This is a genomic window from Achromobacter sp. RT286_PF (assembly GCF_059760425.1).
The window spans coordinates 1-57,071 of the sequence record NZ_JCBAMR010000020.1 but is presented as its reverse complement, the minus strand read 5'-3'; the positions used below and the strand labels follow the sequence as shown (position 1 = coordinate 57,071).

48 protein-coding genes, 1 tRNA gene and 1 riboswitch (1 of these 50 running past the window's edge) are annotated in these 57,071 nt (G+C 65.3%); of the genes, 21 read left to right on the top strand and 28 right to left on the bottom strand.

Annotated elements, in window-relative coordinates:
• The 5 genes from AC6LJY_RS16780 to AC6LJY_RS16760 form a co-directional block, all read right to left on the bottom strand.
• Nucleotides 1-512 carry the 5' portion of a T6SS effector BTH_I2691 family protein gene (locus tag AC6LJY_RS16780; RefSeq protein ID WP_498136389.1) on the bottom strand. It extends 2,200 nt beyond the left edge of the window, so the window shows 512 of its 2,712 coding nt (coding positions 1-512); its start codon is at nt 510-512; the stop codon falls past the left edge of the window.
• Entirely contained in the window at nt 509-1,405 is an 897-nt protein-coding gene (locus tag AC6LJY_RS16775) for a DUF4123 domain-containing protein (protein ID WP_498136388.1), read from the bottom strand. Before AC6LJY_RS16775 ends, AC6LJY_RS16780 begins: the two co-directional genes overlap by 4 nt.
• Nucleotides 1,402-3,555, bottom strand: coding sequence for a type VI secretion system Vgr family protein (locus AC6LJY_RS16770; RefSeq protein WP_498136387.1), 2,154 nt, complete (start codon nt 3,553-3,555; stop codon nt 1,402-1,404). The genes AC6LJY_RS16775 and AC6LJY_RS16770 overlap by 4 nt, the downstream gene beginning before the upstream one ends.
• Before the next feature lie 244 nt (nt 3,556-3,799).
• Nucleotides 3,800-4,483 (bottom strand): GntR family transcriptional regulator, encoded by a 684-nt coding sequence (locus AC6LJY_RS16765; protein WP_498136386.1) that lies wholly within the window; start codon nt 4,481-4,483, stop codon nt 3,800-3,802.
• A gap of 79 nt (nt 4,484-4,562) precedes the next feature.
• Nucleotides 4,563-6,338, bottom strand: coding sequence for an IlvD/Edd family dehydratase (locus tag AC6LJY_RS16760; protein ID WP_162941188.1), 1,776 nt, complete (start codon nt 6,336-6,338; stop codon nt 4,563-4,565).
• A gap of 221 nt (nt 6,339-6,559) precedes the next feature.
• Between AC6LJY_RS16760 and AC6LJY_RS16755 the strand changes: the two genes are divergently transcribed.
• Entirely contained in the window at nt 6,560-7,555 is a 996-nt protein-coding gene (locus AC6LJY_RS16755; protein ID WP_498136385.1) for a Bug family tripartite tricarboxylate transporter substrate binding protein, read from the top strand.
• 311 nt (nt 7,556-7,866) lie between these two features.
• Nucleotides 7,867-9,864: a cyclic di-GMP phosphodiesterase gene (gene pdeR, locus AC6LJY_RS16750; RefSeq protein ID WP_498136384.1), complete on the top strand. Its 1,998-nt coding sequence runs from the start codon at nt 7,867-7,869 to the stop codon at nt 9,862-9,864.
• A 48-nt stretch (nt 9,865-9,912) separates the two neighbouring features.
• Here pdeR and AC6LJY_RS16745 read toward each other — a convergent pair whose 3' ends face one another.
• Complete coding sequence (locus AC6LJY_RS16745) at nt 9,913-10,797, bottom strand: crotonase/enoyl-CoA hydratase family protein (protein WP_104144890.1); 885 nt, start codon at nt 10,795-10,797, stop codon at nt 9,913-9,915.
• Between the two features lie 486 nt (nt 10,798-11,283).
• Between AC6LJY_RS16745 and AC6LJY_RS16740 the strand changes: the two genes are divergently transcribed.
• On the top strand, nt 11,284-11,415 hold the full coding sequence (locus tag AC6LJY_RS16740; RefSeq protein ID WP_498136383.1) for an RNA-binding protein: 132 nt from the start codon (nt 11,284-11,286) through the stop codon (nt 11,413-11,415).
• Nucleotides 11,416-11,508: 93 nt separating this feature from the next.
• On the opposite strand, the gene AC6LJY_RS16735 is transcribed toward AC6LJY_RS16740, so the two are convergent.
• Entirely contained in the window at nt 11,509-12,264 is a 756-nt protein-coding gene (locus AC6LJY_RS16735; RefSeq protein ID WP_498136382.1) for an SDR family oxidoreductase, read from the bottom strand.
• Nucleotides 12,265-12,408: 144 nt separating this feature from the next.
• Here AC6LJY_RS16735 and AC6LJY_RS16730 point away from each other — a divergent pair, with 144 nt between their 5' ends.
• Nucleotides 12,409-13,320 carry a LysR substrate-binding domain-containing protein gene (locus AC6LJY_RS16730; RefSeq protein ID WP_314357118.1) on the top strand — a complete coding sequence of 304 codons (912 nt, stop codon included), beginning with the start codon at nt 12,409-12,411 and terminating at the stop codon, nt 13,318-13,320.
• Here the strand turns inward: AC6LJY_RS16730 and AC6LJY_RS16725 are convergent.
• From AC6LJY_RS16725 to AC6LJY_RS16695, 7 genes are all read right to left on the bottom strand, one after another.
• Nucleotides 13,299-14,693, bottom strand: a complete 1,395-nt coding sequence (locus AC6LJY_RS16725; RefSeq protein ID WP_314357120.1) for a GntP family permease — start codon at nt 14,691-14,693, stop codon at nt 13,299-13,301. The two genes, AC6LJY_RS16730 and AC6LJY_RS16725, sit on opposite strands and share 22 nt — an antisense overlap.
• An 85-nt stretch (nt 14,694-14,778) precedes the next feature.
• Nucleotides 14,779-15,588 carry an aminoglycoside phosphotransferase family protein gene (locus tag AC6LJY_RS16720; RefSeq protein WP_046807870.1) on the bottom strand — a complete coding sequence of 270 codons (810 nt, stop codon included), beginning with the start codon at nt 15,586-15,588 and terminating at the stop codon, nt 14,779-14,781.
• A 20-nt stretch (nt 15,589-15,608) separates the two neighbouring features.
• The gene (locus tag AC6LJY_RS16715) at nt 15,609-16,022 is read right to left on the bottom strand and encodes an NUDIX hydrolase (RefSeq protein WP_046807877.1); all 414 of its coding nucleotides are present in this window, start codon (nt 16,020-16,022) and stop codon (nt 15,609-15,611) included.
• A gap of 242 nt (nt 16,023-16,264) precedes the next feature.
• A complete protein-coding gene (locus AC6LJY_RS16710) occupies nt 16,265-17,527 on the bottom strand; it encodes an ABC transporter substrate-binding protein (RefSeq protein WP_314357124.1) in 1,263 nt (420 codons plus the stop codon).
• A 155-nt stretch (nt 17,528-17,682) separates the two neighbouring features.
• A complete protein-coding gene (locus AC6LJY_RS16705) occupies nt 17,683-18,426 on the bottom strand; it encodes a GntR family transcriptional regulator (protein WP_046804777.1) in 744 nt (247 codons plus the stop codon).
• A 4-nt stretch (nt 18,427-18,430) separates the two neighbouring features.
• Nucleotides 18,431-20,050 carry an AMP-binding protein gene (locus tag AC6LJY_RS16700; protein ID WP_498136381.1) on the bottom strand — a complete coding sequence of 540 codons (1,620 nt, stop codon included), beginning with the start codon at nt 20,048-20,050 and terminating at the stop codon, nt 18,431-18,433.
• 3 nt (nt 20,051-20,053) lie between these two features.
• Entirely contained in the window at nt 20,054-21,094 is a 1,041-nt protein-coding gene (locus AC6LJY_RS16695; RefSeq protein ID WP_498136380.1) for a cyclase family protein, read from the bottom strand.
• 146 nt (nt 21,095-21,240) lie between these two features.
• On the opposite strand from AC6LJY_RS16695, the gene AC6LJY_RS16690 reads away from it, so the two are divergent.
• Entirely contained in the window at nt 21,241-22,236 is a 996-nt protein-coding gene (locus tag AC6LJY_RS16690; protein WP_498136379.1) for a Bug family tripartite tricarboxylate transporter substrate binding protein, read from the top strand.
• A complete protein-coding gene (locus AC6LJY_RS16685) occupies nt 22,233-22,955 on the top strand; it encodes an SDR family oxidoreductase (RefSeq protein WP_104144898.1) in 723 nt (240 codons plus the stop codon). The genes AC6LJY_RS16690 and AC6LJY_RS16685 overlap by 4 nt, the downstream gene beginning before the upstream one ends.
• Before the next feature lie 68 nt (nt 22,956-23,023).
• Here the strand turns inward: AC6LJY_RS16685 and AC6LJY_RS16680 are convergent, their stop codons facing one another.
• Both AC6LJY_RS16680 and AC6LJY_RS16675 read right to left on the bottom strand, forming a co-directional pair.
• Nucleotides 23,024-23,470 carry a hypothetical protein gene (locus AC6LJY_RS16680; protein WP_498136378.1) on the bottom strand — a complete coding sequence of 149 codons (447 nt, stop codon included), beginning with the start codon at nt 23,468-23,470 and terminating at the stop codon, nt 23,024-23,026.
• Nucleotides 23,467-24,354, bottom strand: coding sequence for a GlxA family transcriptional regulator (locus tag AC6LJY_RS16675; RefSeq protein WP_498136400.1), 888 nt, complete (start codon nt 24,352-24,354; stop codon nt 23,467-23,469). Before AC6LJY_RS16675 ends, AC6LJY_RS16680 begins: the two co-directional genes overlap by 4 nt.
• A gap of 90 nt (nt 24,355-24,444) precedes the next feature.
• Between AC6LJY_RS16675 and AC6LJY_RS16670 the strand changes: the two genes are divergently transcribed.
• Nucleotides 24,445-25,122 carry a DJ-1/PfpI family protein gene (locus AC6LJY_RS16670; RefSeq protein WP_314357140.1) on the top strand — a complete coding sequence of 226 codons (678 nt, stop codon included), beginning with the start codon at nt 24,445-24,447 and terminating at the stop codon, nt 25,120-25,122.
• A gap of 12 nt (nt 25,123-25,134) precedes the next feature.
• On the opposite strand, the gene AC6LJY_RS16665 is transcribed toward AC6LJY_RS16670, so the two are convergent.
• Nucleotides 25,135-25,617 (bottom strand): Lrp/AsnC family transcriptional regulator, encoded by a 483-nt coding sequence (locus AC6LJY_RS16665; protein ID WP_046804771.1) that lies wholly within the window; start codon nt 25,615-25,617, stop codon nt 25,135-25,137.
• Between the two features lie 142 nt (nt 25,618-25,759).
• On the opposite strand from AC6LJY_RS16665, the gene AC6LJY_RS16660 reads away from it, so the two are divergent.
• Nucleotides 25,760-26,383 carry a LysE family transporter gene (locus AC6LJY_RS16660; RefSeq protein WP_314357144.1) on the top strand — a complete coding sequence of 208 codons (624 nt, stop codon included), beginning with the start codon at nt 25,760-25,762 and terminating at the stop codon, nt 26,381-26,383.
• 69 nt (nt 26,384-26,452) lie between these two features.
• Here AC6LJY_RS16660 and AC6LJY_RS16655 read toward each other — a convergent pair whose 3' ends face one another.
• Nucleotides 26,453-28,351, bottom strand: coding sequence for an ABC transporter ATP-binding protein (locus AC6LJY_RS16655; RefSeq protein WP_046804769.1), 1,899 nt, complete (start codon nt 28,349-28,351; stop codon nt 26,453-26,455).
• A 353-nt stretch (nt 28,352-28,704) separates the two neighbouring features.
• Nucleotides 28,705-29,637, bottom strand: a complete 933-nt coding sequence (locus AC6LJY_RS16650) for a LysR family transcriptional regulator (RefSeq protein ID WP_498136377.1) — start codon at nt 29,635-29,637, stop codon at nt 28,705-28,707.
• Between the two features lie 153 nt (nt 29,638-29,790).
• Here AC6LJY_RS16650 and AC6LJY_RS16645 point away from each other — a divergent pair, with 153 nt between their 5' ends.
• The gene (locus AC6LJY_RS16645; RefSeq protein WP_498136376.1) at nt 29,791-32,442 is read left to right on the top strand and encodes a penicillin G acylase; all 2,652 of its coding nucleotides are present in this window, start codon (nt 29,791-29,793) and stop codon (nt 32,440-32,442) included.
• Here AC6LJY_RS16645 and AC6LJY_RS16640 read toward each other — a convergent pair.
• Nucleotides 32,414-36,181 carry an ABC transporter ATP-binding protein/permease gene (locus AC6LJY_RS16640; protein ID WP_498136375.1) on the bottom strand — a complete coding sequence of 1,256 codons (3,768 nt, stop codon included), beginning with the start codon at nt 36,179-36,181 and terminating at the stop codon, nt 32,414-32,416. The two genes, AC6LJY_RS16645 and AC6LJY_RS16640, sit on opposite strands and share 29 nt — an antisense overlap.
• Before the next feature lie 93 nt (nt 36,182-36,274).
• Between AC6LJY_RS16640 and AC6LJY_RS16635 the strand changes: the two genes are divergently transcribed.
• The gene (locus AC6LJY_RS16635) at nt 36,275-37,279 is read left to right on the top strand and encodes a LysR substrate-binding domain-containing protein (RefSeq protein WP_485802260.1); all 1,005 of its coding nucleotides are present in this window, start codon (nt 36,275-36,277) and stop codon (nt 37,277-37,279) included.
• A gap of 107 nt (nt 37,280-37,386) precedes the next feature.
• Complete coding sequence (locus AC6LJY_RS16630) at nt 37,387-37,851, top strand: DUF4952 domain-containing protein (RefSeq protein WP_498136374.1); 465 nt, start codon at nt 37,387-37,389, stop codon at nt 37,849-37,851.
• A gap of 138 nt (nt 37,852-37,989) precedes the next feature.
• Here AC6LJY_RS16630 and hutG read toward each other — a convergent pair whose 3' ends face one another.
• Complete coding sequence (hutG, locus tag AC6LJY_RS16625; RefSeq protein WP_219990468.1) at nt 37,990-38,793, bottom strand: N-formylglutamate deformylase; 804 nt, start codon at nt 38,791-38,793, stop codon at nt 37,990-37,992.
• Between the two features lie 410 nt (nt 38,794-39,203).
• On the opposite strand from hutG, the gene AC6LJY_RS16620 reads away from it, so the two are divergent.
• The 3 genes from AC6LJY_RS16620 to AC6LJY_RS16610 all read left to right on the top strand — a co-directional run bounded on the left by AC6LJY_RS16620 (nt 39,204) and on the right by AC6LJY_RS16610 (nt 41,286).
• Nucleotides 39,204-39,887 (top strand): MarC family NAAT transporter, encoded by a 684-nt coding sequence (locus tag AC6LJY_RS16620; RefSeq protein ID WP_046804762.1) that lies wholly within the window; start codon nt 39,204-39,206, stop codon nt 39,885-39,887.
• Nucleotides 39,888-39,912: 25 nt separating this feature from the next.
• Nucleotides 39,913-40,884, top strand: a complete 972-nt coding sequence (locus AC6LJY_RS16615; RefSeq protein ID WP_498136373.1) for an Lnb N-terminal periplasmic domain-containing protein — start codon at nt 39,913-39,915, stop codon at nt 40,882-40,884.
• Between the two features lie 198 nt (nt 40,885-41,082).
• On the top strand, nt 41,083-41,286 hold the full coding sequence (locus tag AC6LJY_RS16610) for a hypothetical protein (RefSeq protein WP_120154882.1): 204 nt from the start codon (nt 41,083-41,085) through the stop codon (nt 41,284-41,286).
• A gap of 63 nt (nt 41,287-41,349) precedes the next feature.
• On the opposite strand, the gene AC6LJY_RS16605 is transcribed toward AC6LJY_RS16610, so the two are convergent.
• A complete protein-coding gene (locus AC6LJY_RS16605; RefSeq protein WP_046804585.1) occupies nt 41,350-42,636 on the bottom strand; it encodes an LLM class flavin-dependent oxidoreductase in 1,287 nt (428 codons plus the stop codon).
• A 5-nt stretch (nt 42,637-42,641) separates the two neighbouring features.
• A complete protein-coding gene (locus AC6LJY_RS16600; RefSeq protein WP_046804586.1) occupies nt 42,642-43,424 on the bottom strand; it encodes a 3-oxoacyl-ACP reductase in 783 nt (260 codons plus the stop codon).
• A gap of 106 nt (nt 43,425-43,530) precedes the next feature.
• A riboswitch (TPP riboswitch) is annotated at nt 43,531-43,635 on the top strand.
• Between the two features lie 100 nt (nt 43,636-43,735).
• On the opposite strand from AC6LJY_RS16600, the gene AC6LJY_RS16595 reads away from it, so the two are divergent.
• Entirely contained in the window at nt 43,736-45,187 is a 1,452-nt protein-coding gene (locus tag AC6LJY_RS16595) for a sodium:solute symporter family protein (RefSeq protein ID WP_498136372.1), read from the top strand.
• A gap of 120 nt (nt 45,188-45,307) precedes the next feature.
• Here AC6LJY_RS16595 and AC6LJY_RS16590 read toward each other — a convergent pair.
• Together AC6LJY_RS16590 and xth are read right to left on the bottom strand one after the other, a co-directional pair.
• A tRNA-Ala gene (locus AC6LJY_RS16590) sits at nt 45,308-45,383 on the bottom strand.
• Nucleotides 45,384-45,451: 68 nt separating this feature from the next.
• Entirely contained in the window at nt 45,452-46,234 is a 783-nt protein-coding gene (xth, locus tag AC6LJY_RS16585) for an exodeoxyribonuclease III (RefSeq protein WP_046804588.1), read from the bottom strand.
• Between the two features lie 622 nt (nt 46,235-46,856).
• Here xth and AC6LJY_RS16580 point away from each other — a divergent pair.
• Nucleotides 46,857-47,270: a type II toxin-antitoxin system VapC family toxin gene (locus AC6LJY_RS16580; RefSeq protein WP_319305792.1), complete on the top strand. Its 414-nt coding sequence runs from the start codon at nt 46,857-46,859 to the stop codon at nt 47,268-47,270.
• Here AC6LJY_RS16580 and AC6LJY_RS16575 read toward each other — a convergent pair whose 3' ends face one another.
• Entirely contained in the window at nt 47,271-48,074 is an 804-nt protein-coding gene (locus AC6LJY_RS16575) for a FadR/GntR family transcriptional regulator (protein WP_046804589.1), read from the bottom strand. It abuts the gene before it with no gap.
• Nucleotides 48,075-48,539: 465 nt separating this feature from the next.
• Here AC6LJY_RS16575 and AC6LJY_RS16570 point away from each other — a divergent pair, with 465 nt between their 5' ends.
• Both AC6LJY_RS16570 and AC6LJY_RS16565 read left to right on the top strand, forming a co-directional pair.
• Nucleotides 48,540-49,973, top strand: a complete 1,434-nt coding sequence (locus AC6LJY_RS16570) for an aldehyde dehydrogenase family protein (protein ID WP_046804645.1) — start codon at nt 48,540-48,542, stop codon at nt 49,971-49,973.
• 112 nt (nt 49,974-50,085) lie between these two features.
• The gene (locus tag AC6LJY_RS16565; RefSeq protein WP_498136371.1) at nt 50,086-50,790 is read left to right on the top strand and encodes a riboflavin synthase subunit alpha; all 705 of its coding nucleotides are present in this window, start codon (nt 50,086-50,088) and stop codon (nt 50,788-50,790) included.
• 41 nt (nt 50,791-50,831) lie between these two features.
• On the opposite strand, the gene AC6LJY_RS16560 is transcribed toward AC6LJY_RS16565, so the two are convergent.
• The gene (locus AC6LJY_RS16560) at nt 50,832-52,325 is read right to left on the bottom strand and encodes a M81 family metallopeptidase (RefSeq protein WP_498136370.1); all 1,494 of its coding nucleotides are present in this window, start codon (nt 52,323-52,325) and stop codon (nt 50,832-50,834) included.
• A gap of 319 nt (nt 52,326-52,644) precedes the next feature.
• Between AC6LJY_RS16560 and speG the strand changes: the two genes are divergently transcribed.
• A complete protein-coding gene (speG, locus tag AC6LJY_RS16555) occupies nt 52,645-53,229 on the top strand; it encodes a spermidine N1-acetyltransferase (protein WP_006218930.1) in 585 nt (194 codons plus the stop codon).
• 63 nt (nt 53,230-53,292) lie between these two features.
• On the opposite strand, the gene AC6LJY_RS16550 is transcribed toward speG, so the two are convergent.
• Entirely contained in the window at nt 53,293-55,758 is a 2,466-nt protein-coding gene (locus AC6LJY_RS16550; RefSeq protein ID WP_498136369.1) for a heavy metal translocating P-type ATPase, read from the bottom strand.
• 99 nt (nt 55,759-55,857) lie between these two features.
• Between AC6LJY_RS16550 and cadR the strand changes: the two genes are divergently transcribed.
• Entirely contained in the window at nt 55,858-56,292 is a 435-nt protein-coding gene (gene cadR / locus AC6LJY_RS16545) for a Cd(II)/Pb(II)-responsive transcriptional regulator (protein WP_046804592.1), read from the top strand.
• A gap of 124 nt (nt 56,293-56,416) precedes the next feature.
• Nucleotides 56,417-57,013, top strand: coding sequence for a nitroreductase family protein (locus AC6LJY_RS16540; RefSeq protein ID WP_104144915.1), 597 nt, complete (start codon nt 56,417-56,419; stop codon nt 57,011-57,013).
• Nucleotides 57,014-57,071: the final 58 nt, after the last annotated feature.

The window sequence follows — 57,071 nt, the reverse complement described above, 5'->3', positions numbered from 1 at the left end:
GGATCGGGCGTGAACAGCGCGCGAAGTTCTTCGATGTCTTCGGGGGCTTTCAGGCACACGGTCCAGGCACCGGGGCCGCTTTCGGCCGGGCCGTGCAGATCGTGCACACGGGCTGTGGGTTCATGGATCGGCTCAAGAGCGTGATGCTGGGGCGCATAGGGAAAGACACGCTTGAACAGACCGGTGTCATAGGTGCGATAGGCACTTTCGCAGAACCAGTCCTTCGTGTAGCGCTTCGTGAACAGGTACAGATAGCCTCTGCGCATCGTGCGTACGGCATAGCGCGCGTGCTTGCCCTGTAGCGGCGGAAAATCGGCGACAAGGTGGGGCGGTAGCGCAGGCGCCAAGGTATCCAGGCCCGGGCCGGCGTCGGTCACAACGGCATAGCGCAGGGGCAAGATGGCGACTTCGCTCTTGCACGCGACCACGGCGCTGGGGCCCGCGTCGCAGCGCGTCTGATCAGCGATGCGGAGAATTTCCGGCACCAGGGATTCAAGGGTCGGCATCGTCATCGGGAAGTCCTGTTGCGCGGAGTAGGGATCGAGGTGGCGACGGCTAGGGGTGTTCCGCCAGCGACGGCATGCTGCAGCGCCTGCTGCCATGCGCGGTCGGCCTGAAGGCTGGCGGCCGGCCGCGACAAGGCCGTGAATACGAAGGCGATCAAATCGTCATGGCGGCGCAGCCCGATCTGATGGGCCGACGCAAGATGGGTCCGAATATGCGCCAAACGCACCCCGCGGCACGGGGAAGAGAACAGGTCGGCCGAGGCTCGTTCGAGCGCGTCAAGCAAGCGGTGCTCAAGCGGATTCGCCGCCAGGGCCGTCCACAGCGCCTCCGTCAACACCAGGGGCGTGGGCGGACGGCATTGGGCATTTGCACCGCCCGGAATGCGGTGCCATTGCGGATGCTTGAGATCGGCACCGGTAAACCACCATGAAATGATGGGTGCAAACACGCCGTCTACCCAGGCAGCGTCGGCTTGCCTGTGCAAAACGGGGGTGATCAACGGGTCGTAGAAGCGCAGCAGGTAACGTTCGCCGTTTTGATCCACCGCGAAACTGGCCTGGCTTAAATGGACGGCCAGGTCGGCCGGACTGAGGGTGCTGGTGATCCAGGCTTGGGCGATGTCGGTGTCGTAGGGGCTCGCTATTGATACCAAACCGTTCAGCGAAGAAAGACCGCCTTCGCCCGGGCCAGCCAGCATCGCGCCCAGCGGCCGTAAGATCGCGAACTCAGGGTCCAGCAACAGCGGATGGAGCTTGCCAGCCATGGCGCGCTGGACCTTGTCGCGTTGCGCGTCGGATAACGCGGCCATATCGATCAACACCATCGAATAACGCGCTTGCCCGGGCGGAGCGCCGTGTATGTCTTCCGCCAGAGCCCGTTGCAGTTGGGACGGAATCATGGGCTCACCTTCATCAGCGCGGTGCGCTCTTTCGCCGCCTTGAGCCAGCAGCTTAGGCAGATGGGTTCGTCGGCGTTTGGCGTGCCGTCAATGTTGAGCGCGACGCCCGCGCCCGAGCCTCGCTGATTAAGCGGGCCCTTGATATTGACGGCGACACCGTCCAGCGTGATGCCGCCTTCATCAAGCGTGATCGAGCCACCGGGGCTTTGCAATACGATCCGCTCGCGGGTTTGAAGGCGGTAGACGGTGGTGGCGCGTTCAATCGCCTGTCCGGCTTCGATGCGGTGATGCCCTTGAATCCGGTGTTCGACGTGACCGCCGGTTTCAATCCAGTGATGGGCGAACGTCTTGTCGCGACGATTGTTCCCCACTTCGTCTGTTCGGTCCTTGCCAGTGATGATGCTGTGGTCCCGTACGACTTCCAGCACCTCGTCCTGGCCGATCCGGTGCCGGCGATCCCGGCCAATGTCGGCGCGTTCATCGTTGCCCACCGTTTCCTCGCGGTCATGGCCGATCACGATGGTTTCGTCGTTTTCCACTTTTTCGCTGCGGTCATGGCCGACAAACGTGTTCTCGTCGTGGTTGACGTGAATGTTCTGGTCCTTCTGCGCGTGGACGTATATCTCTTCTTGGTCCCGCTCATCTTCAAATCGCAGTTCGTTGTAGCCCTGGCCCTTGTGGGTCTGGCTCTTGATCGTCATGCGTGTCTTGTGGCGGGGCAGCTCATACGGCGGCAGCTGCAGCGCCATGTGCGTTCTGCCGGTGATGACCGGCTGGTCCGCATCGCCGTCCAGATAGTTCACGATGACTTCCTGTCCGATCCTGGGTATTGCCATGTGACCCCACGTGGCGCCCGCCCAGTTTTGCGATACCCGGATCCAGCATGAGCTGTGCTCGTCATGTTTGCCCAGGCGGTCCCAGGGGAATTGCACCTTGACCCGTCCGTAGTTGTCGCAATAGATCTCCTCGCCCGCGGGGCCCGTCACCGTGGCGACCTGCGGCCCGTCGATCCGAGGCTTGGGCAACGGTTCGGCTCGCCATTCGGCGTGCTTTGACACGAGTTCCGCGGTGTAGCGGTATTGCGTGCCGCGTTGCGCATCGGCGCCGTCTTCTTGTTGGCTGGTGTGCTGGACGCCATGATGGCGCATGCGTATCGGACGCCAGCCTTGGTTCAAGTCGTTGCGCGGATGGCCGACCAGTTCGAACGAAAGTCCTGGCTCCAGGCGAGGGTCGTCGCCCTCGACAGTTGCGACGCGCGCGTCACGCCGCAGGCCGCGCAACCGGTTTTCTGTGTAGGGTTTGCCCGCTTCGTCGCGCTTGTAGCGACCGGGGTAGTCGTAGCGTTCGTAATGGGCGTGCTGATGTTGCAGGTCGCTGCCGTCGTGACTGTGTTCCTGGGCGTATCGCGGATGGGTGTAGGTGTAGTCGCGCTGGGTTTGCCGGGCGGTACGGACCTGTTCGGCATAAGAGAACCGGCGCAGCGCGGGTTCAGTTTGGTCACCCCCGGGTGCCGGTTGATAAAGCACGGGATCCCCGTCGATACGGCCGTGTATGTGCAGGCGGTCGCTGTGTATCAGCCGGTGACCCTTGGCGTGGTGGTGAAAGGTGTAGAAGAATCCTTCTTCTCGGGCCAGACGTTCAACAAAGTGCAGGTCCGTGTCGCCGGCCTGCACGCAGTATTCACGTGTCAGGTGCTCGTGCGTGATCGTCTGCTCGTAATCAAGGATGCCGTGCTCTTTCAGGACGCTTTGCAGAATCTCGGGCACGGACAGGTGCTGGAAGATGCGCCAATCGGAACACAGGCCCGCGCGGGCCAGCTGCGGTTCCACGGTGGCGCGGTAGCGCGTGCGGCGAAAGCCGGTCGTGCCTTGTTCGAAACGGGACACGACGCCGTGGATGTACCGCAACGGGGCATCGTCGCGCCAAATGGTCAGCAGCGCGGGTTGATCCAGGATTCGGGCAAAGTCGATCGACGCATCGGCGCTGGCCAGTTCCAGCTCCAGGCGAAACGGTTCGGAAAGCGCCTCGTCAAACGTGAACTCGACAAGCTCGAAATCCAAGCCGCCAACGACGCCAAAGGTAAAGCGCAGGTCGCACAGATGAGTCACGATAGCCCCCCCGGGACGCGAGATGCCGACATGGTCGGCCACATCGCCGGGGCAGGGCTATAGGAAGATTATGAAAAGCGCTTTGCCTTTCAGACAGTGGCTATAGGGCGAATAGGAAAGTCAGAGGACTGGCTTCTGAACCTTACCCTTGGGCATCATGGATAGGCTTCTTATCCGTATATTCAAGGAGGGCTTGCGATGCGAGTGCCAAATTGGGTAACAGTCAGGCCGTGCGTCTTGGCCGAACCCGGGGCTTTTGCCGCATCGGCCCTGCCTGCGGCGCGCATCACGCCCGCAGCCGCGTTTGTTCCGACGCCAGATACGCATCGCGCGAGGGCAGCAAATGGTCCCGGCAGACTGTCATCAAGGCCTCGCGGTCGCCGTCGCGCAGTGCGTGGATCATGGCCCAGTGTTCTTGTCTGGCGCGTTCGCGAGGGCCGGGGGCGACCAGGGTGCCGAAGCGGATCGGGTGGGTGCGGCGGGCGTATTCCTCGATGGCCTGGCCCAGCACCGCGTTGTCCAGCAGGCCGAAGAATTCGCGGTGAAAGCGTTGGTTGCTGCGGAACACGCGGCGTGCGTCGCCGTCGGCCACGGCGGCGTCGTGTTCGCGTTGGACCGTGATCAAAGCCGCCAGCCGCGCTTCGGGAACGGGTAGCGGCATCTGGCTGGCGGCGTGGACTTCCAGCACCTCGCGCAACGCGTACAGCTCCATGACTTCACGTGCGGAAAATGTCCGCACCACGGCGCCGACGTTGCGCTTTTTTTCGACCACGCCCAACAGTTCCAGCTCGGTGAGCACCTGGCGCACCGCATGGCGCTTCATGGAAAAGCGCGCCATCAGCTCGTCTTCGGTCAGGCGTTCGCGCGGGTGCAGCCGGCCGAAGACGATGTCTTCTTCCAGGGCTGCCACCGCGGATTGCGTGGCGTCGGGGGCCTCTGCTTGCAGGGCGTCGGGCGTGATGGCGTTCATGTCGGAAGGTTGCCGGGTCGGTTTGCTTTACGGCGATCTACGCCAGGGGTTTCAAGCCAGGTATTGACGCCGGGCCCACTTATTTCTTCGGCACGGTGTCATGCGTAACACCAGCGCGCAGGAAGTCGAAATCCACGCCCTGGTCGGCCTGCGTTACGGTTTGCAGGAACAGCTTGCGGTAGCCTCGGTCGGCGGTGGGCCGGGTGATGGGCTTTTCCGCCGCGCGGCGCGCCAGTTCGGCATCGTCCACCAGCAGCGCAATTTCGCGGTTGGCCACCGACAGGCGGATGCGGTCGCCATTTTGCACGTAAGCCAGCGGGCCGCCGATCGCGGATTCGGGCGTGACGTGCAACACGATGGTGCCGGCCGCCGTGCCGCTCATGCGGCCGTCCGAAATGCGCACCATGTCTTTGACGCCGGCGCGCGCCAGCTTCTTGGGGATCGGCATGTAGCCGGCTTCCGGCATGCCCGGCGCGCCGGTGGGCCCAATGCGCTTGAGCACCAGGATGTCGTCGGCGGTCACGTCCAGCGCGTCGTCGTCGATGCGGCGCGCCATGTCCTCGGCGTCTTCGAACACCACGGCGCGGCCTTCGTGTTCCATCAGCTTGGGGTTGGCGGCCGACTGCTTGATGATGGCGCCGCCCGGGGCCAGGTTGCCGCGCAGCACGGCCAGGCCGCCCACCGGGTAGATGGGGGCGGCGGCCGTGCGGATCACGTCCTGCTTGAAGGGCGCCGGCGCGTCATCCAGTTCCTGGCCCAGCGTGCGGCCGGATACCGTCATCACGTCCAGGTGCAGGAATGGACGCAGCTCGCGCAGCAGCGCCAGCATGCCGCCGGCGTCGTGGAAGTCTTCCATATAGTGCTGGCCCGACGGCTTCAGGTCGACCAGCACGGGGGTTTCGCGGCTGATGCGGTCCAGCCCGGCCAGGTCGATGTCGATACCCAGGCGGCCGGCGATGGCGGTCAGGTGCACGATGCCGTTGGTGGACCCGCCGATCGACAGCAGCACGCGCAACGCGTTTTCGATGGACTTGCCGTTGATGATCTGGTCGGGCGTCAGGCGCGACGCAGCCATGGCCACGGCGGTGGCGCCGGTGCGTTCCGCCACGCGTACGCGGTCGGCGGTCACGGCGGGGGCCGACGCGCCGCCCGCCACCATCATGCCCAGCGCTTCGGTGATGCAGGCCATGGTGCTGGCCGTGCCCATTACGGAACAGGTGCCCACACTGGCCACCAGCTGATTGTTGACGTCGGCGATTTCCGGCGCGTCGATCTCGTCGGCGCGGTAGCGGCCCCAGTAGCGGCGGCAGTCGGTGCAGGCGCCGACCCGTTCGCCACGGTGCGAGCCGGTCAGCATCGACCCCGTGACCAATTGAATGGCGGGCACGCCGGCCGAGGCCGCGCCCATCAGCTGCGCGGGCACGGTCTTGTCGCAGCCGCCGATCAGCACCACGGCGTCCATGGGCTGCGCGCGGATCATTTCCTCGGTGTCCATCGACATCAGGTTGCGCAGGTACATGCTGGTGGGCTGCGAGAAGCTCTCGTGGACCGAGATGGTCGGGAAGTCCATCGGCAGGCCGCCCGCCAGCATGACGCCGCGCTTGACGGCTTCGATCAGTTGCGGGGCGTTGCCGTGGCACGGGTTGTAGCTGCTGCCCGTGTTGACGATGCCGATGATGGGACGAGCCAGCGCGTCATCCGACAGGCCGGCGCCCTTGATGAAGGCCTTGCGCAAGAACAGCGAGAAACCCTTGTCGCCGTAGTTGGTGAGCCCGCGCGCCACGCCCTGCGCGGTGGCGCTGTCGCTGTCAAAAGGGCCCATCACGGGCTTGGCGCCCTTGGTCTCGTCCGTCATTTTCAGTCCCGATAATATTATTGATAATCCAGGTCCAAGATCATAGCCAGCCTTTGAAAGGGGCTGCAAGCGGTTTTCGCGCTGACGAATATTGATCGTTATTACCGATCAGTCGATAGAAAAATTCTGATTCTTCAATCAAGTTTCGGCTCCTACACTGGCGCGGTTGACGAGCCGGGCGTCCGTCCATTCCTATACTCATCCCGGCTGGAGAGACCTATATGTCAGACCTGCGTCTGCGGCCGCGCCGTGCCGTCCTGTTTTCCCTGCTGGCTCTGTGCGCCGGCGTGTCCGCCCCGGCTCTGTCCGCCGATGCCTATCCCGACAAGCCCATCCGCCTGATCGTGCCGTACCCGCCCGGAGGCGCCACCGACGTGATCGGCCGCGTGCTGGCGCAGGAACTGACGGGCGCGCTGGGCCAATCGGTCATCGTGGAAAACCGCGCGGGCGCGGCGGGCAACATCGGCGCGGACCAGGTTGCCAAGGCGCAACCCGACGGCTACACGCTGCTGATGGGCGCGCTGACCAGCCACTCCATCAATGCCGCGCTGTATCGCGGCCGCGTCACGTATGACGTGGAAAAGAGCTTTGCGCCGGTGTCCATCGTGGGCACCGTGCCGCTGGTGTTCGTGGTGAACCCGTCGGTGCAGGCCAAGACGCTGCCCGAATTCATCGCGCTGGCCAAGTCCAAGTCCGGCTACATCACCATGGCCTCGGCGGGTAACGGATCGCCGCAGCATCTGGCCGGCGAAATGTTCAAGCGCACAGCGGGCGTCGACATTCTGCACGTGCCGTACAAGGGCAGCGGCCCCGCCATGACCGACCTGATGGGCGGGCAGGTGCTGAGCATGATCGAAACCGTGCCCGCCGCGCAGGCCAACATCAAGGCGGGCAAGCTGCGCGCGTTGGCGGTGACCTCGCCCAAGCGCGTGGACGCGCTGCCCGACGTGCCGACCGCCGCTGAAGCCGGCTTGAAGGACTTCGAAGTCAGTTCCATGTTCGGCATTGTCGCGCCCGCCAATACGCCGGCGCCGGTCATCGACCGCCTGAATGGCGAACTGAAGAAGATCCTGGCCAAGCCGCAGGTGCAGGCCTCGTTGCTGAACCAGGGCGCCATCGCCACCTGGACCACGCCGGCCGATGCCGGGGCCCGGATCTCGGCCGAACTGGCCCGCTGGACCAAGGTCATCGACGAGGCAGGTGTGAAGGGGGACTGATCCCGCTTCATAGACCGGGACATTGACCTGGTGTCGCCTTATTGTTTTTGATCGCACGCCGAAGATTCTCGCGAATCTTCGGCGAAATTTTTTGTGCAACGCCACGGGGCCTCGCGCAACAACACGTTCGTGGAAGGGCGAAACCACGCATTAATTCCGGGCGGGAAGTCCTTCGTGCGTCGGGCCGCCGGAAAAGCCGATGCAATAATTCGCAATACAGGATTTGTGCGCTGCACCCGGGTATTGACCCTGTTCGGACTAGGCCGTAATGTTCTTTGCGGTCCAGCCTAGGACAGTGGGGGGATACCACGATGACAGAGAATCAAGACGAAAAGTCGATCCTGTACACGCACTTCGGTACGCACAGCCCTTATTGGCGCTTGTCGGCCGATAGCGACGCCATGGAATTGGCCGCCATCAAGGGGGCGACGAATGTCGCGATGGCGCTCAGGCCGGATCAGGCTGACATTATTCGAACGATGACGGGCATTACCTCCAGCGTGCGCATCGACATCGCCCTGTATGGCGACGTGCTGCGCCTGCACCTGGTGGGCCGCAAGATCAATCCGAATGAATGGGCCGGTACCGCGTCCGCCCATTCCGATACTGAATCGGTGGCCAAGGACCTGGTCGAAGGCTTGTCGTTTGCCGAAACCGTGGTGTCCGAGGCCAATTCGGTGATCGTCATCGTGGACCAGAACGGCCGCGTGCAGCGCTTTAACAAGCTTAGCGAGGAATACACGGGCAAGCGCGAACAGGACATCGTCGGACGCAGCGTGTTCGAAATGTTCATGACGCGCGAAGAGGCCATTGCCTCGCGTCGCAATATCGCCGAGTTCTACAAGCGCGGCCAGTCCTACGAAGTGGAACGCCTGATCAACACGGTCAAGGGTCCGCGCCTGTTCCTGTTCCGCAATAAATTCGTCACCAGCGGCAGCGGTGAAAAACGCGTCTACCTGATCTGCTCGGGCACCGACATCACCGAAGAACGCGCGGCGCAGGAACGCCTGCGCGTGCTGGCCAACACCGACATGCTGACCAACCTGCCCAACCGCCACGCGATCACCGCGCGCCTGAAGGCGGCGTTGGCGGCGGGGCAGGAGGGGCGTGGCGGCGTGCTGTTCCTGGACCTGGATAACTTCAAGCGTATCAACGACCACTACGGCCATGGCTTTGGCGACCGCCTGCTCAAGGCCGTATCGGTGGCGATTTCCACCTGCCTGTCACCCGGCCAGACGCTGGCCCGGCTGGGGGGCGACGAGTTCATCGTGTTGCAGGAACAGGCGCAGGCCTGGGAACTGGAATCCACCGCCGAGCGCATCATCGAACGCTTGCGCGAGCCCTTCCGGCAAGGCCTGATCGAGGTCTACACCAGCTGCTCGATCGGTATCGCGATGTACCCGGACCACGGCGCTGACCTGGACAGCGTGGTGCGCAGCGCCGACATCGCCATGTACGTGGCCAAGGAAGCGGGGCGCCACACCTACCGTGTGTTCCAACCCGACATGGACCGGCGCAACGCCGACTACGTGTGGCTGGACACCAACCTGCGCAAGGCCTTGGCCGAAAATCATCTGATGCTGTACTACCAGCCCAAGCTGGTCGGCCGCACCGGCGAAGTGCACAGCGTTGAAGCCTTGCTGCGCTGGCGCTCGCCCGAGCGCGGCATGGTCTGCCCGGGCACCTTCATCCCTTACGCCGAGGAATCCGGCTTGATCTCGCCGTTGGGCGTGTGGGTGATGCGCGAAGCGGCGCGTCAGGCCGCGGCGTGGAAACGCGACGGCTTGAACATCCGCATCGCCATCAACATGTCGGCCCGCCAGCTGGATGACAAGGGCGTGGTCAGCGACTTCATGCGCGCGATCGGCGACGCGGGGCTGGACCCGTGCATGCTGGATATCGAGCTTACCGAAAGCTGCCTGATCGAAGACGAGGGCGCCGCCATCGACCTGATCAAGCAGTTCCGGCAACTGGGCGCGCGCGTGCACCTGGACGACTTCGGCACGGGCTATTCGTCGCTGTCGCAGCTGGCGCGCATACCGCTTGATGCCATCAAGCTGGACGCCAGCTTTGTGCGCGGCGTGAACGAAAACCCGGTGTCGCAGGCGTTGGCGCGCGCCATCGTGGCGGTGGCGCGCACGCTGGAACTGAAGGTGATCGCCGAAGGCGTGGAAACCGCCGAAGAGGCCGGTTTCCTGGACACGCTGGGCGTGGACGCCAAGCAGGGCTATCTGTACGCCAAGCCCATGCCCGCGACCGAATTCGTCACCTGGCTGGCCCAACGGCGCCGGCTGCATCTGATCGCCTGATGCTGCCCGCGCCGGGAGCAGGCTTGCCGGATCCGTGGGCAGCCGCGCTTAGTGCATGGTGGCTTCCTGCGCGGCGTCGCTGCTGACGGCGCTGCGACGGTTCTGCGCCAGCACCAGGCGTTCCATGTAGGCACGGTCCTTCGGGTCGATCGAGAATGCGGCTTCGACCCAGTCTTCGGTAATGTCCATCAATTCGGAACGCGACAGGTTCAGCACGCGCTGGCGGGCGCGCAACATGGCGCGCATGCCGTTCAGCTTGGGTCGCATCACATCGATGAACGTGCGGGTGGCGCGATACGCCTCGCCCGGCTCGAACAGCGTGTCCACCAGCCCCTTGCCGTGGAACCATTCCGCCGTGTGCGATTCGCCCGAACTGATCAGCTCTTCGGCCAGCTTCATGCCGGACCGGCGCGCCACCAGCGAATAGCCACCCATGCCCGGGAACAGGTTGAACGCCATTTCTGGAAAGCCCATGCGCGCATTGTTCTGCGCCAGCACAAAGTGGTGCGCCAGCGCGGCTTCAAAGCCACCGCCAAGCGCCGTGCCTTCGATCATGGCCAGCGAGATCGCGCCGGTGTCGAAACCGCGCGAGGCGGCGTGTACGCAGTCCACGCAGGCTCGGGCGTAGGCACGCAGCGCTTCGCGCTTGCCGGTGCGGATGGCCTCGGCAAAGAAGTTCAGGTCGCCGCCCACGTTGTAGATCTGCGGCACCAGCGAGCCCGTGACCCAGAAGTCGATCGGCAGCCCGGAATCCTTGGCGGCGCGCGCCAGGGTCATGATTTCGTCGATAAGTTCGTGGTTGAAGCACGGCCGCGGTTGCGCACGCAGCATCATCCACATGACTCGGCGTCCCTCCTCATAAAAGGCGGATATCTGCTTCATGTTTCCCGCGGCGGTGAAGGGATGGCAGTCTGTATGAATGAGTTGATTCATTTGCTTTCGTCCAATCGATCAAGGTGAGTCGGAGTACTGCCGGGTCAGCCTAAACCAGACCTTCCGGGTGCCGTCTCATGCAAATCTCGTCCGGCTGGCCAGACTTGGCCGTAGGTCGAAATCCCGAGTGAAGAAAGAAAAATCCACAACAACGCATGGCTGGTCTCGCCCTCACGGGCGAGGCCCCGCATCGCCGCAACGGATGAGCAAGCTCGCAAATTCGCGACGTTCCGGGCGGTGCGGGGCGGGGGCGTGTCGGCGTCGTGCGTCATGCAGACGGATGAGCTGGTTGCCCTTGGGCAACGGAAAATAATTCTTATTGGTAAATGAAATCGATGCTCGACAGTATCGGCTTTCGTCAACCTGAATCGATCAAGGGCTTTGCGATGTATCCGCCGTTTATCCCCGCCGCCTATCCTGGGCACTTGCCTTAGCCCTGTCATCCGCCTTGCCGCAGGCCCTAGCCCAGACGGCGCAAGGTCGAAAATGTGCAGAAACCGCGTCAGCAACGTGGCGCGGCGCAACGGCAGCGCGTTCCTGACCTACAAGCCGGCCGACGGTCGCGACCGCGCAGTGTCGGTTCTGAAAGGCACGGTTCTGAAAAAGGCACGGTTCTGAAAAGGCACGGTTGGCGCGGGGCAGGGCGGCCATGTCGCGGCGCGCGCATCATGACGATGCACGCGCCTGACCACCGCCCGCGCCGGTGCATCGCTATGCCAGCCCGCCGTTGGCGCGCAGCACCTGCCCGTTGATCCAGCCGCTATCCGGGCTGGCCAGGAACGACACGATGCCTGAAATGTCGTCCGGCTGGCCCAGCCGTTCCAGCGGCGGCATCTTGGCAAAGTGCTCGATCAATTCGGGGCTTTTGCCTTTCAGGAACAGCTCGGTGGCAACGGGGCCGGGGGCCACGGCGTTGACCGTGATGCGGCGGCCGCGCAGTTCCTTGGAGAACACGCGCGTCAGGCTTTCGACTGCCGCCTTGCTGGCGATGTAGATGGCGTAACCCGGCAGGTTGGTTGCCACGGTGGTGCTGGACACGTTGATGACGCTGCCGCCGTCCGCCAACCGCGTGGCGGCTTCGCGCAGCGTGTTGAAGGTGCCGCGCGTGTTGATGTCGAACGTCTGGTCGTAGGCCTCGTCGGTGGTTTCCGCCAGCGGCTGCACCATCAACACCCCGGCGCAATTGACCAGCGCGTGTACTGTGCCCAGCTCGGCTTCCACTTTGTCGTACATCGCGCGCACCTGGTCGGCGCGCGCCACGTCCGCCTGCACCGCCAACGCGCGTCCGCCGGCCTGGCGAATCTCGCTGACCAGGGTGTCGGCGTGCGCCGCGCTGGAGGCATAGTTGACGGCCACGGCGTACCCGTCGGCGGCCAGGCGGCGCACGATGGCGGCGCCAATGCCGCGCGACCCGCCAGTAACCAGGGCGACGCGTTGCGATGCTTGTTCGGGGGCTTGCTTGTTCATTGGGAATCTCCGGTTCAAAAAGGGCGTAGGGCGCAGGCCGCAGGGCGTACGGCTTGAGACGAATCATGAACTATTCCAAACCGAAAATAATTACCCGATAATCGCTAACATCATTTCATTTGCATTAATAATCCCCGCCAAGACATGGACCGATTCCAGGAAATGCAGGTGTTCGTGCGCATCGCCGAGCGGCGCAGCTTTTCACAGGCGGCCGAAGACCTGCGCATCCCGCGTGCCACCGTCACCAACCTGATCAAGCGCATGGAACAGCGGCTGGGCGCGCGGCTGCTGGAACGCACCACGCGGCAGGTCCGGCTGACGCACGACGGCGAGGCCTACTACCAGCGTTGCGTGCGCCTGTTGGCCGACCTGGAAGAGGCCGACGGCGCGTTCCTGAACACCGCGCCCAAGGGCTTGCTGCGGGTCAATGCACAGGGCACGCTGGCCAAGTATTTCGTGATGCCGGGGCTACCCGGCTTTCTGGAACGCTATCCCGATATCGTCCTGCACCTGGGCGAAGACGACCGGCTGGTGGACTTGGTGCGCGAAGGCGTGGACTGCGTACTGCGCGCGGGCGCCTTGCAGGATTCTTCGCTGGCGGGGCGCCAGATTGCGCTGATGCCGCAGGTAACCGTGGCCAGCCCGGCCTACCTGGCGCGCTTTGGCACACCCGCCCGCCTGGACGATCTGGCGCACCACCGCGCGGTGGATTACGTGTCCAGCGCCAGCGGGCGGGCCATTGCGCTGGATTTCATGGTGGACGGGCGCCGCGTCACGGCGCGCCCGGCGTCGGTGGTCAGTGTGACGGGTGCCGAGCTCTACACCAGCGCGGCGCTGGCCGGGCTGGGCCTGGTGCAGGTGCCGCGCTATCGCGTCGAGCGCGAACTGGCGGCCGGCCATCTGCGCATCGTGCTGCCGCATCTGCCGCCCGCGCCCATGCCGGTGTCGGTGCTGTATCCGCAGAACCGGCAGGTTTCCGCGCGGGTGCGCGTCTTCACGCAGTGGCTGGTCCAGGTGTTCGCCACCGCGTTCGATCAGACGATGCCGGTCAGGTAGTACACCGCAATCACCACGAACACCGACATCGTAGATATCAGCGTGATGGCGAAGATGTCGCCGTACGACTGGCGGTGCGTCAGGCCGGTAACCGCCAGCAACGTGATCACGGCGCCGTTGTGCGGCAAGGTGTCCATGCCGCCGCTGGCCATTGCGGCAACGCGATGCAGCACGTCCATGGGGATGCCGGCGGCCACCGCGCCGTCGATAAACGTCTGCGCCATGGCGGCCAGCGCGATGCTCATGCCCCCCGAGGCGGACCCGGTGATGCCCGCCAGCGACGTCACCGCCACGGCTTCGCCCACCAGCGGATCGGGGATGGCCTTGAGCGCATCGGCCACCAGCAAGAAACCCGGCAGCGCCGCGATGACGCCACCAAAGCCGTATTCGGCGGCCGTGTTCATGGACGCCAGCAGCGCGCCGGACACGGCGCTTTTGCTGCCTTCGGCAAAATGCGCCTTGATGGTCGAAAACGAGAACAGCAGGATGGTGGCAATGCCGGCTATCAGCGCACCCATGACGGCCCACAGCGCCACCTGGTCGTCGGCGTTGACGGGCATGGGCTTGGCCAGGCCGGGCAGGTCCACTTCGGAACCGGCGGGATACCAGCCCGGAATCCAGCGCGTCAGCAGGAAGTTCATCACCCCCACGACCACCAGCGGCAGCAACGCGATCAGCGGGTGGTGGTTGCGTTCCGTGGCCGGGGTGGCGGGTTCGTTGCGCAGGTCGGTGCCATAGGTTTCCCCGGCCGCCGCCGCGCGCTTGCGGCGCCATTCCAGATACGTCACGCCCACCGTCAGCGTGAAGGCAGCGCCGATCAGCCCCAGCCATGGCGCGGCCCACGTCGTGGTTTCAAAGAAGGTGGTGGGAATGATGTTCTGGATCTGCGGCGTGCCCGGCAGCGCGGTCATCGTAAAGGTGAACGCGCCCAGCGCGATGGCGCCCGGCATCAGGCGCTTGGGGATGCCGCCCTGGCGGAACATCTCGGCCGCGAACGGGTAAACGGCAAACACCACCACAAACAGCGAGACGCCGCCGTAGGTCAGCACCGCGCAGACCAGCACGATGGCAATGATGGCGCGTTCGGCCCCGATCATGCGCAGCACGGCCTGCACGATGGCGCGCGAAAAGCCAGAGAGTTCGATCAGCTTGCCGAACACCGCGCCCAGCAGGAACACGGGGAAATACAGCTTGGCAAACCCCGCCATGCGCTCCATGAAGATGCCCGAAAACACCGGGGCCAGCGCGGAAGGGTCGGTCAACAGCACCGCGCCCATGGCCGCGATGGGCGCGCACAAAATGACGCTATAGCCTCGATACGCCGCCAGCATCAGAAACGCCAGCGCCGCCACCACGATAAACAATCCGGTCATTCAGGACTCCAGGAATGAAGAGATAAGGGGTGAAGGGCATACACCTTACCCGATCATCCCGGCCGGCATGTGACGCGGGCGCGGTTCAGGCGCGCAGCAGCGCGTGGGCCTGGTGGGCGATGTTCAGGTCGACCGCCGCGTCGTCACCGTCGGCCAGATACCACGCGGCAGACAAGCCGCACCACGCCACCACCCATTGCAGCAAGCGGCGCCGGTCCAGCCCGGACTCTTCAACGATGATCTGCAACCGGCGTTCGAAGCGGCCCGGAACCGTAGCCACGGGCGGCACCGGGTCGGACAGGTCGGGGTTGCAGAAAATATTGGCGTAGTCGAAGGCGCGCTCGCCGGTCAGGCGCTTGGGGTCGATGACGAGCCACCCGCGTTCGCCAAAATCCAGCACGTTGTCGTGATGCATGTCGCCGTGCAGCACGGTGACCTCACGCGGGTCATCCAGCAAGGCGCGCGCATGGAGGGCGCTTTGGGCCAGGATGCCGCCATGCGCGCGCGCCATCGGCCACAGGTCCACAAACCACTCTTCAAGCCCGCGCAGGGGGGGTAGCGGCTGTGCTCTCGGCGCGTGCAGCGCCTTCAAGACATTGCACAAGATGCGCGTGGCCTCGTCGTCGCGGCCCGTGCGGGCATAGGCGGACAGCGATTGCGATCCCATCGCGCGCTCAAGCAGGATGGCGTCTTCGTCGTGCGCCAGCACGCGGGCCGCGCCTTGCCCGTTCCACCATCGCATCAACACGCCACCTTGCCGCTCGTCTTCCTGTTCGGCAATTTTCAGCATGGCGGGCGCGCCCTGATGGGTGACGGGCAGCAAGCGCGCCGCATGGGTCTGGATGGGGGCACCGTCAGGCACCAGATTCCAGCGAGACAGATAAGATTCAAACATCGGCATGGATTCCCTGGGGGTCACAACATAGACATCAATGCCGCCGCGTTGCGCGCCAGCCGCGCCACGCCGAAGCTGGTGGCCAGGCGGTGGCCTTCCAGGTCCGACAGCGGGACCCAGCGCGCGTCGCGTGCGTCGTCGCCGGCGACAGGTTCGCCGGACTGCCAGCGGCACAGCATGGCGATCAAAATGAAATGGCGGCGCAGCACGCCGGCATCGTCGCGATCGAAGACGTCGACGGCGTCGAACACGTGCAGCGGCTCGGCCACCACGCCGGTTTCTTCCAGCAGTTCGCGGGCGGTGGCGATTTCCAATGGCTCGCCGGCGTGGATCTTGCCGCCGGGGAAAGCCCAGCAATTTTCGTCGGGCGGGTTGGCGCGGCGCACCAGCAGCACGTGGCCATCTCGGATGACGGCGGCGATGGTGGCGGCGATCGGGCCGCGCGCCGGCTCGGGCGCAGCCGCGGCGGGATCGGATGGCGTGGTCGCCGTGGATGACTCCGAGGCCGCGCTTGCACGCTTGGCAGCGGATGAAGGCGGGGCGGCGTTGGAAGGGAAGTCGGGGGGCGGCGCGGCGGTGGGCATGCGGAAATCTCCAAGCGGTGGCGCTCATCCTAGCGTATTCGGACGCGGCACCGCCTGGAGCGGGTGTGCTACTTCGTTTGCTACTTCGTTTGCTACTTTTTCACCAGCGGGCAGGTCGACTTCGACAAGGGCATGAACGCCTGGTCGCCCGGCAGCGTTGCGACCAGCTTGTAGTAGTCCCACGGCCGCTTGGATTCCGACGGCTGCTTGACCTCGAACAAGTACATGTCGTGCACCATTCGCCCGTCCTCGCGGATGCGGCCATTGGTGGCGAAGAAGTCGTTGATGGGCATGGACTTCATCTGCTTCATCACGGCTTGCGGCGCGTCGGTGCCGGCCGCCTGCACTGCCTTCAGGTAGTGCATCACCGACGAATACGTGCCCGCCTGGCTCATGTTGGGCATCTTCTTGAGCTTGTCGTAATAGCGCTGCGACCAGGCGCGTGTCTGGTCGTTCATGTCCCAGTAGAACGCCTCGGTCAGGGTCAGGCCGGCGGCGGCGTCCAGGCCGATGGCGTGGATGTCGTTGATGTACAGCAGCAGGCCGGCCATTTTCTGGCCGCCCTTGGTCAGGCCGAATTCGCTGGCCGCCTTGATGGCGTTGACCGTGTCGCCGCCCGCGTTCGCCAGCCCGATCACCTGTGCCTTGCTGGCCTGCGCTTGCAGCAGATACGACGCAAAATCGCTGGAGCCCAAGGGGTGGCGTGACGCGCCCAGGACCGTGCCGCCGTTGGCCTTGACCACCTCGGTGGCGGACGCTTGCAGCGTGTGGCCGAAGGCGTAGTCGGCCGTCAGAAAGTACCAGCTCTTGCCGCCTTTCTCGACAGTGGCGCGCGCCGTGGTGTTGGCCAGCGACCAGGTGTCGTAGGTGTAGTGCACCGAATAGGGCGAGCACAAATCGTTGGTGATGCGTTCGGTGCCCGGGCCGCTGAACACCACGATCTTCTTCTTTTCCCGGGCCACTTCCAGCACCGCCAACGCGGGCGCGGACCCCGCCACGTCCATGATGGCGTCCATTTTCTGCGTGTCGTACCACTCGCGCGCCTTGGCGGCGGCGATGTCGGCCTTGTTCTGGTGGTCTACCACCATCAGGTCGATCTTTTTGCCCAGCACCGTGCCACCGAAGTCGTCGATGGCCATCTGGGCGGCGGTGGCGCTGCCCTTGCCGGTCACGTCGGCGTAGACGCCGCTCATGTCCAGGATCAGGCCCAGCCTGACGATATCGTCAGAGATGGCGGCCGGCTGCTGCGCCCAGGCCGGGGTGGCGGCGGCCGCCGCCAGGGCGGAAGCGGCAAATAAACGGGTAATCGTGCTGCGGCATTGCATGGAAATCCGGGGCATCTTGGCGTAAGCCATGGTTTGTCTCCTCTTGTGCCGGATCATGTGAAAACCTGCTGGCGCCTTGATGGCGCTCTGGCTTTTTGGGGCGGGCCGCGAAAGTGGCGTGGACGGGGATGGGCTCCTTGGGCGATGGGGGCGGGGGCGGGGGGGGGCGTGGGGGCGTTGACCCGTCAGCGCTGGGCCAGCAAATCGAATTCCATCCGCACCTTGCGAAACGGAAATTCCAGCCGCGCGAAATACACCACGCGACCGTCGATGCAGGCGTAGCGACGCAGCTCCGCCACCGGAGACGACACGGGAATCTGCAAGGATTCGGCCGACTCCTGGCCGGCTTCAATCACGTTCAACACCTGGCGCGCTTCGGTGATGCGAGTGCCGTAGAACTGGTCCAGCACGGGCGCCACGGTGCTTTTCTGAATGCGGGTGCGATGCTTGCGAAACAGTCCGCTTTCCAGGAACACTTCGCTGTAGCAAAAGGGGCCGGCATCCGTCGTGTGCACGCGCCGCAAATACTGGAACAACCCGCCGCGGTCGGCCTCGCAAGGCATGCCCAGCGTGTCGGGCAGTGGCGAGTCGGCGCTGGATTCCACCAGCGACACCGTGCCCAGCTGGTTGCTCAGTTCCACGGTTTCGGCCCAGGTCTTGGGTATCAGCAGCGTGGGCGTTTCCGGTAGTTCGGCGTTGACGAAAGTGCCCGAGCCGCGTGAACGCCGGATCAACCCGTCCTGCTCCAGCAGGCCGAACGCCTGCCGGATGGTCGCCCGCGAAATGCCATAGGTTTCCATCAGCGATTCCAGCGGTGGAATCTGTTGGCCCGGCCGCCAGGTTCGATTCTGGATATGGCTGCGAAACAGCGCCGCCGCTTGCAGGTAAAGCGGCTGGGGGCTGCGCGAAAAAAGCTTGCGGGCGGGCATGGGGTCAGGGCGCGGGCGGTGAGGAAGGATCCGAGAGCATAGCGTTTGCCATGTCGCGCAGCCGATGTTTCTGGATCTTGACCGAATTGGCGCTTTCCACCGAGGGAAAGGCGTCCAGCACCGTGTAGCCCACCGGCACCTTGAAGCCGGCCATCGCCGCCTTGCAGGCAGCGGTCCAGGCGGCGGGATCGGCGTGCGCGCCGTCTTGCAGCAGCACAAAGGCGTAGGGCACGAATTTGCCGTGGCGCGTGGCGCCCACCACCTGGCAGGCGCGCACGCCGGGCAGCGTTTCAACCACCTGTTCGATTTCCACCGGGTTCACCAGAAAGCCCGATAGCCGCAGCGAATCGCCCATGCGGGTCTGGAACACAAACTGGCGCTCGGTCAGGGTGTAGCCCAGGTCGCCCGTCTTGAAATAGCCGTCGGCGGTGACGGCGTTGCGCGTTGCATCCGGGTTGTCCAGATAGCCTTGCATCAGGCTGGGCGACAGGATTTCGATCTCGCCCGATTGGCCGTGCGGCAACACTTGGCCGCTGTCGGGGTCGCGGGCGCGCACGCGGGCGTCCCGATAGATCAGGGTGCCGCCGGGCTGATGCCGCGCGGCCACGTCGCCTTCGGCCGGATCGCGGGGCTGGCCCGCCACCAGCGCGATCAGCTCGCTGGAGCCGTACAGGCCGGTCAGCGGCACGCCCGCCTGGCGCGCCAGGTCCAGCATGTTGTCCAGCGCGGGGGTAAAGCTGGCAAAGCCGAACAGCCGCGCGGACGTGAAAGCGCTGGCCGGCGCCGCCTGCATCATGCCCACCAGCGCCTCGTTGTTGGCATAGGTGTGCGTGACGGCATGGCGCGCGATGGCGTCGGCCGATTCGGCTGCGTTGAACACGGGCGCGCACACGACCGGCACGCCGCGCGCCAGGCCGCCCACCAGCGTGGCAAAACCGAACGCGCCGCAGAACGGTGCGCTGGCCAGGATGCAGCTGTCGTCGTCGTATTCGAAAGCGTCGGCCACCGTCGCGCCGTGGCGCAGCAACGTTTGCTGGTCGTGCAAAACAAATTTGGGTTTGGACGTGGTGCCGGACGTGGTGAAGCAAAGCACCCCGGCGTTGCCGTGCGGGGAAGGGAACGGGGCCTGGGTGGCGAGCAGGTCGGCATAGCGATGCGCGGGCTTGCCGTGCAGGGACGCGGAGCGGGCGCCCGCGTCGGATTCGGCAATGGCCACGACCCCTTGCAGGCGCGTCAATTCCTGTGGGGGCACATCGGCCAGAATGCCCGCGAAATCGATGCCCTTGAATCCCGGCCAGAACACCAGCCAGTCGGCCTGGCCTCGTCCCAATATGTCGGCCACTTCCAGCGCGCGAAAGCGCGTGTTGACGGCCAGCACCAGCGCGCCCAGATGCGCGCACGCCAAAAAGGACTCCACCCAGGCGGCGCAGTTGGGCAACCACACCGCCACGCGGTGGCCGGGGCGCACGCCGATATGCGCCAAGCCCGCCGCCAACGCGCGGCTTTGATCGCGTAGCTGGCGCGCGCTGATCGGCACGTTCTGGTCGATCAGCAGCGGGGACTCGGGGCGGCTGCCAACCAGCGCGTCCAGGTGCTCGGCAAAGGTCGAAAAAGGCGGCGTCATGGCTTACACCGTGGCAATGGGCGTTACCGGCGAGCCCACCGCGCCGGGCATGCGCAGCGGCGGGGCGGTCAGCAGGAAACGGTTGCGCCCGTTGGCGTGCAGCCAGTCGGCCAGGTCCTTCAAGTACCAGAGCTCGGCCAGCGGTACGCCAAGCTTGAAGAGGCAATGGTGATGCAGCGGCAGGATGGAATGGCCGGGGCCGGACGTGCGCGCCGGATACGATTCCACCGCGTAGTTGTCGGCGCAGATGGCGGCTACGCCGCTGCCGCTGATCCAGTCCAGCAAGGCGCTGTCGGCGCCGTCCAGCACCGCGCCGGTCTGTTCCAGCGCGTGCGGGTCGGGCTGGCCGTTCATCTCGATTAAACGGTCGGCAAAACCGGTGCGCAGCACCAGCATGTCGCCCGTTTCCACCTGCACCTTTTGTTCGCGCATGGCCGCTTGCAGCTGCTCATGGCCGACCAAGGTGCGACCTGGGCCGAACGCGCGTTGCAGGTCCACCAGCACGCCACGCCCCTGCATGCCCTTTTCGGCATAGCGGCTGACGCTGAGCTTGCGCGCAAACGAGCCGCCCGGCGGGCAGCAGGCATCGGTAGCGGTATCCGGGTCAGCGCCGCCAAACACGTCCACGCCCGCAGCGTAGCCGTTGTAGTAGACGCGGCGCGCTTCGCCGTCGCCCTGGATGTCGAACAAGGCGCCGACGTGGCACAGGCCATCCCACTGCGTGGAATATTGCATCGACAGCGTGACCTGGTCGTCGGACAGCACGTCGACGGCCTCGGGCTGCAACTGCGACATCGCAAAGTTCAGGTACGGCGTGCCTTCACGGAACGTGGGTTTCAGCGTGGGCGCATGGCGGCGGGGATTGAGCACGTTGCCGCCGGGCAGGTCCAGCGGCAGCGACAGGCAGAACACCTTGCCCGCGCGCACTTCGCGCACCGCCTGCAAGACCTTTTCCTCGGTCAGCAGGTTCAGCCGGCCCAACTCGTCGTCCGGGCCGAAGTCGCCCCAGGTGGATCCTTCCGGGCGTTGCGTCCAACGTTTCATTGCTTGTCTCCTATCCGATTTCTATGTTTTTATAACTATAGTACGTATTTACGTACTTTGAGCAGGCGCCGTCACTAGCTGCCGTTTTCGCCGCCGTTCAATTCAAAAGAAATCCGCAAACAGCGGGTTCGACAGGAGACAAGTTCATGACCCAATCCGTTTCCCCGCGCGCCGGGCGGCGCCGGCTGACGCTGGCCGCCCTGGCGTTGTTGGCGTTGCCCGTGGCGCATGCCGCCGGCTATCCCGACCACCCCGTGACCGTGGTGGTGCCGTATCCCCCGGGCGGCGGCGCCGATATCTTCGGCCGGGCCATCGCCAACGCCTTGCAGCCCGGGCTGAAGCAGACAGTGCTGGTGGAAAACAAGCCCGGCGCGGGCGGCAACATCGGCATGGCTCATGTGGCGCGCGCCAAGCCAGACGGCTACACGTTGGGGCTTGGCACCATCGGCACGCAGACCATCAACCAGTTCCTGTACAGCAACATGGCGTTCGATCCCGAGCGCGACCTGGTGCCGATTGCCCTGGTGTCCACTACGCCCAATGTGATTGCCGTCAGCGCAAAGTCGCCCTACAAGACGGTGGCCGACATCATCCGCGCCGCCAAGCAATCGCCCGACAAAAAACTGACCTACGCATCGCCGGGCATCGGCTCGTCGGTGCACCTGACCGGCGCGTACTTCGAAGCGATGGCGGGCGTGAAGATGTTGCACGTGCCGTTCAAGGGCACGTCGGCGTCGCTGCCGGCCGTGGCGGGCGGGCAGGTGGACCTGCTGTTCGACAACCTGCCCGGCGCGCTGGCGCAGATCAAGGACGGCAACCTGGTGCGCGGCGTGGCCGTGACGTCGGCCGAACGCGACGCGTCGGTGCCTGATCTGCCGACCGTTGCCGAATCCGGCCTGCCCGGTTTCGACGTGACGGCGTGGTTCGCCTTGTATGCCCCGCGCGACACACCGGCGCCGGTGGTCAAGCAGCTGATCGAGGCCGCGCGCAGCGGTTTGCAAAGCGCGGCCGTGGCTACCAATTTCGCCACCATGGGCGCAAAACCCGGTACGCTTTTCGGCCCCGACCTGGCCGCCTTCGAACGCGCCGAGCGCAAGAAATGGGGCGGGCTTATCAAAGACCAAGGAATCACCGCGCAATGAACACGCCCATCGCACTTGTCACCGGCGGTAGCCGCGGCATCGGCCGCGCCATCGTCGCCCGCCTCCTTAATGACGGCTATCAGGTCGTCAATTTCAGCCGCCGTCCGCCCGACGCCGTGCTGCCGGGCGAGACCTTCCGTTCGGTCGACCTGGGCGATGCGGCCGCCACCCGCCAGGCCGCGCAAGCGCTGGCGGCCGAGCGCCGTGTGCTGCACCTGGTGAACAACGCCGGCATGATCCAGGTGGCGGATATCGCGGACGTGACCGAGGCCGATCTCCAGCGCACCCTGGCCTTGAACCTGACCGCGCCCGTGCTGCTGCTACAGGCGCTGCTGCCCGCGATGCGCCAGGCCAAGTACGGGCGCGTGGTCAATATCGGCAGCCGCGCGGCGCTGGGCAAGGGCGGGCGCACGGTCTATGGCGCGTCCAAGGCCGGGCTGGCCGGCATGACGCGCACCTGGGCACTGGAGCTGGCGGCCGACGGCATCACGGTCAACACGGTGGCGCCCGGGCCGATCGCCACCGAATTGTTCAACCAGTCCAACCCCCCGGGGGCGCCGAAGACGCTGGCCCTGGAAGCCTCCATTCCCGTGCAGCGGGTGGGTCAGCCGGAAGAGGTCGCGCACAGCGTCGCGATGTTCCTGGACCGGCAGGCGGGGTTCATGACCGGGCAACTGCTGTATGTCTGTGGCGGGATGTCGGTGGGCCTGGCGGGCTGACGCGGGTCGGGACGTCGGGGCCGTCGGGGTCGCGACGCTGCGCGGTATCCGGCAGCGGTGCGCGCAGCCTATTGCGGCTTCCATACGCGGCCATCCGTGGAACGGAACCGGCCGCCGGTGGCGCAGCATCCGCCCGCGCCCATCGCCATTTCGCCGATCTCGGCTTCCACCATCTTGCCCACGCGGCTTAACGACTGCCGCTGGCAGTCCATGAACGATGGGTAGAACTCGGGTTCCAGCACCTTGGTCCAGCGGCGCGCGCCGGATGTACTTTCCGGATCGGCTTCGTTCAGGTAGACCTCGCAATCATTGACGATCAGGTGCACCGGCTGGCCGTTAAGGTCGCCCTTGAACTCGCGGTTGGGCGTCAGGTCTTTGAACAGGCGCTGTTCCAGGGTCAGCTTGGGCGGGCCGGCGGGGTCGTCGCAACCGGCCAGCAGCGGCAGGGCAAGGCCCACGGCCAACAGCGCAAGGGCACGGCGCAAGGGCTTGCAAGGGACAGCGGGTGTGGTCATGGAGCGGGCCTGTTGTGGAGTGGCCCGACAAATCGTCGGACCGATTTTTTCGACATCTTACCGGTCGCCTGCAACGCGCCGGCGCGCTCTTGGCGCAGCCGCCGCAGCACTTCGGTGGGCGCCACGCCGAAGTGCGCGGCAAATTTTCGCTGGAACGTGCGGCGCGACATATGGCAGGCATCGGCCATGTCGTCCACCGTCCAGCGCGCCGACAGCTTTGCCTCGATCTTCTCGACCAGGTCCCGGAACGGCGCGGACACGCGGTCCTGCAAGCGCAGCGTCTGGCTGTATTGGCGCTGATCGCCATCGCGCCGCATGAAGACGACCAGGCGGCGGGCCACTTGCTGCGATAGCGCCGCGCCAAAGTCGCGTTCGATCAGCGCCAGCGCCAAGTCGATACCCGCCGTCACCCCCGCCGACGTCCAGTACTTGCCGCTTTCGATAAAGATGCGGTCGTCTTGCACGCGCAACGCCGGGTACATCAGCCGGAGTCGGTCCGCGGATCGCCAATGCGTGGTGACCGCGCGGCCATTGAGCAGGCCGGCGGCGGCCAGCACGAAGGCGCCCGTGCAAACGCTGCACGTACGCGGGGCAAGGGCGTCGCGGCGTCGCAGCCAGGCCATGGTTTCGGCGTGGGCGCTGGCGCGGTCCACCCCCGGGCCGCCCGGCACGAACATCATGTCGATCGGTGCATCGGCATCGTGTTCGAAGGTGCCATCCACCTGCATGCGCAGCCCCTGTTCCCAGGTGGCGACCACCGGCGTTGCCGCGATGGTGCGCAGTTGGTAGAGCGGTTTGCCGGCCTCTTCGTTGGCGGACGTGAATGCCTGCCACGGGCCGGCCAGGTCCAGCGGCTGAAAGCCGTCGTACAGCAGGAACAACACGCGTTGTGGCGCAAATTCATCCGCTTCTGGCGCACCGGCGCGGGCGCGTCCGCCTATGCTGGACGCTGGCGTTTTCAAGGGAGCATCGTCATGCATGTGAATTTTCTCTTGTTCGAAGGGCTGACCCAGCTGGATATGACCGGGCCCTACGAGGTCTTGGCGAACGCGCCGGGCTTCACGGTGGATTTTGTCGCAAAAACGCGTGATCCGGTACGGTGCGATCGCGGCTTGCAGTTCGTGCCCACGCAAACGCTGGCGTCGGCGCGGCAATGCGACCTGCTGGTGGTGCCGGGCGGGCCGGGCACGGATGATGCCATCGTGGACGCCGATTGGGTGGCCTTCACGCGGCAGCAGGGCTTGGCGGCGCGCTATGTATTCGGCATCTGCACCGGTTCGTTGTTGCTGGGCGCGGCGGGGTTGCTGCGCGGCAAGCGGGCGTCCAGCCATTGGCGCGCGCGCGAACTGCTGTCGCGGTTTGGCGCAGTCCCCAGCGAAGAACGTCTGTGCGTGGACGGCAACACCTATACGGCCGGTGGCGTCACGTCGGGCATCGACATGGGCTTGAAGGTGGTGGCGGCGCTATGCGGCGAAGACGTCGCCAAGCTGATCCAGTTGCAAATCGAGTACGACCCCAAGCCGCCGTTTCCCGGCGGCACGCCGGCCACCTCCGAGCCCGCCGTGGTCCAGCGTTATTTGTCGATGTCGCAGGCGCGCTTTGACCGTCGCGCCGCGCGCGTGGATCAGGCGGCGGCGAACATGCCGCCGTGAAAACAGGCGGGGCTACTTGCTCAGGTGGTCCAGCGGAAGCGGGCTTTGCGGTTTAACGGTTTGAATGGCGAAGTTGCTGCGGATGTCTTTCACGCCGGTCAGCTTCAATAGCGTGCCCAGCAAAAAGCGCTCGTAGCCGCGCAGGTCCGGCACCACCACTTGCAGCAGGAAGTCGGACTCGCCCGATACCAGGTGCGCCGCAATGACTTCGGGCAGGGCGCTGACTTCCTTGCGGAACTGCTCGGCGTCGCGCTCGTGGTGTCGCTCGACCTTCACCCCGACGAACACCGTCAGGCCCAGGCCCACTTCATCAGGCGCCAGCCGCGCTTCGTAGCCCTGGATGACGCCCGATTCTTCCAGCATGCGCACGCGCCGCAGGCAGGGCGATGGCGACAGGCCAATCTGCTCGGCCAGCTCTACATTGGTCAGGCGGCCGTTCTTCTGCAAGGCCTCTAGAATGCGGCGATCGTAGGCATCCAGTTCGTGTTTTGGCATAGGTGATGGAAATTGGAGGATGTATTGGCTTGATGTGCCAATAATCATAGTTCCCTTGGCATGAATCGCAAGCACATGCCAGCCCGATTTCCCTAGAATCACCGCATTAAAGAGCATGCGTGGGAGCGCGGATATGGCCGATATGGCGTTGTTTCTTGGGGCTTTGCTGGTTGTATACGTGGTGCCCGGCCCGGACATGATCCTGTTGCTGGAAACCGGCGTGCTGCGCGGGCGCGGGCAGGCGCTGGCGGTGGCGGTCGGGCTGGCCATTGCACGCGCCGCCCACGTTACCTTGGCCGCGCTGGGGCTGGCGGCCTTGTTCAAGACCCATCCCTGGGCCTTCGACGCCGCGCGCACGGTGGGTGGGTGTTATCTCATGTGGTTGGGCGTGAAGCTGTTGCGGGCCAAGCCGGTCGTGCTTGACGCCACTGGCGGGCAGGCGGCGCGCGGCAAGGGCCTGGGCGCCGCCTTGCTAAGCGGCGTGTTGACCAATGTGCTCAACCCGAAGGCCCTGCTGTTTTGCTCGGTGCTGTTGCCGCAATTCGTGTCGCCCGCGCAGGGGGCCATCGGGCAACAGTTTGCGGTGCTGGGCGTCATTCTCGTCAGCTTGGGGCTGACGTTCGATGTGATCTGCGCCTTGGCGGGCGGGGCGGTGGGGCGCTGGATGTCTGCCAGCCCCCGCGCCCAGAAAGTGCAAAGCGTGGTCTTCGGCACGGCGCTGATCGCCTTCGGCCTGCGCCTGACCTTCGCGCAGCGCCCGGCGTGATGCCGGCAGGGGCGGACGCCAGGCATTGGCCAGACGCCCATCCCCAACCGCACGCCGCGTCCTGCTCGTTTACTTGCCGAACGCAAACTCCCCGGCGTCCACGTCGTCGTTGTCCACCTGCTCTTTCACGGGTGGGGGCGTGGCGCCGTCTTGCAGCATTTCGGCCGGCGTCATGCCCTTGGTCAGTTCCAGGGCCTGGCGTTCGAACAGGCGCCGGTACAGGCCACCCTTCAAGCGGATCAACTGATCATGGCTGCCTTCTTCAATGATGCGGCCATGATCCATCACCAGCAGTCGGTCCAGCGCGCGCACCGTCGACAACCGGTGCGCCACCACCAGCGTGGTGCGGCCCACCATCAGGCGGTCCATGGCCTGCTGGATCAGTACCTCGCTTTCGCTATCCAGGCTGGAGGTGGCTTCGTCCAGGATCAGGATGGGCGAATCCGCCAGGAAGGCCCGCGCAATGGCCACGCGCTGGCGCTCGCCACCCGACAGCTTCACGCCGCGCTCGCCCACCAGCGTGTCGTAACCCTTGGGCAGCGACATGATGAAATCATGCGCGCTGGCCAAGCGGGCGGCCTTCTCGATCTCGGCCTGCGTGGCGCCCGGACGGGCATAGGCGATGTTCTCCGCCAACGTGCGGTGAAACAGTACCGGGTCCTGCTGCACGATCGCGATCTGGCTGCGCAGCGACGCCTGCTTCACCTGGGCAATGTCTTGCCCGTCGATCGTGATGCGGCCTTCGTTGACGTCATACAGGCGCTGGATCAGCTTGATGAACGTGGTCTTGCCCGACCCGGAATGCCCCACCAGCCCGACGCGTTCACCCGGCGCGATGCGCGCCGAGAACTTGTCGTACAGCGGCGTGTTGTGCGCGCCATAGCGGAACGTCACATCTTCAAAGCGGATCTCGCCCGCGCTGACGCGGATGGCGCCCGCGCCCGGCCGGTCGGCCACGCCCAGGGGCTGGCGTTCCATCGCCACCAGTTCTTCCATGTCGTTGACCGAGCGTTGCAGGTTGCGGATGTGCATGCCCACGTCGCGCAGATAGCCTTGCAGCACGAAGAACATCGTGAGCGTGAACGTGATGTCGCCCACCGTGGCCTGGTTGCGCGACCACAGCAGCAAGGAAGCGCCCAGGATGGCCGCCTGCATCGCCACCAGCATCGCGCCCTGGATGCCGCCGTTCAGCGTGGCGCGTACCCAGGTGCGGCGCGTGCGGTTGCGCCACTTGTTCACCACGCGGTCCAGGCGTACTTCTTCGCGCGTTTCGGCGCCGAATGCCTTGACCACCGCGTTGCAGCTGACGGCGTCCGCCAGCGCGCCGCCCATGCGCGTGTCCCAGGCGTTGCCCAGGCGCGCGGCCGGCGCCACATAGCCCAACGACAGCGCCACGGTAACGGCGATGTACAGCACCGAGCCCAGCCCAACCACCAGCCCCATCACCGGCCAGTGCGCGCCCAGCAACGCCGTTGCCCCCACCAGCATCACCACCGACGGCAACAGCGCGATCAGCAGCGTGTCGTTCAGGATGTCCACGGCCCACATGCCGCGCGTGATCTTGCGCACGGTGGAACCCGCGAAGCTGTTGGCGTGCCAATCCGTCGAGAAGCGCTGCACCCGATAAAAGGCGTTGGACACGATGCCGTTCATCATCTTCAACGTAAACGTGATGATGTTCTGGAACACCGCCTGACGCAGCAGCGTGCCGCCCACGCCCAGCGCCACCAGCAGCCAGAAGGCGGTGATGGCGGCGCTCCAGGCCAGCGCATCGCCGGACGAGCCGGACGCCACGGCGTCGACCAGGCGGCCGGCATACATCGGCGTCAGGATGTCGGCGACGGCCGACAGCAAGGCCAGCAGCACGATGACGAGCGTGCGCCACGGCTGGAAGGCCCAATGCCGAAAGGTAAAGCCCAGGACGTCCTTGAAGGCCTGTCCTCGTAAGTCGATTTTTTTTCTAGCCATAACAATGGCCTGGCGGCACAAGACACGCCAGGATGTCCTTGTGATGAAAGCGGGGATGACATGCCGGGCGCAATGAGCGCCGGCGACTGCGTTTATGTTTTTGGGGCGGGCACGGAGGACCAGTCGCTAGGTAACGGTCTAGCGATGGGTCCGCGCGGGCGACGACTTAATGGCGTCGCGGGGACACGCGCGGGACGGCGTACGGCATGGGGTGATTCATCATGCGGCCTCCCTGGCGGTAAGTGAAGTGAGTGAAAAAGAAATGGGCAAACGCCCGAATTGCTGATTCTATAGAGATGAGTTAAGGGAATCAACGGGGCGCCGCGCGCGCGGGCCGCCGATGTGGGTTTTTTTCAACGCGGGCGGCTGCGTGGCCGGAAGGCGGCGAAGCCGGCCCAGCATTGCTGCGTGAAGTCGTACAGCGCATCTTGCGCCGTCAACGGCGTGCGCCCGGCCAGGCGCGCCAGCACGTAATGGCCTTGGCGCTGCGGGTCGGGCGGCAAGGGCACTTCGACAAGCCGCCCGGCCTCTTGTTCGCGCTGCGTCACGCAGATCACGCCCAGCAGCAGCGTGTCGGTATGCAGCGCCAGATCCACCAGCGGGTCCAGGTTTTCGCAACGCAAGGTGACCATCTGCTCGGGCGCGCCACCCGGACCCAGCGTCTCGGCTAGCCGCAGCGAGACCTCGGGGCTCAACGTGCTGGACGCCACCGGGTACTGCCGCACGTGCTCGATACCAACCTGCTTGTGCGCCAGGATGGGGTGGCCGGGGCGGCACACCATGCCCGCGCGCAGCGGCGCCAGCGGGCGCGCGTCGATGTCGGCGGCGTCATACAGCATGCGCGCATCGCACACCATGGCGTCGATGCGTTCCGCCCGCAGCATGTCCAGCAACGCGGCGGTGGCGCCCAGTTCGACGCCGACGCGCACCTGGGGGCGATTGGCGGCCATGTGCGCCAGAAAAGGCGACAGCAGCAACGAGGCCGGCGTGGGGCTCAGGCCGATGGTCAACGTGCCGGAATCGCCACTGTGCAGCGCCTTGAGTTCGCGTTGCAGCTCGGCTTCTTCGAAGCGCATGCGACGCGCGCGTTCGGCCACGCAAGCGCCATAGGGCGTCAGGTGGACCTGGCGGGTGCCCCGGTCCAGTAGCGGCAAGCCCAACTCGGCCTCCAGCGCCTGGATGCTGCGGCTTAATGCGGGCTGCGACAAGTTCACCTTTTGCGCCGCCAACGAAAAAGTGCCGTATTCCACCACCGCCAGCAGGTGTTTAAGCTTTTGAAAATCCATAACCTTTCCGCATCAAAGTCATGACATAAATGCATTGGCATTATAAGTAATGCCTTCTTATCATGGTCCCCGACGGCGCCCGACAGAGGCGCCGCATCCCGCGCCTGGGCACTCGCACGATGGGCGCGGCTTATCAATTCGGAGACAGATTCAATGAAGCAGCATTTGTTGTCGGCCGCCATCCTGGCGGCCTGCGCCAGCGTGGGCGCGGCCCCGGCCCTGGCCTTGGAAACATCCCGGAACGCGAATTCCGCCCAGCCTGCCATGCAAGGCTCGGCGCCCGTATCCGCCACCGGCGGCCAGGCGTCCCACGCTGCATCCAAGGCCGTCACCATCCGCCGCGATGGCTACGGCATGCCGCACGTGTACGCCGACACGGTCTACGGCCTGTTCTATGGCTACGGCTACGCGGTGGCGCAAGACCGCTTGTTCCAGATGGAGATGGCGCGCCGCAGCACGCAGGGGCAGGTTGCTGATGTGCTGGGCGAAAAAATGGTGGCGTTCGACAAGTCCATACGCGGCAATTTTTCGCCCGAACGCATCCAGCGCCAGCTGGCCGCGCTGCCCGATTCCGAACGCCAGATTCTGGACGGCTATGCCGCCGGCATGAACGCGTGGATCGCGCGCGTGCGCGCCCAGCCCGACACGCTGATGCCCAAGGAATTCAACGACCTGCAATTTCAGCCGATCAACTGGACAGCCTATGACGTGGCCATGGTGTTCGTGGGCACCATGGCCAACCGGTTCTCGGATGCCAACAGCGAGGTCGACAACCTGGCCCTGCTGACCGCCTTGAAGGACAGGCACGGCGAGGCGCGCGCGATGCAGATCTTCAACCAGCTGCGCTGGATGACCGATAGCCGCGCGCCCACGACCGTGCCCGAAGAAGAGGGCGTGTATCAGCCGGGAGCCCCGTCGGCCGCGGCGCCGGCACCGGCCAAGCTGTCGTATGCCTTGCCGCGCTACGACGGCACACCGCCCATGCTCGAACGCGTGGCGCGCGACCCGCAGACGCGCGGTGTGCTGTCCGATACGCACACCGACAACGCCACCGACCCCGCCGCCGATGCACCTGCCCGCATGCTGGCGCAGTTCGCCGAATCAGGCCAACCCGGCATCGCCGGCTTTCCCACCACCAGCAATATGTGGATCGTGGGTCGCGAGCACGCCAAGGACGCCAGGTCCATCTTGCTGAACGGCCCGCAATTCGGCTGGTGGAACCCCGCCTACACCTACGGCATCGGCCTGCACGGCGCCGGGTTCGACGTGGTGGGCAACACCCCGTTCGCCTATCCCAGCATCCTGTTCGGCCACAACGCCCATGTCACCTGGGGCTCGACGGCCGGCTTTGGCGACGACGTGGACATCTACGCCGAAAAGCTCGACCCCGCCGACCGCACCCGTTATTTCCATGACGGCCAATGGAAGACGATGGAAAAGCGCACCGAGCTGATCCCGGTCAAGGGTGGCCAACCGGTGCTGATGGACGTGTACCGCACGGTGCACGGCATCGTCACCAAGTTCGACGACAAGCAGCATGTGGCCTACGCCAAGGCGCGCGCGTGGGAAGGTTACGAGCTGCAATCGCTGATGGCCTGGACGCACAAGGCGCAGGTGCGCAACTGGGGCGAATGGAAGCAGCAGGCCGCGCGCCACGCGTTGACCATCAACTGGTACTACGCCGACGATCGCGGCAATATCGGCTACGCCCACACCGGCTTTTATCCCAAGCGCAAACCCGGCCACGACCCGCGCCTGCCCGTACCGGGCACCGGCGAAATGGACTGGGACGGCATGCTGCCGTTTGCCACCAATCCGCAGGTCTACAACCCGCGCCAAGGCTTCATCGGCAACTGGAACAACCAGCCCATGCGCGGCTATCCGTCCACCGACTTGTTCGCCATCGTGTGGGGCCAGGCCGACCGCTACGCCGAAATCGAAACGCGTCTGAAGGCCATGACGGCCAACGGCGGCAAGGTCAGCGCGCAGCAGATGTGGGACCTGATCCGCACCACCAGCTACGCCGACGTGAACCGCCGCCATTTCCTGCCATTCCTGCAACGCGCGGTGGCGGGCCTGCCGGCCGATGATGCCCGCGCCAAACTGGTGGCAGGGCTGACCGCCTGGGACGGCATGGGCACCAGCGATAAGCAGCCGGGTTACTACGACAACGTCGGCCCGGCGGTGATGGACGCGTGGCTGCGCGCCATGCTGCGCGCGACCTTGGCCGACGACATGCCGGCCGATTTCTTCAAGTGGTACGGCGCCACCGGCTATCCCACACCGGCCGCGCCGGCCGTGGGTTCGCTGAACCTGACGGTGGGCGTGAAGGTGTTGTTCAACGCGCTGGCCGGCCCCGATGCCGGCGTGCCGCAAACGTACGACTTCTTCAACGGCAAGCGCCCCGAATCCGTCACGCTGGCCGCGCTGGACGATGCCCTGGCCACCTTGCAAAAGACCTATGGCCAGGACCCGGCCGCGTGGCGCATTCCGGCCGCGCCGATGGTGTTTGCGCCCAAGAACTTCCTGGGCGTGCCGCAGGCGGACGACAAGGCGGTGCTGAGCTTTCCGTCCACCCAGAACCGGGGCACCGAGAACAACATGACGGTGTTCGACGGCAAGGGCGTGCGCGCGGTGGATGTGGTGGCGCCGGGGCAAAGCGGCTTTGTCGCCCCGGACGGCACAGCGTCCGTCCACTCGCGCGACCAGTTCGACATGTACCGGGACTTCGGCAGCAAGCGTGTCTGGTTCACGCCCGCCGAAGTGCGCGCCAACGCTAAGTCGGTAGAGACGTTGCGCTACTGACCGCGTAGCCGCCCTGGTGGCTTGCCAGGCGCGCATAAGCCCCTTGCCTGGCAAGCAATTGGTCGTGCGTGCCGGCCTCGGCCAGCGTGCCCCGGTCCAGTACCAGGATCAGGTCGGCATTGCGGATGGTGGACAGGCGGTGCGCAATGACCAGTGTTGTGCGGTGCTGCATCAGCGCATCCAGCGCGCCTCGCACCTGTAGCTCGGACAAGGTGTCCAGGTGCGAGGTCGCTTCGTCCAGAATCAGCACGGGCGCATTTTTCAGAAAGGCGCGCGCAATCGAGATGCGCTGGCGCTGGCCGCCGGATAACTGCATGCCGCGCTCGCCGACGGGCGTTGCCAGGCCGTCGGGCAGTTGCTTCACGAAGTCGGTCAGCGCCGCCTGGTCCAGCGCGCGCGCTACCTCGTCGGGCGTGGCCTCGGGGCGCGCCAGCCGGATGTTTGCCTCCAGCGTGTCGTTAAACAGATACGTGTCCTGCGTGACCAGCGCCACGCGGTCGCGCAGACCGTCCAGTTGCAGTTGGCGCACGTCCATGCCGTCCAGCTTGACCGCGCCCAGGCGGGGGTCCCAGAAGCGCAGCAACAGGCTGGCCACCGTGCTTTTGCCCGCGCCCGATGCGCCCACGATGGCGACCGTGGCGCCGGCCGGCACCTTGAAGCTAAGGTCCTTCAGCGTGTCTTCCTCTTTGCCCGGATACGCGAAGGTCACGTGTTCAAACGCCAGCGCCAGACCGTGCGTGGCCACGGGCGGCGACAGCGGTCCGTCGGTCACGGGCTCGGGTTCGTTGCTGACCACATGCAGCCGGCGCGTGGCCGCGATGGTGTCCGCCAACTGGCGGCTGACTTGCGAAATTTCGGAAACGGGCAGGAAGGTCGCCATGGCGATCAGCACCAGCAGGGGCAGCATCCCGGCCGACAAGGCGCCGGCTGACACCTGTAATGCGCCCACCACCGCCACCGCCAACCCGCCCAGGCCCATCGCCACTTCAAACCAGGCGTTCTGCTTTGACAGGTCCCGCAGGATGGCAAGGCGGCGGACGCGGTAGGCGTCGGCCACTTTCAGGAACTCTCCACGGCGGCGGCCGGTGGCCTGGAATGCGGTCAGGTCGGCCAGACCCTGGATGGTGTCCGTGGCGTGCGCGCTCATTTCGCCCAAGGCCTGGCGCGCCTTGTCGCCCAGGGCGTCCACATGACGGCGGCCGCGCACCGGCGAGACCAGCGCGTACGCCAGAAAGGGCAGCAGCGCCAGCGCCACGGGCCAGCTGTAGACGGCCAAAAAGCCCAGCACCGACAGCGGCACCAGCACCGACACGATGGCCGGGGCGATGGTGTGCGCGTAGAAGTACTCGACCATTTCGACGTCCTGCGTCGCCAGCGCTACCAGGTCGCCAGAACGGCGCTGCAACAGATAGGCGGGCGCCAGCCGTTCCAGCTTGTCGAAAAGCTTGACGCGCATGTCGGCCAGCAACTGATACGCCATCGCATGCGCCAACCACGACTCCAGCCAGTGGAACAGCGCGGCCAGCGGCGCGCAGACCAGCAGGCCGGCGACCAGGCCGCCAATATCGCGGCCATCGCGGATAGCGGCCACGATCAGGGCGCTGAATACGCCAACGCCGATAAAGGCCGCCACGCGCGCCACGCCCAGCAAGATGGTGGCGGTCAAGGTGCCACGCCATGGCCGGACCACGGCCAACAAGGTGCCCAGCGTGGCGCGCCAGCCGACCTGTTCGGCGTCGGCGTCCAGCGGGCGCAGGGCAGGGCCCTGGGCGCGGTCGTCGTTGTCTTGCAGGGATTTGGCGGCGTCGGCCGTGCGGGTGTTGGCGGTGTCGACGGGGGCGTCAGCGGTTGCGTTGACGGACGCGTCGTTCAGCGCGTTGAGGGGCGTGTTGATCGATGCCACCGCCACCCCGGCCGAAGGACTCTCATGCGCTTCGGCCTGTTCGTGCATCAGCCGGTAATACAGCCCGCGCTGCTGCATCAACTGCGCGTGCGGGCCGGCTTCGACAATGCGCCCGTGGTCTAGCACCAGGTTGCGATCGGCCCCGATCACGCTGGCCAGCCGATGCGCCAGGATCAGCGTGGTGCGGCCCGCCATCAGGCGGTCCAGCGCCTGTTGGATCAGCGCTTCGTTTTCGGTGTCCACCGACGACAGCGCTTCGTCCAGGATCAGGATGGGCGCGTCGCGCAGCAGGGCGCGGGCAATGGCCACGCGCTGGCGCTGGCCGCCCGACAATTGCAGGCCGCGCTCGCCGATGCGCGTGGCATATCCGGCGGGCAGCGCCATGATGAAGTCATCGATATTGGCGGCGCGGGCGGCGGCGCGCACCTGTTCATGCGTGGCGTCCGGCCGACCCAGCCGCAGGTTGTCGTCGATGGTGCCGTGAAACAGCGTGATGTCCTGGCTGACCAGCGCGATCTGCGACAGCAGCGTTTGCGTGTCCAGCGTGTTCACGTCGTGCCCGCCGACGCGGATAACGCCCGTCTGCGGCACGCATTCGCGCAGCAGCAGGCGCACGATAGTGGACTTGCCCGCGCCGCTTGGGCCGACCACGCCAACGCGTTCGCCGGCCGCGATGGTGAACGCCAGCCCCTGATGCGCGGGGCGTTCGGGCGTGTAGGCAAACGCCACGTTGTCGAATTCGATGGTGGGCGCCAGCTTGCCGGATGTGGGCGGCGCGGCAACAGGGTGGCCACCTTGCGCGCCGTCTCGGGCCACGGACGCGGGCACGGAAGCCGACACGGACACAGGCACGGACACAGGCACGGACACAGGCACGGGCGTAAGCGGTTGCGCATCCATCAGCGCATGGATGCTGACGGCGGCGGATTGGCCCAGCATGCCGCGATGCAAGACCGAGCGCAGGTCACGCAACGGCCGGAAGATCTCGGTGCCGGCCATCAGCACGATCAGCAGCGCTTCCACGCTCATGTCGCCAGCGGCCACGCGCCACGCGCCCAGGGTCAGCGCCAGCGCGGCGCCCAGCGCCACGCCCAGATCGCTGATGCCGCGCGTCAGCAAGCTGACGGACAACACCCAGAATGTGTTGTCGGACAAGCTGCGGGCGCGCGCGGCCAAACGCCGGCCCCACGCCTTGCCCTGACCATAGGACTTCAAGGTGGGCAGGCCTTGCACCGCATCCAGGAAGTCTTCGCCGAACGCATTCAGCGCGCGGGTGCGCGCCTGGCTGGCGCGCCGGTCCAGCATGTGCACGGCCATGGGGCCGAACAGGGCGAACAGCGCCGCCGCCAGAAACACCAGCGCCGTGGGCACGTCCCAGAATGCAATCACGGCAAAGATCGCGAAGGGTGCGACGGCCGCGATGGCCACTTGCGGCAGGTACTGGCCGAAAAACGTTTGCAGCTGCTCGACGCCATCGACCACCGTCAGCATGACGCCGCCGGTGCGCTGGTTGGCAAACCACGCGGGTCCGAGCGCGACGATACGGTCATACAGCTTGCCGCGCAGGCTTTGCTGGATCTGGGCCGATGTGTGGTTGGCCTGCACGGTGCGCCAGTGGTCGAACAGCGCGCGCAGCAGCACCATCGCGCCCACGCACAGCGCGGGCGTGATCCAGTCTTGCCAAGGGGCGCCGTTGAACACGCGGGCCAGCAGCTGGCCCAGGAAGACATAACGGGCAATGCCCGCGCCCAGCGCCAACAGGCCCAGGAAGATGCCGCCCGCCATGCCGGCGCGCAACCCCGCCGTCATTCGCCACAATCGAGAGTCGAAATACATATCAGTGCTCCATCCAGAGCCAGCATGGTCGCTGATCCGACGGCTTCGCGATAGCGAGTGTTTTTCAATCATGGGTTGAGATAAACTCAACCGATGCCCGATCAGCCCAGCCACACGCCACCCCTGGCGGCCCTGCGCGCCTTTGAAGCCGTTGCCCGCCTGGGCAGCCTGAGCCGCGCCGCCGCCGAACTGCATGTCACCAAGAGCGCGGTCAGCCATCAGCTGCGGTCGTTGGAGGCGGATCTGGGCGTGCCGCTGTTGCGACGGGGTGGCACCGTGCGCCGTGCTGAAACCACCCCGGCGGGCAGCGAGCTTCTGGTTTCCGTACAACAGGCCTTGACCCTATTGGACTCCGCCTGCCGCCAGGTTCGCGCCACGGCGCGAGGCAAGCGCCGCTACACGCTGAACGTGTCGGCCAACCCGTCGCTGGCGGCGCTGTGGCTCGCGCCGCGCATCGGCCGCTTCATCGAACTGCACCCGGACATCGGCGTGCAGGTCTATCTGCACGCCAGCCAGGATCCCGCCTGGAAAAGCCAGGATATCGACCTGGCTTTTCTACACGTGCGCACCGGCGGCCCGCATGTGGCCGAGGCCGGCGACATCGCGCTGATGACCGAAACCGTGGTGCCCGTGTGCAGCCCGGCCCTGATCCCCGAAGCCGACCGCAACGACCCGCGCGTGTTCCTGCGGCATCGCTGGCTGGAGGAAAAGCACATCGATAGCCCGGAAACGGACTGGCGAACCTGGAGTCCGCGCCTGGGGCTGGCTGACTCCGATTGGCAGGAACCGATGGTGCTAAGCGGGCTGAGCACCGTCGTGGCCGCCGCCGCCGCGGGCGTGGGCATCGCCTTGGGACGCGCGCCGCTGATCGACGAAGACCTGGCCAGTGGCCGGCTGGTGCCGCTGGTGCCGCAATTGCGGATGCCGGGGTCGTGGGGCTATGTCATGCGCGTGCACGCCAACCGTCCCATGGACGCATCGCTACCCGCGCTGGTGGAATTCCTGGCCGAGGAAGGGCGCGGCAAGGTCGACGCGCAGAATCATGGTGTTCCGCCCGGCTTGCGCGCGGGGGATGTGGCGGACGCCGCAAGGACATGACGATGAGATGGATTGGGTATGGGACCGGGCCGGGTCGCGCGGGTGTGGCAGGCGTGTGTCTGGGGTTATGGCTGAGCGTTGCGGCTGGCGGGGCAATGGCTGCGGGGGTGACGTCTGCCGCAGCGTCGGCTGCCGCAGCGTCGACCGCGGGGGCTTCCGGGGCCACGCTGGCACGGTGGGAAGCCGATGACCGGGCTGCCGGCATCGCGCCGCCCGACACGCCGTGCCAGGACTTTCTGCAAACCCTGGGCAGAAAGCCCGACTATCTTGAATACCTGGGCTGCGAGCAGGACGACGATTCCTACATCCAGCCGATGCGGGCGAACTACCGCGTCAGCGGTTCATCCGCCGTCAAACTGGAGGCCTATCTGATGCAGGCATTCGGCATGCCCGCGCTGGAATACGTCTGCTGCGGCTGGGCCAGCCCGGCGCCGTTTGCCTGGCGCGCGGGACCCGGCGGCGTCGCCTACGACATCGGCATGGGCGTCGAAACGCCACGCTTGCCGCGCGCACAGTGGGACCAGATTCCCGGCTTCAACGTCAGCGTCGGCATCGTCCGCAAAAGCCCCTAACGCCTGTCCGACGTCGGCGTCAGGCGCGCGCAGCCCGCGGCGCCACATCCCGTGCATGGGATGGGCCGGCTGCGCACGCCGGCCAGGCGCGCGGGCCGGGGCTGATTGCGCTGCTTTAGTTGGTAGGGCTCTTGGGGCTCATCCCCGGCGCGCCGTCGTCTGCTTGAGCGCAGCGCCGACCATCGCCTGCACCACCGGGATGACCTTGTCGGCTAGATCCGGGCGGTAGCCGTAGGGGTACGTTTCGTCCATGTAGGTGGACTGGCACATTTCCAGTTGAATGGCATGCACGTTGTCGGCCGGCGAACCGTAGTGGCGCGTGATGTACCCGCCCTTGAAGCGGCCGTTCACCGCCCAGGTGTAGTCCTTGCAGGTGTCCAGTTGCGCCTGCACGGCGGCCAGGATGTCGGGCGCGCAGGCCGCGCCATCGGACGTGCCGATGTTCAGGTCGGGCAGCTTGCCTTCGAACAGGCGCGGCAGCACGCTGGCGATGGAATGCGCTTCCCACAGCAGCACGGTGCCGTGCTCGGCCTTGATGCGATCCAGCTCGCTGCGCAGCTGGGCGTGATACGGCTGCCAATAGGCTTGCAGGCGGTGTGCGCGTTCGGCGTCGGTCAGCACGCCTTCGTTCTGGTACAGCGCTTCGCCGCGAAAGGTCTGCGTCGGGCACAGGCCGGTTTTGGTCTGGCCGGGATACAGGCTTTCATCGTTGGGCGGGCGGTTCAGGTCCACCACGTAGCGCGAATAACGCGCGCCCAGCACCGACGCACCCAGCGCCTGGGCAAATTGGTACAACGTGTCCAGATGCCAGTCGGTGTCGCCGGACTGCAAGGCCAGCGGCGTCATCTGCGGGCGCTGCGCGTCGGGAATCTGGCTGCCAAGGTGGGGAATGGAGATCAGCAGCGGGGCGGTGCCACGGCTGAAATGGAAAAGATCGCTCAAGGGAAAACTCCGGGGTCACAAAATAAAGGTGCGGCAAATGCGTCGGCCGCGGTGTGGCGCCTATATGTAGGGCGCTTTGATGTGGCGCCCTTGCGTTGCGCCTGTGTTCAGCGCCTGTGTTCAGCCCATGTGTTTCGCGCCTGTTTAGCGCCTGTATCCTGGGCAACGCACGCCACCGCGACAATTGCAGCAGTTTAATAGACGTTGATAATCAGAAAGTCGTGAAGCAGATCGGTGTGAGGCGGGCTGCCATTGCGCCCGGCATTGCGCCCGGCGTTGCGCCAGGCATCGCGCCCGGCATCGCGCCGAACGCGGCCGGAAGTGTGTAAGGTAGCGGGCACTGCATGATTGAACCGTCGCGCCCGGCAAGGCGCCTGTCGCGAATTGCGCGTCCTTTTATCGGGAGTTCCATGATTGATGACCTGATCCAACTGGGCAAGCTGATCAGCCTGGGTCTGGCGCTGATGCTGCCGTTGGCCAATCCGCTGACTTCCATGACGCTGCTGCTGTCGCTGGGCGCGCAGATTCCCTACAAGGAACGCGAACGCCAGGTTACGCAAGCGGCGTTTTACGTGGTGGGCGTGATGCTGGTCACCTACTACGCCGGCGCGTGGATCATGCATACCTTTGGAATTTCGATTCCCGGACTGCGCATCGCGGGCGGCCTGATCGTGGTCAGTATCGGCTTCAGCATGCTGTTTCCGCCCGCTGAGCCGCGCACGCTGGCCGCCGAAGCCGCTGCCGACGCACAGACACGGCAAACGCCCAACATCGCCTTCGTGCCGCTGGCCTTGCCGGGCACGGCGGGGCCCGGCACCATCGCCATGATCATCAGCGGCGCGGCCTCGGTGGACGCAACCATCACGCCGCAATACGCGCCGTGGGTCGTTGCCGTGACGCCGGTCATCGTGTTCGCGCTGCTGGGCCTGTTGTTCTGGGTGTGCCTGCGATCAGCGGGCCGTATCGTCGCCGTGATCGGGCAAAGCGGCGTTGAGGCCATTTCGCGCGTCATGGGCTTTTTGCTGGTGTGCATGGGCGTGCAATTCGTCATCAACGGCGTTATGGAAATCGTGGGCGTTCATGCCGGTGGCTAAGAGGGCGGTGCGCAGGGCGGCGGCCATGGCGGGACGTGTGTTGCTGTCCTTGCTGTTGGCGGGGTCAGCGTTGTGGGGATGCCTGGCGCTGGCCTATCAGGCGCCCGGCGGCAACTGGGGCAAGGGCGCTGCGGGCGTCGCATGGACGGCGCTTTGCGTGGTGGCGATGGTGGCCGTGTGGCGGGCAGCACCGTGGCGACGGCGCGCGGGCTGGGGCTACGTAGTCGGGCTGGCGTTGCTGTGCGCCTGGTGGCAAACGCTGGCACCCTCCAACGACCGCATCTGGGCCGACGACGTGGCCCGCATGTTGCGCGGGTCCGTGCAAGGTTCCGTCGTCACCCTGCAAAACGTCCGTAATTTCGATTGGCGCGCGGACGACGACTACACCGTCCGCTGGGAAACGCGCCAATACGATCTGGACCAGCTCGTGTCCGTTGACATGGTGCTGTCGTACTGGGACGGCCCGGCCATTGCCCATACGCTGGTGTCCTTCGGCTTTGCCGACGGCCGCCACGTTGTTTTCTCGGTTGAAATCCGCAAAGAACGCAGCGAGCAATTCTCGGAAATCGGCGGCTTCTTCAAGCAGTTCGAACTCAGCGTCGTGGCCGCCGAAGAACGCGACATCCTGTATGTCCGTGCCGGGCCGCGTGGCGAAAACGTCTACCTGTACCCGGTCCACATGCCGCCGGACGCCATGCGCCGGCTGTTCGTGTCCTACGTGGACACGGCCAACGCCCTGACCACCACGCCGCGCTTCTATCACACGGTCACCGCCAACTGCACCACGCTGGTCTATCACATGGTCAACGCCATCGTGCCCGGCCTGCCACTGGATTACCGCCTGCTGCTGTCGGGCTACCTGCCCGAATACCTGTATGAACAGGGCGGCCTGGACCCCAGTGTGCCGCTGGACGCGCTCCGCAAGCGGGCGGCGGTGGGGGCGGTGACGACGCCGGAGGAAGATCCGGTGGCGTTTTCGAGGCGTATTCGGCGCTGAACGGCAGCACGGTGGCGTTTTCGGCCCAGCGGTATACACCTGTTTCTCGCAATTACGGAACAGTGTTTTCCAGTGAGCATTTCACGCCAATTTCACGCTTGTGCAGTAAATTACCTTCCAGCTGCGGCAGATGTTAGTTTTCTGAACGCGATCTTTCATCCGGTATCCGAACCGGTAGGTTTTTAAGGAGTGCGTCAGATGCTTTGGCTGACGCTGGTTATTACCTTCATTCTCGCGGTCGCCGTCGGCGCCGTGCTGTCCCGTCATCCGGGCATTGTGTTGTACGACTGGCTGGCAACGCGCCAAGTCAACCGAAAAGCGGCTGCCCAAGAGCGGCGGCGTCTTGCGCAATTGCCCACGCACGCGCACACGCATCCGGCACCTGCGCCTTCTGTCGGCTAGTTGCTCGTCGCTTGAAGGCGCTTGCGCGGACGTCCGCGCATGTTGCTTCAGCGTCTATCGCGTCTATCCCGCCGGCCGCTCCAGCCCCAGATGCCCCCGCAGCGTAGTGTGTTCGTATTCCGTACGAAACAAGCCGCGCCGCTGCAACACCGGCACCACCTGGTCCACGAAGTCATCGATGCCGCCCGGCAACGACGGCGGCATCAGGTTGAAGCCGTCGGCGCCTTCGTTACGGAACCAGTGTTCCATCCGGTCTGCGATTTGCTCGGGCGTGCCCACCATCGTGCAGTGGCCGCCACCCGCCGCCAGGCGGCCCAGCAGTTGTCGCACGGTGGGTTGCTCGGTTTCAATGATGCGCAAAATGGTGGCGTAGCGGCCCTTGGGGCCCTTGAATTCATGCAGCGGCACCAGCGCCGGCACGGGAGCGTCCAGCTCCCAGGTGCTGCAATCTTGCAGCACGAAGGTGCCCAACTGCCGTAGCGATGCGTCGCTGGGCAGCAACACGTCCAGCTCGCGCTGTTTGGCACGGGCTTCGGCTTCGGTTGACCCCACGTACGTAACCAGCCCCGGCATGATGGGCACGAAGGCGGTGCGCCCTGCGTCGCGTACGCGTTGCTTGATGTCGCGGTAATACGATTGCGCGGCCGGCAAGTCATAGGCCACGGCGTAGATCGCCTCGGCTCGCCGGGCGGCCAGGTCGCGGCCTTGGTCGGATGCACCGGCCTGGAACAGAACGGGGTGGCCTTGGGGCGGGCGTGGCACGGTCAGCGGGCCGTCCACCAGGAAGTGGTCGCCGTGATGGTGGATCGGGCGCACGCGCTCGGGCACGCCATAGACGCCGTTGCGGTCGATGGCCAGGGCATCGTCCTTCCATGAATCGAACAAGCGCAACGCTACGTCCACGAATTCTTCGGCGCGCGCGTAGCGCCAGTCGTGCCCCGGCATGGCTTCAAAGCCGTGGTTGCGGGCTTCGGCGTCGAACATCGACGTGACGACGTTCCAGCCCATGCGTCCGCCCGATATGTGGTCCAGCGACGCCACCATGCGCGCCGCGTGGAACGGCGTGAAAAAGGTGCTGGACACGGTGCTGATCAAGCCGATGTGCGTGGTGGCGCGCGCGATGGCGGCCATGGTCGTCAGCGGCTCCAGGTACCAGCGCGGGCCGTCGCCGATGTTGTCGGTGGACTGGCCGTCGGCGAAAAAAATGGCGTCCAGCTTGCCGCGTTCCGCCGTGCGCGCCAGCGATTCGTAATAGCGGATATCGCCCAGGCGTTCAGCAGCCGAGTCCGGATGTCGCCAGGCGGCGCGGTGGTGGCCGCAGCCGAAGATGAACAGGTTCAGGTGCAACATGGAGATCAGTTCTTCACGAGGCCGCCGTCCACGACCAGGTTCTGGCCGGTGACGCTGCGCGACCAGGGGCTGGCAAAGAACAGCACGGCATCGGCGAACTGTTCCGGCGTGGTGACGGCGCGCAGCGGCGTGCTGGCGGCGATCAGGTCGAACACGGCTTCTGGCGTGGCGGCCGACGCGTCAGTGGTGCGCAAGAGGCCGCCGGACACCATGTTGACCGTGATGCCGTCGGGCCCCAGGTCCTGCGACAGCGTGCGCGTGAACGACAGCAGCGCGGCCTTGGCGGCGGTGTAGTCGTGATACGGCACCACCGGGTTCTGGACCAGGTTGGTGCCGATGTTGATGATGCGGCCCACCCCAGCCTGGCGCATGCCGGGCAGGGCGGCTTGCGTCGTGTTCAGCGCGCCGCGCACGCTGCCTTCGATCTGCTGATTCAAGTGGTCCCAGGTCAGCGTGTCGGCATGGGGGCGCGCGTCGCCGTTGAAGGCGAAGGCGGGCAGGGCGTTGTTGACCACCGTGGTGACGGGCATGCCGAAGTGGCTTTGCGCCTGTGCGATCATGGCGGCGACGGCGGTTGCGTCGCGCACGTCGGCCTGAACCGCCAGCGTCCGTTGCGGCGCGGTGGCGGCCAGCGCCTGCGCGGCCTGGGCGCTGTTCAGATAATTGATCACCACCTTTGCGCCTTCCCGCAAAAAGGCCCGTGTGATGTGCGCACCCAATCCGCGGGCGCCTCCCGTCACGATTACCAGTTGTTCATTCAAGGCGGGGGCGGGGTGGGCAATGGGCATGGTGGGCTCGTCGGTTCACCGGCACGCGTGCAATCAGGTGCCGCAAGCGGGCGAACTTAGCATAAATCGATGCGTTGACATTGGCTTGCCGCGACCCTAATCTTGCGGCAATTCCTGGGGGAGCCTGTTTGGCTGAGATTCCGCGTTGTCGCGGTAACCCTTTGAACCTGATCCGGGTAATGCCGGCGAAGGGAAGGACATCGCGCCATTCGCGCGCCCTCCCTAGTGCTTTGATCCATCAGCGGCCCGCCTTGCGGACGGGGCCGCAACGCGCGTCCGGCCGTTTGCCGGGCCAGGGAGGACCGCTTTCCATGCTGACCCAAACCACCGCCTTGATGTGGCTGCTGCTCTTTTCGGGTGGCTTTGCCGCCGCCAGCGTGCTGTATACGCGACGCAAGCGCGGCACGCTGGAAGACTACATCGTGGCGCGCAACAGCCAGGGCGCTTTTGGCACCATCCTGACGCTGATGGCGTCCACGCTGGGCGCGTGGATTCTGTTTTCGCCGGCGCAGGCCGCCACCTGGGGCGGCTTGGCGGCGGTTATCGGCTACGCGCTGGGGTCCATGTCGCCGCGTCTGGTCATGATTCCGTTGGGCCGGCGCATGCGCGAACTGATCCCGCACGGTCACACGCTGACGGAATTCCTGATGGCACGGTACGGACGGCCCATGTACGGGCTGGCGCTGTTCATCATGCTGTTCTACCTGTTCATCGCGCTGTCGGCCGAGGTCACGGCCATTGCCAAGCTGGTCACCATGCTGGCGCCGGTGCCGCTGTGGGCCACCGCCGCCATCGTGATGGGCACGACGCTGCTCTACACCACGTATGGTGGCTTGCGATCATCGATCTTCACCGATCAGGTGCAGATGATGGTCATCGTGCCGCTGCTGGTGATTCTTTGCGTGGTGGGCTGGCAGGCGGCGGGCGGGGCCTTGCCGACGATCGAGGCTTTACGCGCCAAGGCGCCACAGCTGCTGGATCTGACCGATCCCGTGGGTGTGAAGGCCGGCCTGACCTTCTTCGTGGCGATTTTGCTGACCGGCATCTTCCACCAGGGCAACTGGCAGCGCATCTATGCCGCCAAAGACACGCGGTCAATGCGCAATGGTTTTTTGCTGGGGGGCATCCTGGCCGCGCCGTTCATCTTCCTGATGGGTTTGTTCGGCCTTGCGTTTGTCGGGCTGGCGCCGCAGGGCGATAGTTCCATCGCGCTGTTCAGCGTCATCATGCCGCACGCGCCCGCCTGGTTCGTGATCGCGCTGATCCCGTTGGGCCTGTCGTTGGTCATGAGCACGGCCGACACCGCCATCAGCGCCGTGTCCAGCATCGTGGCGGTGGATATGCGCCGCCTGATGCCGCGCGCCACCGGCATGGACATGAAGCGTCTGGCGCGCTGGGCGGTGTTGCTGCTGGCGATTCCGGTGATGATCGTGGCCTCGCAGGGCTATAGCGTGCTGTATCTGTTCCTGCTGGCCGACCTGCTGTGCTCGGCCGCCGCGTTTCCGGTGTTCTATGGCCTGTTCAGCCGCAAGCACGATGGCGCCACCGCAACGACCGCGACGGTCGCGGGGCTGGCGGCCGGACTGTTCTTCTTTCCGGCGCCGGGCGACAAGCCTACGTTTCTGCTCGAATCGTTCCTGCTGGCCGCCTTTGTCCCGGTGCTGGTCACCGTGTTGATGCGCGGGATGCGTCGCGGCGTCGAGGAGTTTGATCTGTCGACACTGAGCGCGGCGGTGCGCCGTTTGGACAAGGACCCGGCCTGATGGTGGCTTGAAATATGGCCGGAATTCCGGCCTGAATTCCGGCCCGATCCCGCGCCGCCAGCCAAAACAAAAAAGCCTTGGAACCCGTTGCGGTGTCCAAGGCTTTCTTGTCTGGAATATTGGTGGAGCGGAGGAGGATCGAACTCCCGACCTTCGCATTGCGAACGCGACGCTCTCCCAGCTGAGCTACCGCCCCAATGAAGCAAGAGCAAAACTATACCTGAACAATAAAGCGCCGCGCAATACGGCGCGGCGCAATTATTTTCAGACGAATTCCAGGGTGGCCACCACCGGCGCGTGGTCCGACGGCTGCTCGTTGCGGCGCGGCTCTTTGTCGATGACGCAGGCCACGCAGCGCTTGACCAGCGGGGCCGACAACAACACGTGGTCGATCCGCAGGCCGGCATTGCGACGGAAGGCGAATTGCCGGTAATCCCACCACGAAAACGACTTTTCGGGCTGCTCGAACAGGCGGAACGAATCGGTCAGGCCCAGCTCCATCAGGCTGCGCAAAGCCGCGCGTTCCGGTTCAGACACCAGCACCTGGCCTTCCCATTTCTCGGGGTTGTGCACGTCTTCATCGGCGGGGGCGACGTTGTAGTCACCCAGTACCGCCAAGCGCGGATACTGCTTGATTTCCTCCGCCAGCCAGTTGCGCATGGCGTCAAACCAGGCCAGCTTGTACAAATACTTGTCCGAATCCACCGCCTGACCATTGGGGCAGTACGCACAAACGACACGCACGTCGCCTTCGGGGCTGGGAAACGTCAGCGCCAGCACGCGTTGCTGCGGATCTTCGTAGCCGGGAATATTGCGCACCATCGACGTACCCGGCACGCGCGACACAATCGCCACGCCGTTATACGTTTTCTGCCCCGCCCAAACCGCGTGGTAACCGGCTTCCTTGAACGCCGCCTCCGGAAACTTGTCGTCGGTCAGCTTCAGTTCCTGGATGCACAGCACATCGACGGGATTGGCAGCCAGCCAATCCAGCACCTGCTGCAGGCGTACATTCAGGGAGTTCACGTTCCAGGTAGCTAATTTCATGATTTTTGTAGACCGTTTGTGGATGCGGTTCTGGTTGTCGTTGGGTTTCTGAAGGGCGGCGTCGGCTGTCCAACCGTGCGCGGGCATAGTTGGCCGAGCGTGCGCCCATGCCAGGCGCGCGCCAGAGATAAGGCCAGATGATACCGTGGCGGCTTGGCCGTTCGCTGCAGTGGACCAACACGGGGACGTCGCTGCTTCCGGGCGCGCCGGAGTAGGAACTTGTCCTACATTTTGCCGATATGCATGTCAAAACACGCTTTACTGCCTAGACTGTTGCAATACTTCTTCTGGGAGCCGCCCATGAAAACCTCGCCTGCGCAGGACGACCAAGCCCAGCTTATTGACATGCCTGACGAATTTTTTGGAACCAGGTCGCCCCGACCGATCTCACGTGGTCTTGAACAGGCTGCGCCCAAATGGGCGGGGCCGCGCCCGTGCGCGCCTTCCGCCAAATCCGGCAGATCGTCCATAGAGCTCGGCGCAACTTCGGATCCCGCTAGGAAGCCGACGTTAAAAGCCCTTTTATTGAGCGACTTCGCGCGTACCGAACAGTTGACGCCTGCAAGGAACCAGAAGCGCCTGGCGCTTCCCACTTTCGCTTCTTCTACGCGCCGATGAAATTATGTACTTGCTGGACACCAACGTTGTTTCCGAACTGCGTCGTCCCCGGCCGCATGCCGGCGTCGTCGCCTGGTTGCAATCGGTGGATGACAGCAGGTTGCACCTGTCCGCGGTAACGGTCGGCGAAATTCAGATCGGAATTGAGAGGACGCGGGCTCAGGATCAAGCCAAAGCGGAAGACCTTTCACGCTGGTTGGACGCCTTGCAGGACGTCTATAACGTCCTGCCCATGCATGGCAGGGCCTTTCGCCTGTGGGCCAGGTTGATTCACCGCCGCTCTGACACGCTGAACGAAGATGCGATGATCGCCGCGACCGCGAAACTCGCCAGGATGATCGTGGTGACCCGAAACGTTGGCGACTTCGTTCATTTCGACGTTCCCATCCTAAACCCATTCCAGCCGTCTTCGCCTTGATCAATGCTCAGACCCGCTATTGAGCATCCGGCTCTTGGCCTTTTCGATATGGGAGCGCATGACGTTGCGGGCGCCGTCGGCGTCTTGGGCCTGGATCAAGCGGTACAGGTGGCGGTGTTCGTCGATGGCGGCGCGGGTGCGTTTCCAGGGTTCGCTGTGGACCAGGTGGCGCATGACGTTGACGGCGTGGCTGACGTCGTATTCCAGTGACTTGAGCACTTGCACGAAGCGCTGGTTGCTGGTGGCGGCGGCGATGGCCTGGTGAAAGCCGTAGTCGTAGTGATGCGCGATGGCGCCGGAGGCGTCGGCTTCTTCGTAGCCCGTCAGCATGCGGTCCATGTCGTGCAAGTCGTCGCTGCTGCGGCGCAGGGCGGCCAGGTAGGCGCATTCGGGCTCGATCACCATGCGTAGTTCCAGGCCTTCCAGGATGTGGCCGACGCGGCGCGCCGGGTCAACGGCGGGCATGCCGCCCATCAAGTCTGGCTTGGCGCGCACGTAGGTGCCGGAGCCTCGGATCGAGTCCACCAACCGGTCTTCGCGCAGGCGGTCCAGCGCTTGTCGGACCACCGGGCGCGACACCTCGAACAGCGCGGCCAATTCCAATTCAGTGGGCAGCTTGTTGCCCGGCGCGATCTTGCCGGTGGCGATGGCGTAGAACAGGCTTTCGTAGACGCGTTCGGCAAAGCGCTCGGCGCGGACATAGCCCAGGCCAGAGGCCACGTCCGCCAGCACATCCAATTCGGGGCGGGGACGGGAAGCGGATTCCAGTAATGCGTCCAGCTGCGGGTCACGCTCGTTGCTCATTGGCGCGTTCCTCAAAGTGAATAGCGTGAAGAAAGTGGAAGTTTGTCAGTCGCCATGACAACATCGCGGTATCCGGGAAAAATTCCAGGGTAGGCACAGATCAGTAACCGTCTGATAGATAAGGGATTACCCGAATCCTCAGTCAAAAATTCCGAGCCTTGGATAGAAAGCTGTCAATTCAATTGACAAGTTATGCCGGCCTCCCGTAATTTGCCACAAACGACATCGCCCGCGCCGCTGACGCGCGGACGGCGACACGGGCTTTCCCGTGGCGCCCGGCCATCGGCAAGAACCGGCAAACCCGGAATGCCCGCCTGGCCGCATCCGAGACAACACGACCACCGCCAATATGGGCTGCCGCACACCTACCGCTACCTTGCACTTTTTATCGTGCCGGGAACGTTGCGCGCGCGTCGGCGCCTTTTCCGCAACTGGCCGTTCGGCCGCTACTTTACTCCGCACACCGTGACTCAGAAGAACTTTATCGCCAATCAATGGGTGGCCTCTGCCACCGGTGAAACCATTGCCGTCGTGAACCCGTCCGATGGCAAGCCCTTCGAGGCGATTGCCCGATCCGGCGAGGCGGACGTAGACCGCGCCGTGCAGGCCGCGCGCCAGGCGTTTGAAGGCGAGTGGGGCCAGATGGCGCCCGCCGTGCGCAGCCGCCTGCTGATGAAGATTGCGTTTGCCCTGCTGGACCGCCAGGAAGAGCTGGCTCAACTGGAATCCGCCGATACCGGCAAGCCCATCAAGCAGGCGCGCGCCGACGCCGCCGCCGTGGCGCGTTATTTCGAGTTCTATGCCGGCGCCGTCGACAAGCTGCATGGCGAGACCATTCCCTACACCCCGGGCTTCACCGTGCTGACCGTGCGCGAAGCGCATGGCGTGACGGGCCACATCGTGCCCTGGAACTACCCGCTACAGATCTTTGGCCGCAGCGTTGGCGCGGCGCTGGCCGCCGGCAACGCCTGCGTGGTCAAGCCCGCCGAGGACGCGTGCCTGTCGCTGCTGAAGCTGGCCGAGATTGCCGCTGAAGTCGGCCTGCCCGCGGGCGCGCTGAACATCGTCACCGGCTACGGCCATGAAGCGGGCGCGGCGCTGTCGGCGCATCCCGGCATCGACCATATCTCGTTCACGGGTTCGCCGCAGACCGGCAAGATGGTGGCCCATGCCGCCGCCGATAACCACGTGCCGGTGACGCTGGAACTGGGCGGCAAGTCGCCCCAGATCGTGTTCGATGACGCCGACCTGGACGCTGCCATGCCGGTGCTGCTGGCCGCCATCATCCAGAACGCCGGCCAGACGTGCTCGGCGGGCAGCCGCGTATTGATTCAGCGTGGCGTGTACGAAACGGTGCTCAAGCGCCTGTCGGACGCCTTCGCCGCAACCGTTACCGGCCCGGCCGCAAAGGACCTGGACGTGGGTCCGCTGATCAGCGGCCGCCAGCACGATCGCGTGCGCGGTTTCCTGGCCGAAGCGCAAGCGGAAGGCTTGAAGGTTGCCGCGCGCGGCCAGCTCCAGGACGGCGCGCCCGAGTCGGGCTACTACCAGCCGCCCGTGCTGTTCCGCGACGTGCCGCCCAACAGCCGCCTGGCGCAGGAAGAAGTGTTTGGCCCGGTGCTGGCCGCCATGGTGTTCGACACCGAGCAAGAAGCGCTGGAAATCGCCAATGGCACGCTGTACGGCCTGGTGGCGGGCGTGTGGACGCGCGACGGGGCCCGCCAGATGCGTCTGGCCCGCCAACTGCGCGCCGGCCAGGTCTTCATCAATAACTATGGCGCCGGCGGCGGCGTGGAACTGCCGTTTGGTGGCTCGCGCCAGTCGGGCTATGGCCGCGAAAAGGGCTTTGAAGCGCTGTACGGCTTCACCACGCTCAAGACCATCGCCATCCGTCATTGATGGCTGGCGGGTGACGCCAGGTACCCGCATGCGGCGCGGCGGTCCGGAGCAAAATATCGGTTAACGTTGATGTTTTGCTTCTGGGGCCCGCCGCCCCGTATTCAGGATCTGTATGTTCACCGGTATTGTTCAAGGCACCGCGACGATCGCAAAGATCGCGGACCGCGAAGGCCTGCGCACCTTCACGCTGGATTTCCCCCCTGGTTTCTGTGTAGACCTGGCCATCGGCGCCAGCGTATCGACGGACGGCGTCTGCCTGACCGTCACTGAACTGCTATCCGACAACCAGGCCACGTTCGACGTGATGCTGCAAAGCCTGGCCATCACCACGCTGGGCAGCTACGCCGAAGGCGACCGCGCCAACGTCGAGCGCGCTGCCAAGGACGGGGCCGAGATCGGCGGGCATCCGCTGTCGGGGCACGTCGATTTCACGTCTGAAGTCATCATGGTGAAGTCGTCCGACACCAATCGCCTGATGCGTTTCAGCATTCCCGAAGCTTTCCGCAAATACGTGTTCGCCAAGGGCTATATCGCCATCAACGGCGCCAGCCTGACTGTGTCGGAAGTGAACCGCGCCGAAGGCTGGTTTGAAGTGTGGCTGATTCCCGAAACGCGCCGCATGACGGTGTTCGAAGACAAGCAGGTGGGCGACTTCGTCAACATTGAAATCGAGCGCAGCACGCAGGTCGTGGTCGATACCGTGCGCGAAACGGTGCAGGAAAGCCTGGGCAAGCTGCAACCGCTGCTGGAAGCCATCCTGAAGGAAAAGGGGCTGACACTGGAAGACTTTGTCAGCCCGCGGGGCAAGCTGAAATAACGCGTCCGGGGCGCGTACCCCGGACGGTTTATCCCCCAGCGTTATTGCCCGAAGGGCCGTCCCTCGGGGCGTACGCGCATACCCGGTTGCAAGCGCGTCCAAGGCAGGTCCGCCGGGTCGGCCTGCATCGGGCCGGGCGCCTTGGCCACCAGCACGTCGTGCGCAATCGGCTGGAAGTCGGCGCGAAAGTGCACCGAGCTTTTCACGACCAATATCCCCATTTCCTCAGGCTGCACACCGCCCACGCGGAACAGGTTGCGGTCCAGCATCTGCGCCTTGCTGGCGCTGACCACCACGCGCACGCCGCCGATACGCAAGCCCGCCACGGCGCCCAGGTCCACGTCCATGCCGTGCATCATCGGGCCATCAAAACGAAGCTTGCCGGGCGACAGCGTTTCCACGACGAAGTCCCCCGTAAACGGGGAATCGCCCGCAACGCCGGACTGCCCGCCCAGGCTTAACGTGACGGTCTGGCCGATGCCGGCGGCGGTGGCGGCGCGCACGGCGTCCGGGTCGTACAGCAAGCCCAGCGCGGCATTCTGCGCGTCCGCCTCGACCAGCGCGCGCAGCATGCCGGTGGTATTGGCGTCGCCACCCGCGCCGGGGTTGTCCTGCGTATCCGCGATCACGATGGGGCGAGACGCGCCCGCGGCCAGCTCCTGGGCGCGCCGCACGGCATCGGCCGGTTCCAGGAAGTCGGGCGACCATTGCGGTTCCAGCTCAAGCACCTGCCGGTACAGCGTTTCAGTGACCTGTTCCACGGCCGCCGCGTCGGTGCCGTACGCCCACACCACGGGGCCGCATTCCGGAAAGTCCGCTGCCGGAAAACCCGGCGCGAACGATATCGATGTGACGCCCGCCGTTTGCTCCAGGTGCGCCAGCGCGTCGTACACGCCTTTGGACGGTTGCAGCATGGTGCACATGCCGTTGATCGGGATCAGGAAGGGCAGGCGGCGCACGTGCATCGTCCAGTGGTCGCCCGCCGCAATGCGCGCCAGCAAGAGGCGGGCCGCGTGTTCGCCCGTGTCGGCCATGTCCACGTGCGGATAGGTGCGAAAGGCGACCAGCGCATCGGCCTGTTGCAGCATCTGCGCGGTAACGTTGGCGTGCAGGTCCAGGCTGGCGACCACGGGCACGGCGGGGCCGACAATCTGGCGCAGGCGCGCCAGCAGTTCGCCTTCGCCGTCGTCCAGGTGTTCGGTCACCATCGCGCCGTGCAGGTCCAGGTAGACGGCGTCGTAGGGGCGGGCGCGCGCGGCGTCCAGGATTTCACCGGCGATGCGTTCGAAGGCGTCACGCGTCACGTGCGCGGATGGGCTGGCGCCGGCCCAGATCACCGGATGCACGGTGTGCCCGGCCGCCTGGATGGCGTTGATGAAGCCGCCGGCGGGAATGTTGACCGAACGCAGCGCCAGCATGTCCTGGCCGCGCACCATCGCGGGAAAGCCTTCGCCGCGGACAAAGTTGTCATACCCGGCCTTGGAGGGCGCAAAGGTATTGGTCTCGTGCTGGAATCCAGCCACCAGGATGTGCATGTTTTTTCCTCTTGGATTTTTGAATGTGTGTCGTGGTCTTGCGGCGTAGCCGTTGCCGACGGGACGATTATTGGAGACGTACCAGGGTTTGGCAATAGCGCAAAACCGGGCCGCGCCGCCTGCGGGGCCTGGCCGCCGGGCCAGACCGGCGTGCAAGGTGTTTTTAGAAAGTCTTGATATTTAAAGGCAGTAACGACAATGCTTTCCAGGCAAAAATGGCTGGAAAGCCGCATGAACGTTCAAGAAATTTCTGAAATTCCCATAAGACGGTCGTTTCGAGGCGAATCGGAATACAATGGCGACACTTTCGGAGGTTCTTATGTCGGTCATATCCGATATCAAAATTCGCCCCCTAGAGCGCGGCGATCTGCACTTCGTGCACAAGATCAACAACAACGACGTCATCATGCGGTACTGGTTCGAAGAGCCCTACGAGGCCTATGACGAACTGGTCGCACTCTATGATCGCCACCTGCACGATCAAAACGAACGGCGCTTCATCATCGAGCACGATACCGGGCAGCCCGCCGGCCTGGTCGAACTGGTTGAAATCGACTACATCCACCGCCGTGCCGAATTCCAGATCATCATTGCGCCCAGCTACCAGGGCCGGGGTTACGCCAAGGCGGCCACTCGCATCGCCGTGGGCTATGCGTTTCGCGTGCTGAACATGCACAAGGTTTATCTGGTGGTCGACAAGGACAATACCGCCGCCGTGCACGTCTACGAACGCTGCGGCTTCCAGATCGAAGGGCTGATGAAAGAAGAGTTCTTTTCCAACGGCGCCTATCGCGACGCCTACCGTATGGCGCTGCTGCAACACGAACACCTGCGCGACGTCGGCCCCGGTGCACCCGATGCACCGGTGCTGCGCGACTGGCCGCAGGAAGAGCAGACGGGCTAAGCAAGCCCGTCCCGCCAACGCGTCACTGCATCACTGCGTCACTACATCACTGCCGCGCCCGCATCACTGCGCCGCGCGCAGCAGGCGCAGGCCGTTGGCCACCACCAGCAGGCTGGCGCCCACATCGGCGAACACGGCCATCCACAGCGTGGCGTTGCCCGTCATGGCCAGCGCCAGGAACACCACCTTGATACCCAGCGCCAGCACGATGTTCTGGATCAGCACGCGGTGGGTGGCGCGTGACAGGCGCAAAAATGTTCCGATCTTGCGCAGGTCATCGTCCATCAGGGCGACGTCCGCCGTTTCAATTGCCGTTCCCGTGCCGGCCGCGCCCATCGCAAAACCGATGTCGGCGCGCGCCAGTGCGGGGGCATCGTTGATGCCGTCGCCCACCATGCCCACCTTGCCGGCGCTTGCCTCGTTGGCCGCCAGCTTGCTTTCGATGGCGGTCAGCTTGTCTTCCGGCAACTGATCTCCCCGCGCTTCGTCTATGCCCACCTGCTGCGCGATGGCTTGCGCGGTGGGCGTGTTGTCGCCGGTCAGCATCAGCGTGCGCACCCCCAGCGCGTGCAGGTCCGCGATGGCCTCGGCGCTGCTGGGTTTGACCGTGTCGGCCACAGCGGCCAACGCCAGCACGCGCTGCCCGTCGGTCAATGCGATGGCGCTTTTGCCCTGGCGTTCCAATTCGTCCATGCGGGCTTCCAGCTTGGGGCTGGACACGCCCGCGTCGCGCATCAGGCGGCGGTTGCCCAATTGGAAGGTCACGCCATCGATCCGCGCGCTGACGCCACGGCCGGGCAGGGCGGTGAAGGCGTCCACGTCCAGCAGCGTCTTGCCGGCCTCGCGTGCCGCGTTCGCCACGGCCAGCGACACGGGGTGGTCCGAGCGCGCCGCCAGGCTGGCCGCGATCAACGTGGCGGGGTGGCGGGTGGCGTCGGACACGTCCCAGTCTTGCAGGTCGGTCTGCACCGGTTTGCCGTGGGTCAGCGTGCCGGTCTTGTCCAGCGCCAGCCACTTCAGGTTGCGGCCTTCTTCCAGATACACGCCACCCTTGATCAGGATGCCACGGCGCGAGGCCGCCGTCAGGCCGCTGACAATGCTGACCGGCGTCGAGATCACCAAGGCGCAGGGGCAGGCAATGATCAGCAGCGCCAATGCGCGGTAGATCGCGTCAAACCAGGGTTGGCCCCACAGCAGCGGGGGCACGGTTGCCACCAGCAGCGCCACCGCCACCACGGCGGGCGTGTAGATGCGCGAGAAGCGGTCGATGAAGCGTTGCGTGGGGGCGCGAGCGCCCTGCGCCTGCTCGACGGCATGGATGATGCGGGCCAGCGTGGTGTTGCCGGCTGCGGCGGTGACGCGGTATTCGAACGAGCCCGCGGCGTTCACGGTGGCTGCGTAGACGGGGTCGTCCTGCGCCTTTTCCACGGGCAGGCTTTCGCCGGTGATCGGCGATTGGTCCACGGTGGAACGGCCGCTGACGATGATGCCGTCGGCCGCAATGCGTTCGCCGGGGCGTACGCGCACCACATCGCCCACGCCCAGTTGCGCGGCCGGCACCTCAAGCCAGGCGCCATCGGCCTGACGCACGGTGGCGGTTTCGGGTGCCAGGTCCAGCAGGCCGCGCACGGCGTTGCGGGCGCGGTCCAGCGAACGGGCTTCGATCAGCTCGGCCACGTTGAACAGGAACATCACCATGGCGGCTTCGGGCCACTGGCCGATCAGCACCGCGCCGGTCACGGCGATGCTCATCAGCGCGTTGATGTTCAGGTTGCCGTTGCGCACGGCGATCCAGCCCTTGCGGTAGGTGGTGACGCCGCAAGCCAGGATGGCTGCCACGGCCAGCGCTGCCGTGACGCCCCAGTGCCAGCCCGCGAAATGCGAAAACTCGGACAGCGCGGCCAGCACGCCGGCCCCGCCGATCAGCCACCAGTTCACGCGGCTGGCGGCGGCGGGGGTGCCCGCGGTGCCGTCCGCCAGGGGTTCCGGCGTCATGTCCAGCGACTTGATGGCCGCGATGACCCGGTCCAGCGCGCCCTCGGCGTGCACCACCGTCAGCACCCGTTGCATCAGGTTGAAGTCCAGCGCGTGCACGACGTCCAGGCCGTCGAGCTTTTTGCGGATCAGGGTTTCTTCGGTGGGGCAGTCCATCTGCCCGATGCGCAACCGCGCCAGCGCCTGGCCGGGGCCGGCCGTAAGCGTCGCCGCGCCGCTGGCCGACGCCGTAAATGCCTGCCCGCCATGGTCATGGCCGCAGCAGGCGGTGGGGGCGGGGGCGTGATTGTGCTCATGGCCGTGGCTGTGATCGTGCCCGTGCTTGTCCGAGCCATGGCTATGGCGCTTGCTGTGATCGTGCCCGCCCGTGCCATGGCTATGGTCATGGCCGCCCTGACCGCGGTCGTGGGCGGCGTGGTCATGCGTGGCGTGGTCGTGCTCGTGGTCCCCGTGGGCGTGGTCATGCCCGCTGCAGCAGGCGTCGGCCTGCCCGCCAGCGCGGTGATCGTGCGATTTGATCGGAGGAAAAGCCATCTTCTGCGCCTTGTTGAAACGGATGACGCCATTGCACACCTTGGAGTTACTATAGGGTCAAGCCCAAAATTTCACTCGGAATGCGTTCCAGGAGGCGTGATGCGAATCGGCGAATTGGCGACGGCGGCCGGCACTACGGTCGAAACCGTGCGTTATTACGAAAAAGAAGGCCTGCTGCCCGCGCCCGACCGCGGGCTTAATAATTACCGCAGTTACGGCCAGGCCCATTTGGAACGTCTGCGCCTGATCCGCAATTGCCGGGCGCTGGACATGACGCAGGACGAAATCCGCGCGATCCTGTCCCTGGCCGACAACCACCAGAAGGGTTGTGGCCCTATTAATGAGCTGTTCGACGAACACATCTCGCATGTGGATGAACGTATCGCCGAGCTTCTGCAACTGAAAGCCCAACTGACCGAATTGCGCCAGCGTTGCCTGTCGGCGCGCCCGGATACGGACGATTGCGGCATCCTGCACGGCTTGTCCGAAATGCAGGTGGAAGAGCGCCAGGAACGGCATACGCATCTCGGGTGAATCCCCGGCCTGACCGCCACCCATTCGCGCCGATGCCCTTGCCGCCGGTCAGGGGATACCCCTATCGGCCGGACGGCATCGCTTAATATGAGAATCTGTCTTTTTTACAAAAGCGCCCGACTCAATGACTGCCACCACCCCCACCGCCACCCCGCTGCACGCGCTGACCTCGCGCCGTTCCTTTAAGTTCCTGCGCGCGCCGGCTCCCAAGCCGGACGAGCTGGAACAGATCCTGCAAGCCGCCATGTCGGCGCCCGATCACGGTGCCTTGCGCCCGTGGCGCTTCGTCGTGATTCAAGGCGAGGCCATCGGCAAGTTGGCGGACGTGGCGCTGGATGCCGTCAAGCGCAGCGGCGACCCGCGCATGACGCCCGAGAAAGAAAAGTCGGTGCGCGAATGGATGGCCAGCGTGCCGCTGTTTATCGGCGTGGCGCAGAAAATCGCCCACGGCAACACCAAGATCCCCGAACACGAACAGCTGCTGGCCACCGGCTGCGCGGTGATGAACATCCTGAACGCCACGCACATGCTGGGCTACGCCGCGTTCTGGAGCACCGGCGTGGGCACCTACGTTGAAGACGTGCAGAACGCCTTGGGCCTGGATTCGCTGGACTACCGCTTCCTGGGTTACCTGGCCATCGGCACGCCGGGTTGCGCCGTGCCGCCGGCCAACCGCCCGGACTTCCGCGAGTTCGTCTCGGAGTGGACCGGGCCCGTCTAAGGGCGGGTTGTTTGGCCAGGCGCCCCACGGGGCGCTTGCGCGCCAGGCAATAAATAAC

Bases quoted from the DNA above. Each gene is read 5' to 3' on its own strand.
- AC6LJY_RS16655 (WP_046804769.1), bottom strand. From the start codon at position 28,351: ATGGCTAGAAAAAAAATCGACTTACGAGGACAGGCCTTCAAGGACGTC.
- pdeR (WP_498136384.1), top strand. From the start codon at position 7,867: ATGACAGAGAATCAAGACGAAAAGTCGATCCTGTACACGCACTTCGGT.
- AC6LJY_RS16550 (WP_498136369.1), bottom strand. From the start codon at position 55,758: ATGGCTTTTCCTCCGATCAAATCGCACGATCACCGCGCTGGCGGGCAG.
- AC6LJY_RS16650 (WP_498136377.1), bottom strand. From the start codon at position 29,637: ATGGATTTTCAAAAGCTTAAACACCTGCTGGCGGTGGTGGAATACGGC.
- AC6LJY_RS16605 (WP_046804585.1), bottom strand. From the start codon at position 42,636: ATGTTGCACCTGAACCTGTTCATCTTCGGCTGCGGCCACCACCGCGCC.
- AC6LJY_RS16705 (WP_046804777.1), bottom strand. From the start codon at position 18,426: ATGCCCGCCCGCAAGCTTTTTTCGCGCAGCCCCCAGCCGCTTTACCTG.
- AC6LJY_RS16635 (WP_485802260.1), top strand. From the start codon at position 36,275: ATGCCCGATCAGCCCAGCCACACGCCACCCCTGGCGGCCCTGCGCGCC.
- AC6LJY_RS16670 (WP_314357140.1), top strand. From the start codon at position 24,445: ATGCATGTGAATTTTCTCTTGTTCGAAGGGCTGACCCAGCTGGATATG.
- AC6LJY_RS16760 (WP_162941188.1), bottom strand. From the start codon at position 6,338: ATGACGGACGAGACCAAGGGCGCCAAGCCCGTGATGGGCCCTTTTGAC.
- AC6LJY_RS16735 (WP_498136382.1), bottom strand. From the start codon at position 12,264: ATGAACAAGCAAGCCCCCGAACAAGCATCGCAACGCGTCGCCCTGGTT.
- AC6LJY_RS16600 (WP_046804586.1), bottom strand. From the start codon at position 43,424: ATGCCCATTGCCCACCCCGCCCCCGCCTTGAATGAACAACTGGTAATC.
- speG (WP_006218930.1), top strand. From the start codon at position 52,645: ATGTCGGTCATATCCGATATCAAAATTCGCCCCCTAGAGCGCGGCGAT.
- AC6LJY_RS16690 (WP_498136379.1), top strand. From the start codon at position 21,241: ATGACCCAATCCGTTTCCCCGCGCGCCGGGCGGCGCCGGCTGACGCTG.
- cadR (WP_046804592.1), top strand. From the start codon at position 55,858: ATGCGAATCGGCGAATTGGCGACGGCGGCCGGCACTACGGTCGAAACC.
- AC6LJY_RS16695 (WP_498136380.1), bottom strand. From the start codon at position 21,094: ATGAAACGTTGGACGCAACGCCCGGAAGGATCCACCTGGGGCGACTTC.
- AC6LJY_RS16665 (WP_046804771.1), bottom strand. From the start codon at position 25,617: ATGCCAAAACACGAACTGGATGCCTACGATCGCCGCATTCTAGAGGCC.
- AC6LJY_RS16700 (WP_498136381.1), bottom strand. From the start codon at position 20,050: ATGACGCCGCCTTTTTCGACCTTTGCCGAGCACCTGGACGCGCTGGTT.
- AC6LJY_RS16615 (WP_498136373.1), top strand. From the start codon at position 39,913: ATGGCGGGACGTGTGTTGCTGTCCTTGCTGTTGGCGGGGTCAGCGTTG.
- AC6LJY_RS16640 (WP_498136375.1), bottom strand. From the start codon at position 36,181: ATGTATTTCGACTCTCGATTGTGGCGAATGACGGCGGGGTTGCGCGCC.
- AC6LJY_RS16745 (WP_104144890.1), bottom strand. From the start codon at position 10,797: ATGAATCAACTCATTCATACAGACTGCCATCCCTTCACCGCCGCGGGA.
- xth (WP_046804588.1), bottom strand. From the start codon at position 46,234: ATGAAATTAGCTACCTGGAACGTGAACTCCCTGAATGTACGCCTGCAG.
- AC6LJY_RS16765 (WP_498136386.1), bottom strand. From the start codon at position 4,483: ATGAACGCCATCACGCCCGACGCCCTGCAAGCAGAGGCCCCCGACGCC.
- AC6LJY_RS16740 (WP_498136383.1), top strand. From the start codon at position 11,284: ATGTGCAGAAACCGCGTCAGCAACGTGGCGCGGCGCAACGGCAGCGCG.
- AC6LJY_RS16560 (WP_498136370.1), bottom strand. From the start codon at position 52,325: ATGCACATCCTGGTGGCTGGATTCCAGCACGAGACCAATACCTTTGCG.
- AC6LJY_RS16540 (WP_104144915.1), top strand. From the start codon at position 56,417: ATGACTGCCACCACCCCCACCGCCACCCCGCTGCACGCGCTGACCTCG.
- AC6LJY_RS16720 (WP_046807870.1), bottom strand. From the start codon at position 15,588: ATGTTTGAATCTTATCTGTCTCGCTGGAATCTGGTGCCTGACGGTGCC.
- AC6LJY_RS16620 (WP_046804762.1), top strand. From the start codon at position 39,204: ATGATTGATGACCTGATCCAACTGGGCAAGCTGATCAGCCTGGGTCTG.
- AC6LJY_RS16595 (WP_498136372.1), top strand. From the start codon at position 43,736: ATGCTGACCCAAACCACCGCCTTGATGTGGCTGCTGCTCTTTTCGGGT.
- AC6LJY_RS16575 (WP_046804589.1), bottom strand. From the start codon at position 48,074: ATGAGCAACGAGCGTGACCCGCAGCTGGACGCATTACTGGAATCCGCT.
- AC6LJY_RS16725 (WP_314357120.1), bottom strand. From the start codon at position 14,693: ATGACCGGATTGTTTATCGTGGTGGCGGCGCTGGCGTTTCTGATGCTG.
- AC6LJY_RS16645 (WP_498136376.1), top strand. From the start codon at position 29,791: ATGAAGCAGCATTTGTTGTCGGCCGCCATCCTGGCGGCCTGCGCCAGC.
- AC6LJY_RS16680 (WP_498136378.1), bottom strand. From the start codon at position 23,470: ATGACCACACCCGCTGTCCCTTGCAAGCCCTTGCGCCGTGCCCTTGCG.
- AC6LJY_RS16710 (WP_314357124.1), bottom strand. From the start codon at position 17,527: ATGGCTTACGCCAAGATGCCCCGGATTTCCATGCAATGCCGCAGCACG.
- AC6LJY_RS16580 (WP_319305792.1), top strand. From the start codon at position 46,857: ATGTACTTGCTGGACACCAACGTTGTTTCCGAACTGCGTCGTCCCCGG.
- AC6LJY_RS16755 (WP_498136385.1), top strand. From the start codon at position 6,560: ATGTCAGACCTGCGTCTGCGGCCGCGCCGTGCCGTCCTGTTTTCCCTG.
- AC6LJY_RS16660 (WP_314357144.1), top strand. From the start codon at position 25,760: ATGGCGTTGTTTCTTGGGGCTTTGCTGGTTGTATACGTGGTGCCCGGC.
- AC6LJY_RS16565 (WP_498136371.1), top strand. From the start codon at position 50,086: ATGTTCACCGGTATTGTTCAAGGCACCGCGACGATCGCAAAGATCGCG.
- AC6LJY_RS16610 (WP_120154882.1), top strand. From the start codon at position 41,083: ATGCTTTGGCTGACGCTGGTTATTACCTTCATTCTCGCGGTCGCCGTC.
- AC6LJY_RS16730 (WP_314357118.1), top strand. From the start codon at position 12,409: ATGGACCGATTCCAGGAAATGCAGGTGTTCGTGCGCATCGCCGAGCGG.
- AC6LJY_RS16685 (WP_104144898.1), top strand. From the start codon at position 22,233: ATGAACACGCCCATCGCACTTGTCACCGGCGGTAGCCGCGGCATCGGC.
- AC6LJY_RS16775 (WP_498136388.1), bottom strand. From the start codon at position 1,405: ATGATTCCGTCCCAACTGCAACGGGCTCTGGCGGAAGACATACACGGC.